The 57,671-nt window shown below is 60.3% G+C and carries 50 protein-coding genes and 2 tRNA genes (1 of these 52 running past the window's edge); 33 read left to right on the top strand and 19 right to left on the bottom strand.

The genetic code is table 11. The features are described from left to right. The 3 genes in view from carB to TU80_RS22730 are tightly spaced (at most 28 nt apart) and all read left to right on the top strand, a layout consistent with a single transcriptional unit that may run on beyond the window. A protein-coding gene (gene carB, locus TU80_RS22740) for a carbamoyl-phosphate synthase large subunit (RefSeq protein WP_017847414.1) crosses the window boundary here: on the top strand, positions 1 to 2,184 show its 3' portion. The gene continues 1,038 nt to the left of window position 1, outside the view; only the last 2,184 of its 3,222 coding nucleotides appear in the window; the start codon falls outside the window, past its left edge; its stop codon occupies positions 2,182 to 2,184. Beyond that, positions 2,181 to 2,657 carry a transcription elongation factor GreA gene (gene greA / locus TU80_RS22735; protein WP_017847415.1) on the top strand — a complete coding sequence of 159 codons (477 nt, stop codon included), beginning with the start codon at positions 2,181 to 2,183 and terminating at the stop codon, positions 2,655 to 2,657. Before carB ends, greA begins: the two co-directional genes overlap by 4 nt. Positions 2,658 to 2,685: 28 nt before the next feature. After that, entirely contained in the window at positions 2,686 to 3,090 is a 405-nt protein-coding gene (locus TU80_RS22730; protein WP_017847416.1) for a hypothetical protein, read from the top strand. A gap of 9 nt (positions 3,091 to 3,099) precedes the next feature. Here TU80_RS22730 and TU80_RS22725 read toward each other — a convergent pair whose 3' ends face one another. Continuing rightward, positions 3,100 to 3,408 carry a YhbY family RNA-binding protein gene (locus tag TU80_RS22725; protein ID WP_017139256.1) on the bottom strand — a complete coding sequence of 103 codons (309 nt, stop codon included), beginning with the start codon at positions 3,406 to 3,408 and terminating at the stop codon, positions 3,100 to 3,102. 105 nt (positions 3,409 to 3,513) lie between these two features. On the opposite strand from TU80_RS22725, the gene rlmE reads away from it, so the two are divergent. The 16 genes from rlmE to TU80_RS22650 all read left to right on the top strand — a co-directional run bounded on the left by rlmE (position 3,514) and on the right by TU80_RS22650 (position 19,769). Beyond that, the gene (gene rlmE, locus TU80_RS22720) at positions 3,514 to 4,164 is read left to right on the top strand and encodes a 23S rRNA (uridine(2552)-2'-O)-methyltransferase RlmE (protein WP_017847417.1); all 651 of its coding nucleotides are present in this window, start codon (positions 3,514 to 3,516) and stop codon (positions 4,162 to 4,164) included. A gap of 200 nt (positions 4,165 to 4,364) precedes the next feature. Further along, positions 4,365 to 6,275 (top strand): ATP-dependent zinc metalloprotease FtsH, encoded by a 1,911-nt coding sequence (ftsH, locus tag TU80_RS22715; protein WP_017847418.1) that lies wholly within the window; start codon positions 4,365 to 4,367, stop codon positions 6,273 to 6,275. An 8-nt stretch (positions 6,276 to 6,283) separates the two neighbouring features. Beyond that, positions 6,284 to 7,135 (top strand): dihydropteroate synthase, encoded by an 852-nt coding sequence (gene folP, locus TU80_RS22710; RefSeq protein ID WP_026140085.1) that lies wholly within the window; start codon positions 6,284 to 6,286, stop codon positions 7,133 to 7,135. Between the two features lie 16 nt (positions 7,136 to 7,151). Further along, entirely contained in the window at positions 7,152 to 8,489 is a 1,338-nt protein-coding gene (glmM, locus tag TU80_RS22705; RefSeq protein WP_017847420.1) for a phosphoglucosamine mutase, read from the top strand. 66 nt (positions 8,490 to 8,555) lie between these two features. Beyond that, positions 8,556 to 9,311, top strand: a complete 756-nt coding sequence (gene tpiA, locus TU80_RS22700; RefSeq protein WP_046382042.1) for a triose-phosphate isomerase — start codon at positions 8,556 to 8,558, stop codon at positions 9,309 to 9,311. Positions 9,312 to 9,315: 4 nt separating this feature from the next. Further along, positions 9,316 to 9,699 (top strand): preprotein translocase subunit SecG, encoded by a 384-nt coding sequence (gene secG / locus TU80_RS31950; RefSeq protein WP_010206600.1) that lies wholly within the window; start codon positions 9,316 to 9,318, stop codon positions 9,697 to 9,699. A gap of 22 nt (positions 9,700 to 9,721) precedes the next feature. Further along, positions 9,722 to 9,807 (top strand) — tRNA-Leu (locus TU80_RS22695). Positions 9,808 to 9,903: 96 nt separating this feature from the next. After that, a tRNA-Met gene (locus tag TU80_RS22690) sits at positions 9,904 to 9,980 on the top strand. A 141-nt stretch (positions 9,981 to 10,121) separates the two neighbouring features. Further along, positions 10,122 to 10,580 (top strand): ribosome maturation factor RimP, encoded by a 459-nt coding sequence (rimP, locus tag TU80_RS22685; RefSeq protein WP_026140087.1) that lies wholly within the window; start codon positions 10,122 to 10,124, stop codon positions 10,578 to 10,580. A gap of 47 nt (positions 10,581 to 10,627) precedes the next feature. Next, positions 10,628 to 12,109, top strand: a complete 1,482-nt coding sequence (nusA, locus tag TU80_RS22680) for a transcription termination factor NusA (protein ID WP_008057419.1) — start codon at positions 10,628 to 10,630, stop codon at positions 12,107 to 12,109. A gap of 27 nt (positions 12,110 to 12,136) precedes the next feature. Next, positions 12,137 to 14,665 (top strand): translation initiation factor IF-2, encoded by a 2,529-nt coding sequence (gene infB, locus TU80_RS22675; RefSeq protein WP_046382043.1) that lies wholly within the window; start codon positions 12,137 to 12,139, stop codon positions 14,663 to 14,665. Between the two features lie 159 nt (positions 14,666 to 14,824). After that, the gene (gene rbfA / locus TU80_RS22670) at positions 14,825 to 15,220 is read left to right on the top strand and encodes a 30S ribosome-binding factor RbfA (RefSeq protein WP_017847424.1); all 396 of its coding nucleotides are present in this window, start codon (positions 14,825 to 14,827) and stop codon (positions 15,218 to 15,220) included. Positions 15,221 to 15,223: 3 nt separating this feature from the next. After that, entirely contained in the window at positions 15,224 to 16,141 is a 918-nt protein-coding gene (truB, locus tag TU80_RS22665) for a tRNA pseudouridine(55) synthase TruB (RefSeq protein ID WP_014719950.1), read from the top strand. 159 nt (positions 16,142 to 16,300) lie between these two features. Further along, complete coding sequence (gene rpsO, locus TU80_RS22660) at positions 16,301 to 16,570, top strand: 30S ribosomal protein S15 (protein ID WP_003176135.1); 270 nt, start codon at positions 16,301 to 16,303, stop codon at positions 16,568 to 16,570. A 195-nt stretch (positions 16,571 to 16,765) separates the two neighbouring features. Beyond that, positions 16,766 to 18,871: a polyribonucleotide nucleotidyltransferase gene (gene pnp / locus TU80_RS22655; RefSeq protein ID WP_017847425.1), complete on the top strand. Its 2,106-nt coding sequence runs from the start codon at positions 16,766 to 16,768 to the stop codon at positions 18,869 to 18,871. A gap of 295 nt (positions 18,872 to 19,166) precedes the next feature. Then, a complete protein-coding gene (locus TU80_RS22650; protein ID WP_046382044.1) occupies positions 19,167 to 19,769 on the top strand; it encodes a BON domain-containing protein in 603 nt (200 codons plus the stop codon). Between the two features lie 192 nt (positions 19,770 to 19,961). On the opposite strand, the gene TU80_RS22645 is transcribed toward TU80_RS22650, so the two are convergent. The 14 genes from TU80_RS22645 to dksA form a co-directional block, all read right to left on the bottom strand. Beyond that, complete coding sequence (locus tag TU80_RS22645) at positions 19,962 to 22,895, bottom strand: DUF748 domain-containing protein (protein ID WP_057005458.1); 2,934 nt, start codon at positions 22,893 to 22,895, stop codon at positions 19,962 to 19,964. Between the two features lie 88 nt (positions 22,896 to 22,983). Then, complete coding sequence (locus TU80_RS22640; RefSeq protein ID WP_057005457.1) at positions 22,984 to 24,000, bottom strand: class I SAM-dependent rRNA methyltransferase; 1,017 nt, start codon at positions 23,998 to 24,000, stop codon at positions 22,984 to 22,986. 57 nt (positions 24,001 to 24,057) lie between these two features. Next, on the bottom strand, positions 24,058 to 24,927 hold the full coding sequence (locus TU80_RS22635) for an oxygenase MpaB family protein (RefSeq protein ID WP_046382047.1): 870 nt from the start codon (positions 24,925 to 24,927) through the stop codon (positions 24,058 to 24,060). A 16-nt stretch (positions 24,928 to 24,943) separates the two neighbouring features. Beyond that, positions 24,944 to 26,881, bottom strand: coding sequence for an acetate--CoA ligase (gene acs / locus TU80_RS22630; RefSeq protein WP_057005456.1), 1,938 nt, complete (start codon positions 26,879 to 26,881; stop codon positions 24,944 to 24,946). Between the two features lie 105 nt (positions 26,882 to 26,986). After that, positions 26,987 to 28,651 (bottom strand): glucose-6-phosphate isomerase, encoded by a 1,665-nt coding sequence (gene pgi, locus TU80_RS22625; protein WP_017847431.1) that lies wholly within the window; start codon positions 28,649 to 28,651, stop codon positions 26,987 to 26,989. A gap of 213 nt (positions 28,652 to 28,864) precedes the next feature. Next, positions 28,865 to 29,716, bottom strand: coding sequence for a pantoate--beta-alanine ligase (gene panC / locus TU80_RS22620; protein ID WP_057005455.1), 852 nt, complete (start codon positions 29,714 to 29,716; stop codon positions 28,865 to 28,867). Then, positions 29,713 to 30,513, bottom strand: a complete 801-nt coding sequence (gene panB / locus TU80_RS22615) for a 3-methyl-2-oxobutanoate hydroxymethyltransferase (protein ID WP_046382049.1) — start codon at positions 30,511 to 30,513, stop codon at positions 29,713 to 29,715. Before panB ends, panC begins: the two co-directional genes overlap by 4 nt. Positions 30,514 to 30,753: 240 nt before the next feature. Continuing rightward, the gene (folK, locus tag TU80_RS22610; RefSeq protein WP_017847434.1) at positions 30,754 to 31,251 is read right to left on the bottom strand and encodes a 2-amino-4-hydroxy-6-hydroxymethyldihydropteridine diphosphokinase; all 498 of its coding nucleotides are present in this window, start codon (positions 31,249 to 31,251) and stop codon (positions 30,754 to 30,756) included. Positions 31,252 to 31,253: 2 nt separating this feature from the next. After that, the gene (locus tag TU80_RS22605) at positions 31,254 to 32,657 is read right to left on the bottom strand and encodes a polynucleotide adenylyltransferase PcnB (RefSeq protein ID WP_046382050.1); all 1,404 of its coding nucleotides are present in this window, start codon (positions 32,655 to 32,657) and stop codon (positions 31,254 to 31,256) included. Between the two features lie 697 nt (positions 32,658 to 33,354). After that, positions 33,355 to 34,794 (bottom strand): sigma-54-dependent transcriptional regulator, encoded by a 1,440-nt coding sequence (locus TU80_RS22600; RefSeq protein WP_017847436.1) that lies wholly within the window; start codon positions 34,792 to 34,794, stop codon positions 33,355 to 33,357. A gap of 22 nt (positions 34,795 to 34,816) precedes the next feature. Continuing rightward, complete coding sequence (locus TU80_RS22595; RefSeq protein ID WP_164887002.1) at positions 34,817 to 37,771, bottom strand: sensor histidine kinase; 2,955 nt, start codon at positions 37,769 to 37,771, stop codon at positions 34,817 to 34,819. Further along, positions 37,755 to 37,931, bottom strand: a complete 177-nt coding sequence (locus tag TU80_RS32770; RefSeq protein WP_003176118.1) for a hypothetical protein — start codon at positions 37,929 to 37,931, stop codon at positions 37,755 to 37,757. Before TU80_RS32770 ends, TU80_RS22595 begins: the two co-directional genes overlap by 17 nt. Positions 37,932 to 37,993: 62 nt before the next feature. After that, complete coding sequence (gene gluQRS, locus TU80_RS22585; RefSeq protein ID WP_017847438.1) at positions 37,994 to 38,881, bottom strand: tRNA glutamyl-Q(34) synthetase GluQRS; 888 nt, start codon at positions 38,879 to 38,881, stop codon at positions 37,994 to 37,996. 84 nt (positions 38,882 to 38,965) lie between these two features. Beyond that, on the bottom strand, positions 38,966 to 39,409 hold the full coding sequence (dksA, locus tag TU80_RS22580; protein WP_017847439.1) for an RNA polymerase-binding protein DksA: 444 nt from the start codon (positions 39,407 to 39,409) through the stop codon (positions 38,966 to 38,968). Positions 39,410 to 39,730: 321 nt separating this feature from the next. Between dksA and TU80_RS22575 the strand changes: the two genes are divergently transcribed. Both TU80_RS22575 and sfsA read left to right on the top strand, forming a co-directional pair. Further along, on the top strand, positions 39,731 to 40,903 hold the full coding sequence (locus TU80_RS22575; protein ID WP_046487535.1) for a pyridoxal phosphate-dependent aminotransferase: 1,173 nt from the start codon (positions 39,731 to 39,733) through the stop codon (positions 40,901 to 40,903). Beyond that, positions 40,903 to 41,616, top strand: coding sequence for a DNA/RNA nuclease SfsA (gene sfsA / locus TU80_RS22570; RefSeq protein WP_017847441.1), 714 nt, complete (start codon positions 40,903 to 40,905; stop codon positions 41,614 to 41,616). The genes TU80_RS22575 and sfsA overlap by 1 nt, the downstream gene beginning before the upstream one ends. Here sfsA and TU80_RS22565 read toward each other — a convergent pair. Continuing rightward, positions 41,613 to 41,930 carry a Rieske (2Fe-2S) protein gene (locus TU80_RS22565; RefSeq protein WP_046382054.1) on the bottom strand — a complete coding sequence of 106 codons (318 nt, stop codon included), beginning with the start codon at positions 41,928 to 41,930 and terminating at the stop codon, positions 41,613 to 41,615. The genes sfsA and TU80_RS22565 overlap by 4 nt on opposite strands. Positions 41,931 to 42,086: 156 nt before the next feature. Between TU80_RS22565 and TU80_RS22560 the strand changes: the two genes are divergently transcribed. From TU80_RS22560 to TU80_RS22550, 3 genes are read left to right on the top strand one after another with little or no spacing between them, the layout of a single operon-like run. Continuing rightward, complete coding sequence (locus tag TU80_RS22560; protein WP_057005454.1) at positions 42,087 to 42,965, top strand: heme/hemin ABC transporter substrate-binding protein; 879 nt, start codon at positions 42,087 to 42,089, stop codon at positions 42,963 to 42,965. Positions 42,966 to 43,015: 50 nt separating this feature from the next. Continuing rightward, positions 43,016 to 43,999 carry a FecCD family ABC transporter permease gene (locus TU80_RS22555; RefSeq protein WP_164887008.1) on the top strand — a complete coding sequence of 328 codons (984 nt, stop codon included), beginning with the start codon at positions 43,016 to 43,018 and terminating at the stop codon, positions 43,997 to 43,999. Then, positions 43,999 to 44,766, top strand: coding sequence for a heme ABC transporter ATP-binding protein (locus tag TU80_RS22550; protein ID WP_046382057.1), 768 nt, complete (start codon positions 43,999 to 44,001; stop codon positions 44,764 to 44,766). Before TU80_RS22555 ends, TU80_RS22550 begins: the two co-directional genes overlap by 1 nt. Positions 44,767 to 44,986: 220 nt before the next feature. Here the strand turns inward: TU80_RS22550 and TU80_RS22545 are convergent, their stop codons facing one another. From TU80_RS22545 to TU80_RS22535, 3 genes are all read right to left on the bottom strand, one after another. Next, positions 44,987 to 45,259: a TfoX/Sxy family protein gene (locus TU80_RS22545; protein WP_017847446.1), complete on the bottom strand. Its 273-nt coding sequence runs from the start codon at positions 45,257 to 45,259 to the stop codon at positions 44,987 to 44,989. A 204-nt stretch (positions 45,260 to 45,463) separates the two neighbouring features. Then, on the bottom strand, positions 45,464 to 45,808 hold the full coding sequence (locus TU80_RS22540; RefSeq protein WP_017847447.1) for a pentapeptide repeat-containing protein: 345 nt from the start codon (positions 45,806 to 45,808) through the stop codon (positions 45,464 to 45,466). Positions 45,809 to 45,900: 92 nt separating this feature from the next. Then, a complete protein-coding gene (locus tag TU80_RS22535) occupies positions 45,901 to 47,457 on the bottom strand; it encodes a bifunctional aminoglycoside phosphotransferase/ATP-binding protein (protein ID WP_057005453.1) in 1,557 nt (518 codons plus the stop codon). A 117-nt stretch (positions 47,458 to 47,574) separates the two neighbouring features. On the opposite strand from TU80_RS22535, the gene mrcB reads away from it, so the two are divergent. From mrcB to msrQ, 9 genes are all read left to right on the top strand, one after another. Then, positions 47,575 to 49,899, top strand: a complete 2,325-nt coding sequence (mrcB, locus tag TU80_RS22530; protein WP_026140090.1) for a penicillin-binding protein 1B — start codon at positions 47,575 to 47,577, stop codon at positions 49,897 to 49,899. A 16-nt stretch (positions 49,900 to 49,915) separates the two neighbouring features. Next, positions 49,916 to 50,650, top strand: a complete 735-nt coding sequence (locus tag TU80_RS22525) for a tetratricopeptide repeat protein (protein ID WP_057005452.1) — start codon at positions 49,916 to 49,918, stop codon at positions 50,648 to 50,650. After that, entirely contained in the window at positions 50,650 to 50,979 is a 330-nt protein-coding gene (locus TU80_RS22520; protein ID WP_017847451.1) for a YqcC family protein, read from the top strand. The genes TU80_RS22525 and TU80_RS22520 overlap by 1 nt, the downstream gene beginning before the upstream one ends. Positions 50,980 to 51,410: 431 nt before the next feature. Then, positions 51,411 to 53,135: an acetolactate synthase 3 large subunit gene (locus TU80_RS22515; protein ID WP_046385175.1), complete on the top strand. Its 1,725-nt coding sequence runs from the start codon at positions 51,411 to 51,413 to the stop codon at positions 53,133 to 53,135. A gap of 2 nt (positions 53,136 to 53,137) precedes the next feature. Further along, positions 53,138 to 53,629, top strand: coding sequence for an acetolactate synthase small subunit (gene ilvN, locus TU80_RS22510; RefSeq protein WP_003176102.1), 492 nt, complete (start codon positions 53,138 to 53,140; stop codon positions 53,627 to 53,629). 47 nt (positions 53,630 to 53,676) lie between these two features. Next, the gene (ilvC, locus tag TU80_RS22505) at positions 53,677 to 54,693 is read left to right on the top strand and encodes a ketol-acid reductoisomerase (protein ID WP_003212125.1); all 1,017 of its coding nucleotides are present in this window, start codon (positions 53,677 to 53,679) and stop codon (positions 54,691 to 54,693) included. A 144-nt stretch (positions 54,694 to 54,837) separates the two neighbouring features. Next, complete coding sequence (gene pssA / locus TU80_RS22500) at positions 54,838 to 55,695, top strand: CDP-diacylglycerol--serine O-phosphatidyltransferase (RefSeq protein WP_017847454.1); 858 nt, start codon at positions 54,838 to 54,840, stop codon at positions 55,693 to 55,695. A 63-nt stretch (positions 55,696 to 55,758) separates the two neighbouring features. Beyond that, entirely contained in the window at positions 55,759 to 56,772 is a 1,014-nt protein-coding gene (msrP, locus tag TU80_RS22495) for a protein-methionine-sulfoxide reductase catalytic subunit MsrP (RefSeq protein ID WP_017847455.1), read from the top strand. Continuing rightward, positions 56,772 to 57,392 carry a protein-methionine-sulfoxide reductase heme-binding subunit MsrQ gene (msrQ, locus tag TU80_RS22490; protein WP_046382059.1) on the top strand — a complete coding sequence of 207 codons (621 nt, stop codon included), beginning with the start codon at positions 56,772 to 56,774 and terminating at the stop codon, positions 57,390 to 57,392. Before msrP ends, msrQ begins: the two co-directional genes overlap by 1 nt. The last annotated feature ends 279 nt before the right edge of the window (positions 57,393 to 57,671 follow it).

Raw genomic sequence — 57,671 nt, 5'->3', positions numbered from 1 at the left:
TCCTTCGAGCCGTCCATCGACTACGTCGTGACCAAGCTGCCACGTTTCGCCTTCGAGAAGTTCCCCAAGGCAGACGCGCGCCTGACCACCCAGATGAAGTCGGTCGGCGAAGTCATGGCCATTGGCCGGACCTTCCAGGAATCCCTGCAGAAAGCCCTGCGCGGCCTCGAAGTCGGCGTTTGCGGCCTGGACGAGAAGCTCGACCTGAGCAATCCAGAAAGCATGAGCGTGCTCAAGCGCGAGCTGACCGTGCCGGGTGCCGAGCGTATCTGGTACGTCGCTGACGCGTTCCGCGCCGGCATGACCGTCGAAGACATCTTCGGCATGAACATGATTGATCCGTGGTTCCTGGTGCAGATCGAAGATCTGATCAAGGAAGAAGAGAAGGTCAAGACCCTGGGTCTGGCCAGCATCGACCGCGACACCATGTTCCGCCTCAAGCGCAAAGGTTTCTCCGACCAGCGCCTGGCCAAGTTGCTGGGTGTGACTGAGAAAAACCTGCGCACTCATCGCCACAAGTTGGACATCTTCCCGGTCTACAAGCGCGTTGACACCTGCGCCGCCGAGTTTTCCACCGACACCGCCTACCTGTACTCCACCTACGAGGAAGAGTGCGAAGCTGCACCGTCGGGTCGCGACAAGATCATGATCCTGGGTGGCGGTCCGAACCGTATCGGCCAGGGCATCGAGTTCGACTACTGCTGCGTACACGCCGCCCTCGCCCTGCGCGAAGACGGGTACGAGACCATCATGGTCAACTGCAACCCGGAAACCGTTTCCACCGACTACGACACTTCCGACCGCCTGTACTTCGAGCCGGTCACCCTGGAAGACGTGCTGGAAATCGTGCGCGTCGAGAAGCCTAAAGGCGTGATCGTCCAGTACGGCGGCCAAACCCCGCTGAAACTGGCCCGTGCCCTGGAAGCCGCCGGCGTGCCGATCATCGGCACCAGCCCGGACGCCATCGACCGTGCCGAAGACCGTGAGCGCTTCCAGCAAATGGTCGAGCGCCTGAACCTGCGTCAGCCGCCGAACGCTACCGTGCGCAGCGAAGACGAAGCCCTGCGTGCGGCCAGCAAGATCGGCTACCCGCTGGTGGTGCGTCCGTCCTACGTACTGGGCGGCCGGGCGATGGAAATCGTCTACGAAGAAGAAGAACTCAAGCGTTACCTGCGTGATGCGGTGAAAGTGTCCAACGACAGCCCGGTGCTGCTGGACCACTTCCTCAACTGCGCCATCGAGATGGACGTGGATGCGGTTTGCGACGGTACTGACGTGGTCATCGGCGCAATCATGCAGCACATCGAACAGGCGGGCGTTCACTCCGGTGACTCCGCGTGCTCGCTGCCGCCTTACTCGCTGCCGCTGCACATCCAGGACGAGATGCGCGAACAGGTCAAGAAAATGGCCCTGGAACTGGGTGTGGTCGGCCTGATGAACGTACAGTTGGCGCTGCAAGGCGAAGACATCTACGTCATCGAAGTCAACCCGCGCGCCTCGCGTACCGTGCCGTTCGTGTCCAAGTGCATCGGTGTGTCCCTGGCCATGATCGCTGCCCGCGTGATGGCCGGTAAGACCCTGAAGGAAATCGGCTTCACCAAGGAAATCATTCCGAACTTCTACAGCGTGAAAGAGGCGGTGTTCCCATTCGCCAAATTCCCTGGCGTGGACCCGATCCTGGGCCCAGAGATGAAGTCCACCGGTGAAGTGATGGGCGTGGGCGATACCTTCGGTGAAGCGTTCGCCAAGGCCCAGATGGGTGCCAGCGAAGTGCTGCCGACCGGCGGTACTGCTTTCATCAGCGTGCGCGACGATGACAAGCCACTGGTTGCAGGCGTGGCCCGTGATCTGATCAACTTGGGCTTCGAGATCGTGGCCACCGCCGGGACCGCCAGGCTGATTGAAGCGGCGGGTCTGAAAGTGCGTCGCGTGAACAAGGTGACGGAAGGCCGTCCGCATGTGGTCGATATGATCAAGAATGACGAAGTCACTCTGATCATCAACACCACTGAGGGTCGTCAGTCGATTGCGGATTCTTACTCCATTCGTCGTAATGCCTTGCAGCACAAGATCTACTGCACCACGACCATTGCTGCTGGCGAAGCTATCTGCGAAGCGCTCAAGTTCGGTCCGGAAAAGACCGTGCGTCGCTTGCAGGATCTACACGCAGGATTGAAGGCATGATCAAATACCCAATGACCGTTCGGGGCGCCAAGGCCCTGGAAGAGGAGCACGCCCATCTGACCAAGGTCGTACGTCCAAAGCTGAGCCAGGACATCGGTACGGCCCGCGAGCTGGGTGACTTGAAGGAAAACGCCGAATACCACGCTGCCCGCGAGCAGCAGGGTATGGTCGAGGCGCGGATCCGTGACATCGAAGGCCGTATGCAGAATGCGGTCATCATCGACGTCACGACCATCCCGCACACCGGCAAAGTGATTTTCGGCACCACGGTGGAAATCGCCAATGTCGAAACCGACGAAAGCGTGGTGTACCACATCGTCGGTGAAGACGAAGCTGACTTCAAACTCGGCAAGATCTCCGTCGGTTCGCCACTGGCCCGTGCCTTGATTGCCAAGGAAGAGGGTGATGTGGTGGTTGTGAAAACGCCCGGTGGCGTGATCGAGTACGAGATTGTTGAAGTTCGCCATGTCTGAAAGGCGGCGCCCGCTTCGTGCGGGCGCCATGCTTTGGCAGTTTGCCCAGATGCTGTGGGTGGGCGGCCTGTGGTTGTTGCATATTGGCGTGTTACCGGCGTTGGGCCTGATTGGCCTGGCGCCGTTGTTGATCGATGAGATCGATGGATTACTGAGTGCGCTGCTGGTGGGTTTTGCGGCGGCGTGCGTGACGCTTCAGGCGCTGGTGCTGATCAAGGCCGAAGGCTTGGGGAGTTTGTGGCGGGATATTCGCGGCCAACTGCTGTTGATGGCGCTGTATGCATGTGCAATGTATTGCATCGTGCATGTGTGGCTGCCGGAAGCGTTGCGCTGGCAGCTATTCAGCTATCTTGTGCTAGGGTTTTCCGGCCTGGTGCTGGTGATGCAACCGGCGCCTGGGTGGAGTGGCGGGGCGCGCGAAGCACGCCCGTGACCCTTGTTGTCATTTGAAGCGATGAACGTTCGACAGTTGCTTGTTGACGCTGAAGTTCTTGCGATACAGCAGTGCCATCTTGCCGATGACCTGAACCAGGTCTGCCTTGCCAACCTTGCACAGTTCTGCAATGGCGGCCAGGCGCGCTTCGCGGTCAAGGATGTTGACCTTGATCTTGATCAGTTCGTGATCGCCCAATGCGCGTTCAAGTTCGGCTAACACACCTTCAGTCAAACCGTTGTCGGCCACGATCAAAACTGGTTTCAGATGGTGGCCAATGGATTTGTACTGTTTCTTCTGCTCTTGAGTGAGCGGCATAATCTGACCCCTGCGTCTGATCTTGTAAAAAGCGGCGGCCAGTTTACCCGAGCGAGTCCGGGACCGCCCAGTTAATCACGACCCGTTTTATTTTCGAGGTGGCCCGTGGCCCGTTCCAAAACTAGCCTTAAGTGGCTGCAAGAGCATTTCAACGACCCTTACGTCAAAAAGGCGCAAAAGGACGGCTACCGTTCCCGGGCCAGCTACAAGCTGCTGGAACTTCAGGACAAGGACAAACTGTTCCGTCCCGGCATGAGCGTGATCGACCTGGGCGCCGCCCCGGGTGGCTGGTCCCAGGTGGCCAGTCGTCTGATTGGCGGGCAAGGCCGGTTGATCGCTTCCGACATCCTGGAGATGGACAGCATCCCGGATGTGACCTTCGTCCATGGTGACTTTACCCAGGATGCGGTGTTAGCTGAGATCCTGCAGGCTGTGGGAAATTCGCAGGTGGACCTTGTGATTTCCGACATGGCCCCCAATATGAGTGGATTACCGGCTGTTGATATGCCGCGAGCCATGTTCCTGTGCGAGTTGGCGCTGGATCTGGCGGGGCGGGTATTGCGTCCGGGTGGTGATTTCCTGGTCAAGGTCTTCCAGGGCGAAGGTTTCGACGAGTACCACAAGAACATCCGCAAGCTGTTCGATAAGGTGCAGATGCGTAAACCGGACTCCTCACGGGACCGGTCTCGCGAGCAATATCTGCTGGCGCGGGGGTTCCGCGGTATCGAAGGTGCAGCGAGTGATGAGCGCCTTTGAAGGTTTGAGGGGAGTCGATAGGTTTTTTTATATCGCTTTCGTCACGAAGCTTTACGAATATTGTGTAGTCAAAGTTTCACAAAGGGTTACAGACGGCGCCTGCCAGAGTTGTAGGTAATGTAGTAAGTTAGGCCGGTGAATATCATGCGAAGCGCGCGCCAGTAGCGGAGCTTGCTTCAGAGGGTAGTTAATTGAACGATATGGCAAAGAATCTGATCCTGTGGTTGATCATCGCGGCTGTCCTGGTGACGGTGATGAACAACTTCTCCAGCCCTAACGAGCCGCAGACCCTCAACTATTCCGACTTCATCCAGCAAGTTAAGGATGGCAAGGTCGAGCGCGTAGCGGTTGATGGCTACGTGATTACCGGCAAGCGCAACGATGGCGACGGCTTCAAGACCATTCGTCCGGCAATCCAGGACAACGGTCTGATCGGCGACCTGGTGGATAACCACGTGATCGTCGAAGGCAAGCTGCCTGAGCAGCAGAGCATCTGGACTCAACTCCTGGTGGCAAGCTTCCCGATCCTGGTGATCATCGCCGTGTTCATGTTCTTCATGCGCCAGATGCAAGGCGGTGCAGGAGGCAAGGGCGGGCCGATGAGTTTCGGCAAGAGCAAGGCGCGCCTGCTCTCCGAAGACCAGGTGAAGACCACCCTGGCTGACGTCGCCGGTTGCGACGAAGCCAAGGAAGAAGTGGGTGAGCTGGTCGAGTTCCTGCGTGATCCGGGCAAGTTCCAGCGCCTGGGTGGCCGCATTCCACGCGGTGTGCTGATGGTCGGCCCGCCGGGTACCGGTAAAACCTTGCTGGCCAAGGCGATTGCCGGTGAAGCCAAGGTGCCGTTCTTCACCATTTCCGGTTCGGACTTCGTCGAAATGTTCGTCGGCGTCGGTGCCAGCCGTGTTCGCGACATGTTCGAGCAGGCCAAGAAGCACGCGCCATGCATCATCTTCATCGATGAAATCGACGCCGTTGGTCGCCATCGTGGTGCTGGCATGGGCGGTGGTCACGATGAGCGTGAGCAGACCCTCAACCAGTTGCTGGTGGAGATGGACGGCTTTGAAATGAATGACGGCATCATCGTCATTGCCGCAACCAACCGTCCGGATGTGTTGGACCCTGCATTGCTGCGTCCAGGCCGTTTCGACCGTCAGGTTGTGGTGGGCTTGCCGGATATCCGTGGTCGTGAACAGATCCTGAAAGTCCACATGCGTAAAGTACCCATGGGCGACGACGTCGCTCCGGCCGTGATTGCCCGCGGTACGCCTGGCTTCTCCGGTGCCGACCTGGCCAACCTGGTGAACGAGGCTTCGCTGTTTGCGGCCCGTACCGGCAAGCGCATCGTGGAAATGAAAGAGTTCGAACTGGCCAAAGACAAGATCATGATGGGCGCCGAGCGCAAATCCATGGTCATGTCCGAGAAAGAGAAGCAGAACACCGCTTATCACGAAGCCGGTCACGCTATCGTAGGGCGCGTCGTGCCTGAGCATGACCCGGTCTACAAAGTGTCGATCATTCCTCGTGGTCGGGCGCTGGGTGTGACCATGTTCCTGCCGGAAGAGGATCGCTACAGCCTCTCCAAGCGTGCGTTGATCAGTCAGATCTGCTCGCTGTACGGCGGCCGGATTGCTGAAGAGATGACCCTGGGCTTCGACGGTGTCACCACCGGCGCTTCCAACGACATCATGCGTGCCAGCCAGATTGCGCGGAACATGGTGACCAAGTGGGGCCTGTCGGAAAAACTCGGTCCTTTGATGTACGCCGAGGAAGAAGGCGAAGTGTTCCTGGGACGTGGCGGTGGCGGTCAAAGTGCCAGCTTCTCCGGTGAGACAGCCAAGCTGATCGACTCCGAAGTGCGCAGCATCATTGACCAGTGCTACGGCACGGCCAAGCAGATCCTCACCGACAACCGCGACAAGCTGGATGCCATGGCGGATGCGCTGATGAAGTACGAAACCATTGATGCCGATCAGATCGACGACATCATGGCGGGCCGTACACCGCGTGAACCTCGCGATTGGGAAGGTGGTTCGGGCACCTCTGGCACGCCGCCAGTGGTTCAGAACGAACGCCCTGAAAACCCGATCGGCGGTCCTGCAGCTGACCACTAAGGTTTGAAATGACTTTTGCGTCGTCCTCCACCCGGTTGCCTTGCGGCAGCCGGGTTCTTGATTTGGCCCATACGCATGTCATGGGCATTCTTAATGTAACCCCCGATTCCTTTTCCGATGGTGGTCGCTTCAATCAGCTCGATGCTGCGTTGCGTCACGCCGAGGCGATGGTGGCGGCGGGTGCGACCTTGATCGATGTCGGCGGCGAGTCGACCCGGCCCGGTGCTCGCGTGGTTTCTCCCGTGGAGGAACTGGAGCGGGTGGCGCCGATCGTCGAGCGCATCGCTCGCGAGCTGGATGTGATCATTTCCGTGGATACATCGACCCCGGCGGTGATGCGCGAAACGGCGCGCCTGGGTGCGGGGCTGATCAACGATGTGCGTTCGTTGCAGCGTGATGGCGCACTGGACGCCGCCGCGGCGACCGGCCTGCCGGTGTGCCTGATGCATATGCTGGGCGAGCCCGGCACCATGCAGGACAATCCGCACTACGATGATCTGGTTGGCGAAGTGAGCGGGTTCCTGGCTGATCGCATTGCTCAATGCGCCGCCGTAGGGATTGCTGCCGACAAGATCATCCTCGATCCGGGGTTTGGTTTCGCCAAGACCCTGCAGCACAATCTAAGTCTGTTCAAGCATATGGAAGCCTTGCATGCCCTGGGTCGACCTTTGTTGGTCGGCGTTTCGCGCAAGAGCATGATAGGTCTGGCGCTGAATCGCCCGGTGGGCGAGCGGCTTTATGGCGGGTTGGCGCTGGCGGCACTTGCTGTGACCAAGGGTGCGCGTATCTTGCGTGTGCATGATGTCGCTGAGACCGTGGATGTCGTCCGCATGATTGCCGCAGTAGAATCGGCCGAATAAGAATGATGGAGCACTTATGACAAAGAAATACTTTGGCACCGACGGTATCCGTGGTCGGGTCGGCGAGTTTCCGATTACCCCCGATTTCATGCTCAAGCTGGGTTGGGCGGCAGGCATGGCGTTCCGCAGCATGGGCGCGTGCCGCATCCTGGTGGGCAAGGACACGCGTATCTCAGGCTATATGTTTGAGTCTGCGCTGGAGGCCGGTTTGTCCGCCGCCGGTGCCGATGTAATGCTGCTGGGCCCGATGCCGACCCCGGCGATCGCTTACCTGACGCGTACCTTCCATGCCGAAGCCGGCATTGTGATCAGTGCTTCGCACAATCCTCATGATGACAACGGCATCAAGTTCTTCTCGGGGCAGGGCACCAAGCTGCCGGATGAGATCGAGCTGATGATCGAAGAGCTGCTGGATGCGCCGATGACGGTGGTCGAGTCCAGCAAGCTGGGCAAGGTGTCGCGGATCAACGACGCCTCTGGCCGTTATATCGAATTCTGTAAGAGCAGTGTGCCAAGCAGCACCAATTTCGCCGGGCTGAAGATCGTCGTCGACTGTGCCCATGGTGCGACCTATAAAGTGGCGCCGAGCGTGTTCAAGGAGCTGGGTGCGGAAGTGACGGTGCTGTCGGCCCAGCCAAACGGGTTGAACATCAACGAAAACTGCGGCTCCACGCATATGGAGCAATTGCAGGCTGCCGTCCTGGCCGAGCATGCCGACCTGGGTATTGCCTTTGATGGCGACGGTGACCGCGTGCTGATGGTGGATCACACCGGCGCCGTGGTTGATGGCGATGACTTGATGTTCATCATTGCCCGCGACCTGCATGAGCGTAACCGCTTGCAGGGCGGTGTCGTCGGTACGCTGATGAGCAATCTCGGGCTGGAGTTGGCACTGGGCGAGCTGGGCATTCCTTTTGTGCGTGCCAATGTCGGGGATCGTTATGTGATTGCCGAACTGCTGGAGCGCAATTGGCAGATCGGTGGCGAGAACTCCGGGCATGTCGTGTGCTTCCAGCACACCACCACGGGCGACGCGATCATTGCCGCGCTGCAGGTGCTGTTGGCGTTGCGCCGTCGCCAGGAAAGCCTGGCCCAGGCGCGTCAAGCCCTGCGTAAGTGCCCGCAAGTGCTGCTCAATGTGCGCTTTGCCGGTGGCGACAACCCGATCGAACACCCGGCTGTCAAAGCGGCCTGCGAGCGCGTGACCCTGGCAATGGCGGGGCGTGGGCGCGTGTTGCTGCGCAAGTCCGGCACAGAGCCGCTGGTGCGCGTCATGGTCGAAGGTGAGGACGAAACCCTGGTTCGCGGGCATGCCGAAGACCTGGCAAAACTAGTAACTGAAGTTTGCTCCTGAATTCGGCTTGCCAGTGATGGTGTGGTTGGGTAACATCTGCGCCCACTTTGACCGACGAGGTACAGCATGCGTCGCACTATGGTAGCTGGTAACTGGAAGATGCACGGTACCCGCGCCAGTGTCGCTGAGCTGATCAATGGCCTTCGTCACTTGGCCTTGCCGAGCGGTGTTGATGTCGCGGTTTTTCCATCTTGCTTGCATATCAACCAAGTGGTTGATGGCTTGAAAGGTAAGTCGATTCAGGTCGGCGCGCAGAATTGCGCAATGGAACCCATGCAAGGTGCGCTGACAGGTGAGATTTCGCCAAGTCAGTTGGTTGATGCGGGTTGTTCCTACGTGCTTGTCGGGCACTCCGAGCGCCGTCAGTTGATGGGCGAGCGGGATGGGACACTCAATCGCAAGTTCGCAGCGGCACAGGCTTGTGGCTTGATTCCGGTGTTGTGCATAGGGGAGACCCTTGAACAGCGCGAATCGGGCAAGACTCTTGAAGTTGTCTCGCGTCAGCTGGGCAGCATCATCGAGGAGCTGGGTGTTGGTGCGTTTGCGAAGGCAGTCATCGCTTACGAGCCGGTCTGGGCCATTGGCACCGGGCTGACTGCAACACCGCAACAGGCGCAGGATGTGCATGCAGCTATCCGCGCGCAGTTGGCGGCAGAGAATTCTGAGGTCGCACAAGGTGTGCGGCTTCTATACGGCGGCAGCGTGAAGGCGGCCAATGCGGTCGAACTGTTCGGCATGCCGGATATCGATGGGGGGCTCATTGGTGGAGCTTCCCTGAATGCAGATGAGTTCGGTGCGATTTGTCGCGCCGCGGGAAACTGAAAAAATGCTGGAAACAGTCGTAGTCGTTTTTCATCTGTTGGCTGCCCTGGGCGTAGTTGCCCTGGTTTTGTTGCAACAGGGTAAAGGTGCGGATGCTGGTGCGTCTTTCGGTGCAGGTGCTTCAAATACTGTGTTCGGAAGCCAAGGTTCCTCTACCTTTCTTAGTAAGTTTACTGCTATACTTGCCGCAGGTTTCTTCATAACCAGCTTAGGGTTAGGTTACTTTGCTAAAGAGAAAGCTCATGTGCTGACTCAAGTAGGTTTGCCAAACCCAGCAGTGTTGGAAGTACCAAAAGCAAAACCGGCTTCTGATGATGTCCCGGTGCTTCAAGAGCAAAAGTCGGCTACTCCAGCGACTGACGTGCCTCCAGCTCAAGAGCAGAAGTAAGAAGGGTTGTAAACGCTGTATTGCCGAGGTGGTGGAATTGGTAGACACGCAACCTTGAGGTGGTTGTGCCCATAGGGTGTAGGGGTTCGAGTCCCCTTCTCGGTACCAATTATCAGGAGAGCCCGCTGTTGCGGGCTTTCTTGTAGGTGGAAGGTTACATTGACCCTGTAAGGGATCGGTCGTATACTTCCGCCCCAGCTTTGTCGCGGGGTGGAGCAGTCTGGTAGCTCGTCGGGCTCATAACCCGAAGGTCGTCGGTTCAAATCCGGCCCCCGCAACCAGTTTTAGCGGAGCCCCTTATTAAGGGGCTTTTTGTTAGCTGGACACTTTCAACGCCGCTATTCGACGGCGTTTCAAGGATGGGCGTTTCGCCCATTTTTTTATTTTGCACAGCATGCACATACATGCACGAGGGGGTTCAGGTGTCGAGCAAGCTAGAAGAGTTGCAGGCCTTGCTGGCCCCGGTGGTCGTGGCCCTGGGCTATGAATGCTGGGGTATTGAGTTTTCGGCTCAAGGTCGCCACTCAATGTTGCGCGTTTATATTGATAAAGAGGGCGGCGTGCTGGTGGACGATTGTGCCATTGTCAGCCGTCAGATCAGTGGTGTCCTGGATGTTGAAGATCCAATCGCCGTTGAGTACACCCTCGAAGTTTCCTCGCCTGGCATGGAACGCCCACTGTTCACTCTCGAGCAGTTTGCAAAATTTGCCGGTGGACAAGTGAAAATCAAGCTGCGATCTCCCTTTGAAGGGCGACGCAATTTTCAGGGCCTTCTGCGCGGTGTAGAAGAGCAGGATGTCGTGGTGCAAGTAGAAGACCATGAGTTCCTGTTGCCGATCGATATGATCGACAAGGCCAACATTATTCCCAGTTTTGACTGAGACGCGGATCCCGCGGATCCAATGGCTTGCGAAAGGCGAGGCGTACGATGAGCAAAGAAGTACTGCTGGTTGTTGAGTCGGTATCCAATGAAAAGGGCGTACCGGCAAACGTGATTTTTGAAGCGCTGGAGCTGGCCCTGGCCACTGCGACCAAAAAGCGTTTTGAAGACGAAGTTGATCTGCGTGTGGAAATCAACCGCCACACCGGTGCCTATGAAACTTTCCGTCGCTGGACGGTCGTTGAAGAAGCCGATCTTGATGATCCGGCCATCGAAACCTGGCCGAGCAAGGTCGCTGAAACGCACCCTGGCGCCAAGGTCGGTGATGTTGTCGAAGAAAAGATCGAATCGATCGAGTTCGGCCGTATTGCTGCACAAACTGCCAAGCAGGTCATTGTGCAGAAGGTTCGCGAGGCCGAGCGCGCTCAAGTCGTTGACGCCTATCGCGAGCGCCTGGGTGAAATCATCTCCGGCACCGTGAAAAAAGTTACCCGCGACAACGTGATCGTCGACCTGGGCAACAACGCCGAAGCGTTGCTGGCCCGCGAAGACATCATTTCTCGCGAAACCTTCCGTGTCGGCGTGCGTCTGCGTGCGCTGCTCAAGGAAATCCGCACCGAAAACCGCGGTCCTCAGCTGATCCTGTCGCGTACCGCGCCGGAAATGCTGATTGAACTGTTCCGCATCGAAGTGCCGGAAATCGCCGAAGGCCTGATCGAAGTCATGGCTGCGTCCCGCGACCCGGGTTCGCGCGCCAAGATCGCGGTCCGTTCCAAGGACAAACGCATCGACCCGCAGGGCGCTTGCATTGGTATGCGCGGTTCGCGCGTCCAGGCAGTGTCGGGCGAGTTGGGCGGTGAGCGTGTGGATATCGTCCTGTGGGACGATAACCCGGCGCAGTTCGTGATCAACGCCATGTCGCCGGCTGAAGTGGCGGCAATTATCGTTGACGAAGATGCCCATGCCATGGACATCGCCGTTGGCGCAGACAATCTGGCTCAGGCCATTGGTCGTGGTGGTCAGAACGTGCGTCTGGCCAGCCAACTGACCGGCTGGACCCTGAACGTGATGACCGAATCGGACATCCAGGCTAAGCAGCAAGCTGAAACCGGTGACATCCTGCGCAACTTCATCGACGAGCTGGAAGTCGACGAAGACCTGGCGCAGGTGCTGGTAGATGAAGGCTTCACCAGCCTGGAAGAGATTGCCTACGTACCGTTGGAAGAAATGCTCAACATCGATGGCTTTGACGAAGACACCGTCAACGAGCTTCGCGCTCGGGCCAAGGATCGTTTGTTGACTAAAGCCATCGCTACTGAGGAAAAGCTGGCAGACGCCCATCCGGCCGAAGACCTGCTCTCGCTTGAGGGTATGGACAAGGATTTGGCGATGGAACTGGCGGTGCGCGGCGTAATTACCCGCGAAGACCTGGCCGAGCAGTCTATTGACGATCTGCTCGACATCGACGGCATTGACGATGATCGTGCCGGCAAGTTGATCATGGCCGCCCGAGCCCATTGGTTCGAGTAATTAGGCGCGGCCTGAGGAGAGAAGTGCATGACGCAAGTCACGGTGAAACAACTGGCCGATGAGGTCAAAACACCGGTAGAGCGCCTGTTGCAGCAGATGCGTGAGGCAGGTCTGCCGCACACCGCCGCCGATGAAGGTGTGAGCGATAGTGAGAAGCAGTCTTTGCTGACTCACTTGAAGAGCAGCCACAAGGCGAAAGTGGAAGAACCGCGCAAGATTACATTGCAGCGCAAAACCACCAGCACCCTGCGTGTTGCTGGTAGCAAGAGCATCAGCGTTGAAGTACGCAAGAAGAAAGTCTTCGTACAGCGCAGCCCGGAAGAAATCGAAGCCGAGCGCAAACGCGAACTGGAAGAACGTCGCGCAGTAGAAAATGCTGCTCGTCAGAAGGCTGAAGAAGAAGCCAAGCGTCGCGCCGAAGAAGAAGCGCGTCGCCAGCCTGCTGCTGCGCAACCTGCTGCCACTGATGCGGTCGCTGCTCCTGCTGCCGCGCCTGTAGAAGCTGTGCGTGAGGCCGCTCCGGTGGCCGCTGCACCAGCACCTGCTGCTGATGCGCGTAAACGCGACGAACCTCGTCGTCCGGACAAACCACGTGCCGACGATAACAGTCGTCGCGGTGGCGGCGGTGATGGTGAGCGCAAAAACGCTCCGCATCGTGCTTCGGTCAAAGAGAAAGCGCCTGCGCCACGCGTTGCCCCACGTACCACCGACGAAGAAAGCGACAGCTTCCGTCGTGGTGGTCGCGGCAAGGCCAAGCTGAAAAAACGCAACGCCCACGGTTTCCAGAGCCCAACCGGCCCTGTCGTGCGTGAAGTGAAGATCGGCGAGACCATCACTGTGGGCGATCTCGCCCAGCAGATGTCGGTCAAGGCAGCTGAAATCATCAAGTTCATGTTCAAGCTGGGCACTCCGGCCACCATCAACCAGGTACTGGATCAGGAAACTGCCCAACTGGTTGCCGAAGAGCTGGGCCACAAAGTGACCCTGGTCAGCGACACCGCCCTGGAAGATTCCCTGGCCGAGTCCCTGAAGTTCGAAGGTGAAGCCGTTTCCCGTGCGCCGGTCGTGACCGTAATGGGCCACGTTGACCACGGTAAGACTTCCCTGCTCGACTACATCCGTCGTGCCAAGGTTGCGGCAGGCGAGGCTGGCGGTATTACCCAGCACATCGGCGCCTACCACGTTGAAACCGATCGCGGCATGGTGACGTTCCTCGACACCCCTGGTCACGCCGCGTTTACCGCGATGCGTGCCCGTGGTGCCAAGGCGACCGACATCGTGATCCTGGTCGTTGCAGCAGACGACGGCGTGATGCCACAAACCATCGAAGCCGTTCAGCATGCCAAGGCAGCTGGCGTACCGTTGGTGGTTGCGGTGAACAAAATCGACAAGCCGGGCGCCGATCTCGATCGCATCCGTAGCGAACTGTCGGTTCACGGCGTGACTTCCGAAGAATGGGGTGGCGACACTCCATTCGTACCGGTCTCGGCGAAAGTCGGTACTGGCGTTGACGAACTGCTCGAAGCTGTTCTGTTGCAAGCCGAAGTCCTGGAACTGACCGCTACGCCATCGGCTCCTGGCCGTGGTGTTGTGGTTGAGTCCCGCCTCGACAAGGGCCGTGGCCCGGTGGCGACCGTTCTGGTTCAAGACGGTACCCTGCGCCAAGGCGACATGGTGCTGGTCGGTTCGAACTATGGCCGTGTACGTGCCATGCTCGACGAGAACGGCAAGTCCATCAAGGAAGCCGGTCCGTCCATCCCTGTCGAGATTCTCGGCCTGGACGGTACCCCGGACGCTGGCGACGAGATGAGCGTGGTTGCCGACGAGAAGAAAGCCCGTGAAGTGGCTCTGTTCCGTCAAGGCAAGTTCCGCGAAGTCAAGTTGGCCCGTGCTCACGCCGGCAAGCTGGAAAACATCTTCGAGAACATGGGCCAGGAAGAGAAGAAGACGCTTAACATCGTCCTCAAATCTGACGTCCGTGGTTCCCTCGAAGCGTTGAACGGCGCCTTGAACGGCCTGGGTAACGACGAAGTGCAAGTGCGTGTCGTCGGTGGCGGTGTCGGTGGTATCACCGAGTCCGACGCCAACCTGGCACTGGCTTCCAACGCTGTACTGTTCGGCTTCAACGTGCGTGCCGATGCTGGCGCTCGCAAGATCGTCGAGCAGGAAGGCCTGGACATGCGTTACTACAACGTCATCTACGACATCATCGAAGACGTCAAGAAAGCCCTCACCGGCATGCTTGGCAGCGACGTCCGGGAGAACATCCTGGGTATCGCCGAGGTGCGTGACGTGTTCCGCTCGCCGAAATTCGGCGCGATCGCCGGCTGCATGGTTATCGAAGGCACCGTTCACCGTAACCGTCCTATCCGTGTACTGCGTGAAGACATCGTTATCTTCGAAGGCGAGCTGGAATCCCTGCGCCGCTTCAAGGATGACGCTTCCGAAGTACGTGCCGGCATGGAATGCGGTATCGGCGTCAAGAGCTACAACGACGTCAAGGTTGGCGACAAGATCGAAGTCTTCGAGAAGGTTCAGGTTGCTCGCAGCCTCTAACTCGCGCACTTCAGGAGCCACGCCGCGTGTGGGCATGCAAATGCCCCGCGCAACGTCCGGACTCTAAACGCAACGCCCGGTCTGGCTTTTGTCAGGCCGGGCGTTTGCCGCTTTCAGACCCCACGGGTTTCACCGTGTGGCAGTAACAGGTAACAAGACATGGCAAAAGAATACAGCCGTACCCAACGTATCGGCGATCAGATGCAGCGCGAGCTGGCCCAACTGATCCGTCGCGAAGTCAAAGATCCTCGTGTTGGCCTGGTCACCATCACCGCCGTTGAAGTGAGCCGTGACGTAGGTCACGCAAAAATCTTCATCACCGTGATGGGTGAGGACAGCAGCGAAGAAATCGCGCAAAGCATCAAGGTGCTCAACTCGGCCGCAGGTTTCCTGCGCATGCAGTTGGCCCGCGAAATGAAGCTGCGCAGCGTGCCTCAGTTGCACTTCCACTACGACGAAAGCGTCGTGCGTGGCGCGCACCTGTCGGCACTGATCGAGCGCGCCGTGGCTGAGGATAATCAGCATCCGTCCACACCTGAAGACGCCAAGGAGTAAGCGGTGGCTCAGGTCAAACGTATCCGTCGCAACGTCAGCGGCATCATTCTGCTCGACAAGCCCATTGGCTTTACCTCCAATGCCGCCTTGCAGAAGGTCCGCTGGCTGCTCAATGCCGAGAAAGCCGGGCACACCGGCAGCCTCGACCCCCTGGCCACCGGTGTGTTGCCGTTGTGCTTTGGCGAGGCCACCAAGTTCTCGCAATACCTGCTCGATTCCGACAAGGGTTACGAAACCCTGATGCAACTGGGCAAGACCACCACCACGGCCGATGCCGAGGGTGATGTTTTGCAGGTTCGCGACGTGACCGTTGGTCGTGCTGATATCGAGGCTGCTTTACCCGCTTTTCGTGGGCAAATCAGTCAGATACCGCCGATGTACTCGGCGCTCAAGCGCGATGGGCAACCACTTTACAAGCTGGCTCGTGCGGGTGAAGTAGTGGAGCGCGAACCGCGTTCTGTTACTATTGCGCGCTTGGAATTGCTCGCCTGTGAAGGCGACACCGCACGCCTGGCCGTGGACTGCAGCAAAGGCACCTATATCCGTACCCTGGTGGAAGATATTGGTGAAAAGCTCGGTTGCGGCGCGTATGTCGCAGAACTGCGACGCACCCAGGCCGGCCCTTTCAGCCTGGCCCAGACGGTGACGCTGGAAGAGTTGGAAGCGGTACACGCCGAAGGCGGCAATGAAGCGGTCGATCGCTTCTTGATGCCATCGGACAGCGGTTTGCTCGATTGGCCATTGCTGCACTTCTCGGAGCACAGCGCGTTCTACTGGCTCAACGGCCAGCCGGTACGTGCCCCGGACGCGCCGAAATTCGGCATGGTGCGGGTACAGGATCATAACGGTCGCTTTATCGGTATCGGTGAAGTGAGCGAAGACGGGCGCATCGCGCCGCGTCGACTGATTCGGTCAGAATGACCGAAACCAGTTTGTGGTAAAAGCGTATCAGCCTTTACGCAAACTGGAACGAGGGTGGCTGTTAACAGGCACGGTCACTACTCATTTTTAGATACAGGGATTTGTCCCTGGCCTGTTGAAACTGCCCTTTGGGTGGTTTCCTGAAAAAAGGATTGCCTCATGGCTCTCGACGTTCAAGAAAAAGCACAAATCGTAGCTGACTATCAGCAAGCTGTTGGTGACACTGGTTCGCCAGAAGTGCAAGTTGCACTGCTGACCCACAACATCAACAAACTGCAAGGTCACTTCAAGGCCAACGGTAAAGATCACCACTCCCGTCGTGGTCTGATCCGCATGGTAAACCAGCGCCGTAAGCTGCTGGACTACCTGAAAGGCAAGGATCTGGGTCGTTATCAGGCTCTGATCGGTCGCCTGGGTCTGCGTCGCTAATAAGCGATTGCGCTAGAGGTTGGTTGTTTGCCGTGTGTCAGTGGGATTCCCGCTGGCCCATGGCAGGCTTCCAGCCTCAAGTTTTATCTGGATACACGTTTTACCCCTGGACAAGGGTTGGGCCGATTCCCGACATTGCCCAAGAATTTCGCAAGAAGACAAGTTCCCCAAGAGCCACAAAGAAGGTAGGACACCGTGAACCCGGTTATCAAAAAATTTCAGTTCGGTCAGTCGACCGTTACCCTCGAGACAGGCCGTATCGCCCGTCAAGCCTCCGGCGCAGTGCTGGTTACCGTTGACGACGACGTTACCGTACTGGTGACCGTTGTAGGCGCCAAGACCGCAGACCCGAGCAAAGGCTTCTTCCCTCTGTCTGTTCACTACCAGGAAAAGACTTACGCTGCCGGTAAGATCCCTGGCGGTTTCTTCAAGCGCGAAGGCCGTCCTTCCGAGAAAGAAACCCTGACTTCCCGACTGATCGACCGTCCGATCCGTCCGCTGTTCCCAGAAGGCTTCATGAACGAAGTGCAGGTTGTCTGCACCGTCGTCTCCACCAGCAAAAAGACCGATCCGGACATCGCTGCGATGATCGGTACCTCGGCTGCCCTGGCTATCTCCGGCATTCCTTTCGATGGCCCGATCGGCGCTGCGCGCGTGGCTTTCCACGAAAGCACCGGCTACCTGCTGAACCCGACTTACGAGCAACTGAAAGCCTCGAGCCTGGACATGGTCGTTGCCGGTACCTCGGAAGCCGTTCTGATGGTTGAATCGGAAGCCAAAGAGCTGACCGAAGACCAGATGCTGGGCGCGGTACTGTTCGCTCACGACGAGTTCCAGGTTGTGATCAACGCCGTCAAAGAACTCGCTGCCGAAGCCGCCAAGCCAACCTGGGCCTGGGCTCCGCAAGCCGAAGCCACCGAACTGCTGGGCGCGATCCGTGCCGAGTTCGGCGAAGCGATCTCCCAGGCCTACACCATCACCGTCAAGGCCGACCGTTACGCTCGCCTGGGCGAGCTGAAGGATCAGGTCGTTGCCAAGCTGTCCGGTGAAGAAGGCCAGCCTTCTGCCAGCGACGTCAAAGCAGCATTCGGCGAAATCGAATACCGCACCGTTCGCGAAAACATCGTTAACGGCAAGCCACGTATCGACGGCCGCGACACCCGCACCGTGCGTCCGCTGAACATCGAAGTCGGCGTTCTGCCGAAGACTCACGGTTCCGCGCTGTTCACCCGTGGCGAAACCCAGGCCCTGGTCGTTGCGACCCTGGGTACTGCCCGCGACGCACAGCTGCTGGACACCCTGGAAGGCGAGAAAAAAGACCCGTTCATGCTGCACTACAACTTCCCGCCGTTCTCGGTGGGCGAATGTGGTCGCATGGGTGGCGCCGGTCGCCGCGAAATCGGTCACGGCCGTCTGGCCCGTCGTTCGGTTCAGGCCATGCTGCCAGCCGCCGACGTGTTCCCGTACACCATCCGTGTAGTGTCGGAAATCACCGAGTCCAACGGTTCCAGCTCCATGGCTTCGGTCTGCGGTGCTTCCCTGGCACTGATGGACGCTGGTGTGCCGATGAAGGCGCCGGTTGCCGGTATCGCCATGGGCCTGGTCAAAGAAGGCGAGAAGTTCGCCGTCCTGACCGACATCCTGGGTGACGAAGACCACCTGGGCGACATGGACTTCAAAGTAGCCGGTACCGCTAAAGGTGTTACCGCGCTGCAGATGGACATCAAGATCAAAGGCATCACCGAAGAGATCATGGAAATCGCTCTGGGCCAAGCCCTGGAAGCGCGCCTGAACATCCTCGGTCAGATGAACCAGATCATTGGTCAGTCCCGCACCGAACTGTCGGAAAATGCTCCGACCATGATCGCGATGAAAATCGACACCGACAAAATCCGTGATGTCATCGGTAAAGGCGGCGCGACCATTCGTGCGATCTGTGAAGAGACCAAGGCTTCGATCGATATCGAAGACGACGGCTCGATCAAGATCTTCGGCGAAACCAAGGAAGCTGCAGAAGCGGCGCGTCAGCGCGTTCTGGGCATCACTGCCGAAGCCGAGATCGGCAAGATCTACGTCGGTAAAGTTGAGCGCATCGTCGACTTCGGCGCATTCGTCAACATCCTGCCGGGCAAAGACGGTCTGGTTCACATCTCCATGCTGAGCGACGCTCGTGTTGAGAAAGTGACCGACATTCTGAAAGAAGGCCAGGAAGTGGAAGTGCTGGTACTGGACGTGGACAACCGCGGCCGTATCAAGCTGTCCATCAAAGACGTGGCAGCAGCCAAGGCTTCGGGCGCTTAAATACCCGCAGGCTTCACGCTGAAAAAAGGACTCTTCGGAGTCCTTTTTTTATGCGTGCAGGAAAATGCCGAAAAATCAGACGCTTAATCACAGCCAAAAGCCGCAACTTGCATGCAGGCACGCTCTGCTTCATGCAAATTGCACGAATCCGAAAATTCGCTCAATCTATAACTAATTGTTTTTAAAGGGTTTATTTGAAGAGTTCGACTTGGCACAGTGCCTGCAATAGTCCTGTTAATGCTGCAGCATCAAGGTTCACACACTGCAGACTTTTAATAAAACAGGAGTTACTCGTATGAAGAAGTTCGCTCTCGCTACCGCAACTGCTACCGCCCTGACCCTGGCCATGGCCAACGTTGCCTTCGCTCAAACCGCGCAGGCGCCGATGACGCTGGCAGCTGGCGAAATGACCAAAGCCAAAGAGTCCACCTCGGACACTTGGATCACCACCAAAGTCAAAGCTGACCTGCTGACCGAAAAGGGCATCCCAGGTTCGGACATCAAGGTTGAGACCAACAAAGGTGTGGTTTCCCTGTCTTCGACCGTTGCCATCTCTGACTCGCAGAAAGCTACCGCTGTCGCCATCACCAAGCGTATCAAAGGTGTGACCGCTGTATCCGCTGACGGCCTGCTGGCTGGCGGTGCGGTAAAAGCCGACAACATCGACAAATCCAAAGAGGCCACTTCGGACACTTGGATCACTACCAAGGTGAAGGCTGACCTGGTTACCGAGAAAGGCATTCCGGGTACCGACATCAAAGTCGAAACCAACAAGGGTGTAGTTTCCCTGTCTTCTTCCGTCGCAGTGACCGAAGCGCAGAAAACTACCGCGGTGAACATCACCAAGAAAATCAAAGGCGTGAAAGCTGTATCGGCCGATGGCCTGAAAGCAGAGTAACGCCCAACCAATCGCTGAACTAGGCGGCGGCGGCAACGAGTGAGTTAGATATCCACTCAATGCACCTCACGGGTTCATGCGACCGACCACAGGGATGTGGTCATTACAGGCCCCGGCACATGTGTCGGGGCCTGTTCTATTCCGGCCAGGAATGCTTTCGAAGTGGGCGCCAGCTTGCGCTGGCGCGTGGGGTCATTCGGCGTCCAGATGCATCTGCGTTACCACCCGGCCATCCTTCTCGGCCTGGCCCAGTTTGGCGTCGACGAAGTACACCCGGTCATCTTCCAGCTGCCCTTTGTCGACCAGGTAGTCCTTGATGGTGCTTGCGCGGTCCTGACCGAGCTGGCGCAACAGCACGTCGCTGCTGCTCCAGAACGTGATCACGCCGCCCTTGAGTTTGGCCGTGCGTTCATCGTCGCTCAGGTTTTTCCACTCCGCCGGTGGTTGTTGTTTCAGGCGGGTGCGGTAGATACCTTCGAGCAAGGGGGCTTTTTCCTTTTCCGGTACTTGCAGCAAGGACGCCTGGGCCGGAACCTTGTCGCCACGGCGCTGCAGGATCTTGTAATAGTTATATTGGTATTCGCGCTCCAGGCGCTGCTCGGCGAGGAACTTGCCGTCACTGTCGGCCGCCGCCGTGCCTTCGATTTCCAGGCGCAGGGTAGGGCGTTCTTTGAGGGCCTTGGCCAAGGTGTTCAGGGCGCCCTCGGCGTCTTTGTTCAGTTCGCTGGAGCCTGCGGCGAACGAGACATTGCCGAGGTCTTCCGAACCGCCGCCGCTCACCAGCCCACCGATAAACTTGAACGGCGCCGTTGCCGCGCGCACCACCAGGTTGCGCAGGGTCTGCCAGACGATCGGCATCACGCTGAATTGCGGGTTGTTCAAGTCGCCGCTGATGGGCAGTTCAATCGAGATCTTGCCGTCAGAGTCCTTGAGCAGGGCGATCGCCAGGCGAATCGGCAGGTCTACCGCATCGGCACTGTCGACTTTCTCACCCAGTTGCAGTTGCTCGACCACCACTTTGTTCTCGGCCTTCAGCTGGCCTTTGGTGATCACGTAATGCAGGTCGAGGTTGAGGCGGCCCTTGCGAATCCGGAAACCGGCGAACTTACCCGAGTAGGGCGTCAGGGTCGTCAGCTCGACACGTTTGAAGCTGGTGGCGATATCCAGTGCCGCCATCGGATCAAACGGGTTCACGCTGCCTTTGATGGTCACCGGTGCATAGCGATCCACCTTGCCCTTGATGTCGACAGCTGCCGGTTTGGCCTGGCGGCTGTCAATGGTGCCGATCTGCCCGTTGAGCTGTTGGATCGCGGTGGCAAAGTTGGGCGTGAGGCTGAAGTCGGCGAAGTTGGCCGAACCGTCGTTGATCGCGATCTGCCCGATATGAATGCCCAGCGGTTTTTCTTTGCTTGCGGCCGGCTTGGCCGCTGGCTTGGCGCCGCTGTCGGCCGGCTGGGGAATCAACAGGTCGTCGACGTTGGTGGTGCGATCATCGTTGATCATGAAGCGCACATAGGGCTGTTGCAGGTTGACCTTGTCGATCGACAGGCTGTCGCCATGCTGGTAGTTCAGCCCTTCCAGCACCAGGCGCTGCCATTTGAGGAAGTCGCGGGTCTTGAGGGTGTCGAGGGTATGCAACTGATCGACCTGCGCCCGGCCGGTGATCTGTAGGGCCAGCGGCTCGGTGCTTTTGAGGTTCACATCGAGGTTGCTGCCGAGCATGCCGCTACGCAGTTCCAGGCGGATGAACGGGCTGATATAGGACTGCGCGACCCGCAGATCGATGTCCTGGGTATTCACTTTCAGCTTGGCGCTGACCGGGTTGAGGTTGACCTCGCCGGTTGCCTGGATCTTGCCTTGCTTGCCCAGGCCGGTGTCGACCTTGAGGGTGAAGGGGCTGCCGTTGAGGCTGTCGAAGTTCTGCACATCGACGTTCAGCGGGCCGAGTTCCAGCGCGACCGCAGGTTGGGCCTGGCGGTCGGCCAGGTGCACCTGATAGTTGCGCAGTTGCACATCCTTGAGCAGCACTTGCCAAGGCTTGCTCGGCGCTGCGGGCGCGGCTTTGGGCGAGTCGGCAGCTGCTGGCGCGCTGGCGGCTTCCGGCGCCTTGGCTGGCTTGCCCGGCTGGCTGGCGAACAGTTTCTGCCAGTCCAGTTGGCCATCGGCTTCGCGGGCGGCCCAGGTTTCCAGCTTGTTGCTGCGGATCTTGCCGACCACCACCTGCTGCTTGGCCAGGTCGATCGTGGTTTCGCTGACGTCCAGGCGCTCCAGGCGCACCAACGGCCGGCCATCCGGCGCCTTGATGGCGAACGGCGCGATGCTGGCGGCGGTGTTGGTCAGGTTCAGTTCGGTTTCTTTGGCCAGGCTGAACGTGTAGTCCGTGCTGAAGTTGAGCACGCCGTTTTCGAGGACCAGGGGCAGGGCGTCGCGCACATAGGGCCACCAGGCTTTCATCTTGCCATCGGTGATTTTCAGGGTGCCTTTGGACGTGATCGGCACCAGGCTGACGTTACCCTTCCAGTCGATCTGCCCGCCTTCCGGGCCGGCGGCGACCAGGGTCATGTCGGCATTGTCTTCCGGCAGGGTGCTGAGGTTTTTCAGCTCGAAGTCGAGTTTGTCGTAGAGGAACTCGATTGGCTCGCTGGGGCGCAGGTCTTCAAAGTGCAGATAACCGCCCGCCAGCTTGATCCGCTCGATCCGCAACGGGAACGGCTTGGCGTTGGGGTCTGCCGGTGTCGGTTCGCTGGGTGGCAGTTTGAACAACTGCGCCAGGTTCAACTGGCCGGACTTGTCGAACAGCAACTCGGTCTTGGGTTTGTCGAGTTGCACATCGGCCAGGTGCAGGGCGCGGGTCCACAGGCTGTCGAGCTGCAGGTTGGCGTAGAGCCGCTCGAAACCCACTTGTTCCTTGCCAGGATCGCCGATCTTGAGGCCCCACAGCGTCACTTCCAGGCTGAACGGGTTGAGCTCGATACGCTCGATGCGGGCCGGTACCGTGGCGTAGTTGGCCAACTGTTGGTTGGCTATGCGAAGGGCAATGCCGGGCAAAATCAAAAAGCCCAGCAAGCTGTACAGGGCAACGGCAGTCAACAAGGCGCCAGTGGCGCGAATCAATCCTTTGGGCATGGGGCGGCGCCATCTATGTCGAACAGGAGTGCCTTGGAGTATGGCACGGGTTTTCGGTTCCGAAGAGCCACCCTCTTTCAGAAAATTCCTATAACTGCAGGATCAGAGTCTTCAACGGAGGTTGCTGGTCTTGCGACGGAAAGTCGGCGCCAGGAGGCATGATTTGCCAGTCGCGCACCGGACGCCCGGCTTTCTCGGCGCAACGTAGCACCTGCTCACGCCAATCGTCCATGCTCACTTTTGCCAGGTTGTTGCAGCAGATCAGCACGCCGTCGTCGGCGGTTGCCAACAGCGCCGGCTTGAGCAGGCTTTGATAGTCGCGCAACAGGTCGACGGTGCCGAAGGCGCTCTTGGCCCATGCCGGCGGGTCAAGCAACACCAGGTCATATTGACGCGGTTCCAGGCGCGGATAGCTCGGCAGTTTCTGCCCGCGCCGCTGGGTGATCGGCAGGCCGGCCAGCTGGCGAATCGCCGGGAAATAATCGGATTGCACGAACGTCATGGGTGCCAGTTGCGGGTTGAGCAGGCCGTTTTCGCGGCCGACCGCCAGGTTGCCTTCGGCAAAATCCAGGTTGCACACGTCACGGGCACCGCCGGCCGCGGCGCTCAGGCCCACGCCACAGGTGTAGGCGAACAGGTTCAGTACGCTTTTGCCGGCACTGTGTGTCTTGACCCAGCCGCGGGTGTTGCGCAGGTCGAGGAACAGCAACGGGTCTTGCCCTGCATGGCGCCCGCGCACGCGGTAATTGAGGCCCCATTCGTGGCCGACCAGGTCCTGCAGCGCTGGCGGTGTGGCGCGGTAGACCGTGTCTTCGCGGTCGATCCGCGAGTTGCCACGGGAACGGTCGTTGTACACCAGCAGCAATTCCAGGCCCATGTACTGGCTGATCAGTTGATGCAGGTCCAGCAAGTCTGCGCTTTCCAGCGGTTGGTGGAAGCTCTGCACCAGCAATTGCGGGCCATAGCGGTCGATGGTCAGGCCACCGGCGCCTTCCTGGCTGCCGTGGAACAGCCGGTAACAGTCGGTGCCTTGGGCGTGCAACTCGCTGATCAGGCCTTGACGATGATCGAGGGCGGCGCGCAGCGCCTGGTTCAGGGGAGACATGGAGCGCGCCTTGCTGGGTAAATGTGGGCGCGGAGTTTAGCAGTTATGGAGCGTCGCCTACATCAACCCCATCCGCCGATGCGCGCGCTGCACCGAGCCATTGCGCATTGCCCAACGCAGCACCGGCGCGCTGCGCTTGACCCCGGCACGCACCAACTGGCGTTGCAGCGGGCTCGGGTGTTGCCCCAGCATGTCGGCGGCCCAGGCCGGCAGCAGGTCGATCCCGGCCTGCATCATCAGGGCGCCAAAGGGTTTGGCCAGGGTGCTGGGCGCCGGGGCTTCGAGCAGCAGGCGCAGCACTTCGCGGCTGCGCGCGTCGCACAACAATTGTGGACGGATACGCGCCAGATAATCCGCAATTTCCTCGCGTGAGCGCGGCACATTCCGCGCGCCCAGGCGTTCGGCGACCAGGGCGATTTCGTTGTAGTAACGATCCTGATCGCGCCCCGACAGCTGCGGGTTGCGATAACGCACGTGTGCGGCGAGGAAGCTGCTGACCTCCGCCACATGCACCCAGGTCAGCAACTGCGGGTCGCTGGCCGCATAGGCGCGGCCGTCGGGTGCATGGCCGACAACCTGCAGGTGAATGGTGCGTACTTTCTCGATCAGCCAATCGGCGTCTTTGCGCGAGCCGAAGGTGGTGCCGGAAATGAACTGCGACGTGCGGCGCAGGCGCCCGAGCATGTCCTGGCGAAAGTTCGAATGGTCCCACACGCCAGCCAGCGCCAATGGGTGCAAGGCTTGCAGCATCAAGGCGCTGATGCCGCCGATGAGCATGCTGCTGAAATCGCCATGCACTTGCCAACTGACCGAGTCCGGGCCGAACAGGCCGGGGTCGCCCTTGGGGTTTTCCAGGTCCAACTGGCCCAGCGACAAGCCGGTGAGGCTCATCAACTGGGTTTCGATACGGCTGCGGATAAATTCCATGGCGACGCGCGGGTTCCTATCGGTTCAGGCGTTTGTCGATCAGGCCGGCGACCACGCTGGGGTCGGCCAGGGTGGAGGTATCTCCGAGGCTGTCCAACTCGTTGCAGGCTATTTTGCGCAAAATGCGTCGCATGATCTTACCCGAGCGGGTTTTCGGCAAGGCCGGGGCCCACTGGATCAGTTCCGGTTTGGCAAAGCTGCCGATTTCCTTGCTGACCAGTTCGAGCAGATGTTTCTTCAGTGTATCGCTGGGCTCCACGCCATTCATCGGCGTGACGAACGCATAGATGCCCTGGCCTTTGACGTCATGGGGATAGCCCACCACCGCAGCCTCGGCGACCCAGTCATGCAACACCAGGGCACTTTCCACCTCGGCGGTGCCGATACGGTGGCCGGAGACGTTGATCACATCGTCGATGCGCCCGGTGATCCAGTAGTCGCCGTCTTCGTCACGCCGCGCGCCATCGCCGGTGAAGTAATAACCGGGGTAGGGTTTAAAGTAGGTGTCGATCATGCGCTGCGGGTCGCCATAGACACTGCGGATCTGCCCCGGCCAACTGGATTTGATCGCCAGCACGCCGCTGCCCGGGCCGTTGATTTCCTTGCCGTGCTCATCGAGCAGCACCGGCAGCACGCCGAACATCGGTTGGGTCGCGCAGCCGGGCTTGATGCGCTGGGCGCTGACCAGCGGGCTGAGCATGATGCCGCCGGTTTCGGTCTGCCACCAGGTATCGACAATCGGGCAGCGTTGTTCGCCGACGGCGTTGAAGTACCAGTCCCAGGCTTCCGGATTGATCGGCTCACCGACGCTGCCGAGCAGGCGCAGGCTGGCGCGGGAGGTGTTCTCCAACGGAGCGTGGCCCTCGCGCATCAATGCGCGCAGGGCCGTCGGCGCGGTATAGAAGATATTGACCTGATGCTTGTCGATGACCTGCCAGAAGCGCGAGCTGCTCGGGTAGCTGGGCACGCCTTCGAACATCAGCGAGGTGGCGCCGTTGGCCAGCGGGCCGTACACGATGTAGCTGTGGCCGGTGACCCAACCCACATCGGCGGTACACCAGAACACTTCGCCGTCGCGGTAGTCGAGCACGTACTTGAAGGTCATCGCGGCTTGCAGCAGGTAGCCGCCGGTGGTGTGCAGCACGCCCTTGGGTTTGCCGGTGCTGCCGGAGGTGTAGAGGATAAACAGCGGGTCTTCGGCGTCCATCGGCTCGGGTGGGCAGTCATCGCTGGCGGCATCCACGGCCTGTTGATAGTTGAGGTCGCGGCCTTCGCTCCAGTTCACGGTGGCCCCGGTGCGCGCTACCACCAGCACGGTGCTGACGTTCGGGCAACTGGCCAGGGCCTTGTCGACATTTTGTTTCAACGCCACCGGCTTGCCGCCGCGCACGCCCTCATCGGCGGTGATCACCGTGCGGCAGTCGGCGTCGAGAATGCGGTCGCGCAGGGCGTCGGGTGAAAAGCCGCCAAACACCACCGAATGCACCGCCCCAATCCGCGTACAGGCGAGCATGGCGTAGGCCGCTTGCGGAATCATCGGCATGTAGATGCACACCCGGTCGCCTTTTTTCACGCCACGGCTTTTCAGCACATTGGCCAGGCGGCTGACGTTTTGATGCAGTTGGCGGTAGGTGATGGTGGAAGATACTGTCGGATCATCGCCCTCCCAGATGAAGGCCGGTTGCTCGGCGCGTTGCGCCAGGTGGCGGTCGATGCAGTTGTAGCTGACGTTCAATTGGCCGCCGGCAAACCATTGGGTGGCGCCGGTCTGGATGTCCGAGGTATTGACGGTGTGCCAGGGCGTGGTCCAGTCGAGAAAGCGCCTGGCCTGTTCGGCCCAGAACGTGTCCGGCTGTTCGATGGATTGGCGATAGAGGCGCTGATAGTCCTCTTGACTCAGTTGCGCAGCCCGGCGGACGGCATCGGCGATGGGAAACATGCTGATATCGAACATGAGCGATCCTTATTCTTGTTTTTGCGACAAGTCATAAAGATGCACCCAGTCGGGGGCGGGTTCAAGGCCGACGTCCGAATGGACGCCGGCCCTGTGTGACCGACGTCAGCCGCGGTGACGACCGCGGAAGTAGTTGATCAGGCCCTGGGTCGACGCATCGTCGGCCAGGCTTTCTTCGGCGCCGGTCAGGCGGTTGTAGACGCCCTTGCCCAGTTCCTTGCCCAGCTCCACGCCCCATTGGTCGAAGGCGTTGATGCCCCAGATCACGCTTTGCACGAACACTTTGTGTTCATACATCGCGACCAGTGCGCCCAGGCGCCGCGGGCTGATGCGCTCGACCACCAGGGTGTTGCTCGGACGGTTGCCCGGGATCACCTTGTGCGGGGCCAGCTTCTGCACGTCGGCTTCCGGCAGGCCCTTGTCGCGCAGCTCGGCTTCGGCTTCGCTGCGGGTCTTGCCGAGCATCAGCGCCTGGCTCTGGGACAGGCAGTTGGCGTACAGCCACTGATGGTGGTCGGAGACCGGGTTGAAGCTGACGATCGGCACGATAAAGTCGGCCGGGATCAGTTGGGTGCCCTGGTGCAGCAACTGGTGGTACGCGTGCTGGCCGTTGCAGCCCACGCCGCCCCAGATCACCGGGCCGGTATCGGTGGACACCGGCGTACCGTCCTGGCGCACGCTCTTGCCGTTGGATTCCATGTCCAGCTGTTGCAAGTGTTTGGTGATGTTACGCAGGTAGTGGTCGTAGGGCAGGATCGCATGGCTCTGCGCGCCCCAGAAGTTGCCATACCACACACCCAGCAGGCCGAGCAGCACCGGCATGTTCTGTTCGAACGGCGCGTTCTGGAAATGCTGGTCCATGGTGTAGGCACCGGACAGCAGTTCCTTGAAGTTCGACATGCCGATGGCCAGGGCGATGGGCAGGCCGATGGCCGACCACAGCGAGTAACGGCCGCCGACCCAGTCCCACATCGGGAAGATGTTTTCTTCGCGGATACCGAAGGCCACGGCGGCCGCGTTGTTGCTCGATACGGCGATGAAGTGGCGATACAGCTCGGCTTCCGAGCCGCCCTGGGCCAGGTACCAGGCGCGGGCGGCCTGGGCGTTTTTCAGGGTTTCGAGGGTGTTGAAGGATTTCGACGAGACGATGAACAGCGTGGTCTCGGCACGCAGCTTCATGGTCAGCTCGTGGAACTCGCTGCCGTCGATGTTCGCCAGGTAGTGGCAGCGCACGCCTTTGTGGGCGTAGGACAGCAACGCTTCGGAGACCAGCTCCGGGCCGAGGAACGAGCCACCGATGCCGATGTTCACCACGTCGGTGATCGGCTTCTCGGTGTAGCCGCGCCACAGGCCGTCGTGGATGCGGCCCACGAGGTCGGTGATCTGGTTCAACACCTTGTGTACGTCCGGCATGATGTTCACGCCGTTGACCGACAACTTGTCGCCCACTGGGCGGCGCAGGGCGGTGTGCAGGGCAGGGCGACCCTCGGACGAGTTCACCGGCTCGCCGGCATACAGCGCGTCGATCGCGGCTTTAAGGTCGACTTCCTTGGCCAGGTCCACGAGCAGGTTGCGGGTTTCGCTGGTGATCAGGTTTTTCGAGTAATCGAGGAAAAGCCCGCAGCTGCTCAAGGTGAATTGGGAAAAACGCTGAGGATCGGCATTGAACGCGTCGCGCATGCTGAAATCCTGCATGGCTTGGCGATGTTGATTGAGCGCTCGCCAGGCGGGCAGAGCGGTAACGTCATGAGGGGTGCGGTAGTACGCCATCGCTGCGGGTTTCCTTTTATTACGGGGACTGCCTTTAGGACACTTCAAAGCCCGAAACATCCAGTCTTTCATCAAGCAATGGGTTCCGGACAGCGCTAACCATAGCGCAGGGCGAATACATTAAACCTAGCGTGTCGATATGTCTTGGCTTTGTCTGCGCTGTGGCCGGTACTTTTTTATACCGGCGCATCAGGCTGGGCAACGGGCAGGGGGTCAGTCGAGGGTCAGATGCAGGTTGTCGATCAGACGCGTCGCGCCCAGGTAGGCCGCGACCAGGATCACTACATCGCGATCCTCGGCCATAGCCGGGCGCAGGTGGACGCCTTGGCGCACTTCGAGGTAATCCACGCGCATGCCGGCGGCTTCGATCTGCTGGACCTGTTCGGCACGCAGTTTGGCGAAGTCGCGGTCGCCGCCTTTGATGGCGGCGGCAATCTGACTCAGGCTGCGGTACAACGTCGGCGCAACGGCCCGCTGCTCGGCGGTGAGGTAACCGTTGCGCGATGACAGCGCGAGGCCATCCTCGGCGCGCACGGTCGGTTCACCGATGATCTGGATCGGCATGTTCAGGTCATGGACCATGGCGCGAATCACGGCCAGTTGCTGGTAGTCCTTCTGACCAAACACGGCCATATCCGGCTGGACCATGTTGAACAGCTTGTTGACCACCGTGGCCACACCTTCAAAGTGCCCGGGACGGCTGGCGCCGCACAGGCCTTCGGACAATTGCGGCACGCTGACGCGGGTCTGGCCGGTCATGCCGCTGGGGTACATTTCCTCGACGCTTGGCGCGAACAACAGGTTGCAGCCGGCTTGCAGGAGTTTTTCCTGGTCGGCGGCGAGGGTACGCGGGTACTTGTCCAGGTCTTCGCCGGCGCCAAATTGCAGCGGGTTGACGAAGATGCTCGCGACCACGAAATCCGCCTGTTGGGCCGCCTTGGCCACGAGGGCCGCGTGGCCGCTGTGCAGGTTGCCCATGGTGGGCACAAAGCCGATACGTTTGCCGGCGCTGCGGGCATGGGTAACGGCGGCCCGCAGTTCACGTAGGGTTTTTACGGTGTTCATGCAGAGAATCCGTGTTCGGCGCCTGGGAAGGTCACGCCTTTGACTTCGGCGACGTATGCGCTCAACGCGGCGTGGATGCTGTCCTGGCCGGTCATGAAGTTTTTCACGAACTTCGGTACCCGGCCGGTCATCGACAGGCCGAGCATGTCGTGCAGCACCAGGACCTGGCCGTCGGTGGCCGACCCGGCACCAATGCCGATCACCGGCACTTTGACCGCATGGGTGATCTCCGCGGCCAGTTCGCTGGGCACGCACTCGAGCACGATCATCGCGGCGCCGGCTTGTTCCAGGGCGATGGCATCGGCACGCATCTGGCGCGCCTGGGCTTCGTTGCGGCCCTGGACTTTATAGCCGCCGAGGATGTTCACGGACTGCGGTGTCAGGCCCATGTGCGCGCACACCGGCACGCCGCGTTCAGCGAGCATGCGGATCGAGTCGGCGAGCCAGGCGGCCCCTTCGAGCTTGACCATGTGCGCGCCGGCTTGCATCAATTTGCCGGCGTTGTGGAAGGTCTGTTCGACGGTGGCGTAACCCATGAACGGCAGGTCGGCGATGATAAAGGCGCCGTCGTTACCGCGCTTGACGCTGGCGGTGTGGTACGCAAGTTCATCCGTGGTGACGGGCAGGGTGCTGTCATGCCCTTGAAGCACCATGCCGAGGGAGTCGCCCACCAGTAACACCTCGACACCGGCTTGGCAGCAGGCGTGGGCGAAGGTGGCGTCATAGCAGGTCAGCATCGTGATTTTTTCACCTTTGAGCTTGAGGCTCTGCAAGGTGGTCAGGGTAACGTCTGGCATGAAAAGGGTCCTCGTTCAGGCGCATGGAAACAGCGAGTAACGCGCGTGAGTCTTCGTTTATACAGGCGCACTTTCTTGAGAGCAGTGCTTATAAGGCCTGGATTGCGCCCTTTAGCGCCGGTTGGCGGCAGCGGGACGCCTATAGTCGTGAGGAGGACACGGGAAGTCAATTGCATGTGTTACCGCATTGTTACGACGGTGGTGTTACCGCTGTTACTGATGCGATTCAGCAGTGGCTGATCAACGCTGGGTGCTGAGCGCAGGCATGCGTTCCAGGCCGACAAACGGGCAGGCTGCGAGCAGGTCGCTGAGGCGCCGGCCATCGGGCAATTGCAGGGTGGCTGGGGCCAGTTCGGCCAGCGGGTACAGCACGAAGGCGCGCAGGTGCATCTGATAGTGCGGCACTTGCAGGCGTGGTTCGTCGATCAGGCGGTCGCCGAACAGCAGGATATCCAGGTCGAGCGTGCGTGGGCCCCAACGCTCAAGGCGCTCGCGGCCTTGGTCGTTCTCGATGGCTTGCAGCGCATCGAGCAGTTCCAGTGGCGCCAGGCAGCTGTCCAGGGCCGCGACCGCATTGGTGTAGCGCGGTTGGCCGGGGAGCAGGGAGTCGCTTTGATAGAAGGCCGACACCCCGGCGACGGTAGTGCCCGGCAATTGCGCCAACGCCTCGATAGCATTGCGCAATTGTTGCTCCGGGGCCGCCAGGTTGCTGCCCATGCCGATGTAGATGCGTTCCACGTTTATTCGCCTGCGGCGCCCGAGGCATCGGCGGCACTGCGCTTGCGTTTGCTCCCGCTGCGACGACGCTTCTTGGGCCCTTCGCCGACGCCATCGCCTTTGCTGCCGAGTTCACGAATCATCTCGCGGCGCTCGCTGTCATTGGCGTCCTGGTAGTCGGTCCACCATTCGCCCAGGTCGTCGGTCTGCTCGCCGGCGCTTTCACGCAGCAGCAGGAAGTCGTAGCCGGCACGGAAGCGCGGGTTCTCCAGCAACAGGTCGGCGCGCTTGCCGCTGCGACGCGGCAGGCGTTCCTGCATGTCCCAGATCTCGCGGATCGGCAGGGTGAAGCGTTTCGGGATGGCGATGCGCTGGCACTGCTCGGCGATCAACTCGTGAGCGGCTTCCTGCATGGCCGGGATCGGCGGCATGCCACGGTCCTGCAGGCGCAGTACGCGTTTGGGCAAGGCCGGCCACAACAGGGCGGCAAACAGGAACGCCGGGGTAACCGGTTTGTTCTGTTTGATGCGCAGGTCGGTGTTGATCAACGCTTCGCTGATCAGGGTGTGGGTATACGTCGGGTTGTATTCCAGTGCTTCGGCGCTTGCCGGGAACAAGGGATCGAACAACTGCAGGTCGACGAGCATTTCGAAGGTATCGGCGGCGTAGCCCGAGAGGAACAGCTTGAGCACTTCTTCGAACAGGCGCGCCGAGGGGATTTCCCGCAGCATCGGCGCCAGTTCGCGAATCGGTGCAGCCGTGTGGCGCTCGATACCGAAGTTCAGCTTCGCGGCGAAACGCACCGCCCGCAGCATGCGTACCGGGTCTTCCTGGTAGCGCTGCGTCGGGTCGCCGATCAGGCGGATCAGGTTGTTGCGAATATCGTGTACGCCGTTGGCGTAATCGAGGATGCGCTCGCTGACCGGGTCGTAATACAAGGCGTTGATGGTGAAGTCGCGGCGCTGCGCGTCTTCTTCCAGGGTGCCGTAGACGTTGTCGCGCAGGATGCGTCCGCTTTCGTTGCGGGAAGACTGATTGGTGTCTTCTTCCTCATCGTTTTGCGGATGACCGGCACGGAAGGTCGCGACCTCGATGATTTCGCGGCCAAAGTGAATATGCACCAGCTTGAAGCGGCGGCCGATGATGCGCGCATTGCGAAACTCGGCGCGCACTTGCTCGGGCGTGGCGCTGGTGGCGACGTCGAAGTCCTTGGGTGTGATATTGAGCAACATGTCGCGTACACAGCCGCCCACCAGATAAGCCTGGTAACCGGCGTTCTGCAAACGTTCGACGATGTTCACTGCATAACGGCTGAACTGAGCGCGTTGCAGCGAATGTTGGCTGCTGTTGAGCACTTCAGGCGTGCTGCGTTTGTGTTGCGTTCGACGCAAGGGAGAACGGAATGACTGGAACAACTTCTTCAGCATGGGATGCACTGTTTGAAGGAATGTTCGGCCATAACGAAGAATGACCGCATGATGGGCCGGGATTCTAGCATTTAGTCGGGGGATGGTGTAGGAACAAGCTACAGGCCTTGCGCCATAAGCCTAAAAACGTCAAATACCGGAAACTACAAGGGGAGCCGAAGCTCCCCCAGAAGTAGTTGCGTGCTCTATTTTTATTATTGGTTTCGGGCTTTTTGTTTTTGTTGATCGCCCTCGCCATGAAGTGTGACCTTCATGACACTCCCAATCGGGAGTCAAGAGCAAACGGATTGCTTTGGTCGCTGTGTTGCTGATCTACGATCCAACCAGTTCAGGCTCTGCCTTAGGGCAGTTTTTGTTGTTCTCGGCCTGGTTGCGGGGCAAGCCCCAAATGCAACGCCTCTCCAAAAGAATCAGTTAGCTGCGCCTCCGCCGTGTTGTTTTTATTGTGCGTGAGTCGATTCGTCTTATTTTTATTGTCTTGTACAAAGCTTGTTATTGTTTTTGTACTAAGCATATAGCAGGGTGCGTGCCAACTTTTGCGCCGACCAGCAAAACCAGGGGGTTGAGGGGTTTTTGGCTGTTTGGCGGCGAAAAAAAAGCCGGGGCTTCGTTACCGTAAGCCCCGGCTTTTGTTACGCGAAATATCCGCGGTAACAGTTTTTTCACATTGGCGGGTGTTACCTGTGGGCGCGCGCCCTCAGCTTTCGCTGGCCACTCCGGTCTTGCGCCGTGGAATGCCCAGGCGTTGGCGCCGTTCCCACAGGCACTTGCGGCTTACGCCCAGCTTGCGCGCCAGTTCGGTCTCGGTCATGTGGTCCTGGTGCTCGAGGACGAAATGCTGGAAGTAGTCTTCCAGTGACAAATCTTCCGTCGGTTCATGGCTGGTATTGCCGGCGGCGCCCTGTTGCGGGGCCAGGCCGATGAAGTCGTCGTCTTCCAGGTCACTGAGCTCTATATCGATACCCAGCAGTTCGGCGGAAATTTCCGGGCTCTCCGACAGAATCACCGCACGCTCGACCGCGTTCTCCAATTCCCGCACGTTACCCGGCCACGAATAGTGCCGAATCGCCTGCTCGGCGTCTGCGGCGAACCGCAGGTCGGTACGGTTGATGCGCGCGCTCTGGCGCAACAGGAACGCATTGGCGATCTCGTTGACGTCGGCACCCCGTTCCCGCAGGGCCGGCAGCTTGAGTGCGATCACATGCAGGCGGTAATACAAGTCTTCACGGAACTGGCCGATCTTGGCCAGGCTCTTGAGGTCGCGGTGAGTGGCCGCGATCAGGCGCACATCGACCTTCTGCGATTGCACCGAACCCACCCGGCGGATTTCGCCTTCTTGCAGTACACGCAGCAGGCGCGCCTGGGCTTCCAGGGGCAACTCGCCGATTTCGTCGAGGAACAGCGTGCCGCCGTCCGCCGCTTCCACCAGGCCCGCGCGCCCGGCGCTGGCGCCGGTAAACGCGCCTTTCTCGTGGCCGAACAGTTCGGACTCGATCAGGGATTCGGGGATTGCCGCGCAGTTCACCGAGATCATCGGTGCCTTGGCGCGCTTGGACAGGTTGTGCAGGGCGCGGGCCACCAGTTCCTTACCGGTCCCCGACTCGCCCTGGATCAGCACATTCGAGTCCGTCGGCGCCACTTTGCGGATCTTGCTGTACAGGTCCTGCATCGGTGGGCAGGAGCCGATGATGCCGATCTCGCCATTGCTGTTGTCGACGCCCGGCTTGTCGGCGCCGTTGGCCGCCTTGCCAGCGGGACGCTGTTCGGCCGTAGCGCTGCTGGCCGACTGGCGGTCACGCAGGATGCGGGCCACGGCCTGGAGCATCTCATCGTGGTCGAACGGCTTGGCGATGTAGTCCACCGCGCCCATCTTCATGGAGTCCACCGCCGAGCGCAGGCTGGCGTAGCTGGTCATGATCAGCACCGGGGTGCCCTGGCCGAGCTTGATCAACTCGGTGCCCGGCGCGCCGGGCAGGCGCAGGTCGCTGACAATCAGGTCGAACGTGGGAATACTGAACCGCTCTTGGGCTTCCTGCACCGAGCCGGCTTCGCTGACCTGGTACTGATTACGTTCAAGCAGGCGACGCAAGGCAGAGCGGATAATGGTTTCGTCTTCGACGATCAAAATGTGCGGCATTGATTCAATTCTCTCGACGGTCTCAGTTCACAGCGGACGTCGCTTCGACATGACGCGGCAAGGTCACCCGAATACGGGTGCCGCGTTGGCTTTCTGTGTCAGCCGGGCTGTCGATGGTGATTTGTCCATAATGCTCTTCAACGATGGAATAGACCAGTGCAAGGCCCAGACCGGTGCCTTCACCGGGGTCCTTGGTGGTGAAGAAGGGTTCGAACAAGCGGTCCTTGATGTTCTGTGGAATGCCGCTGCCTTCGTCCTCCACGATCAGGTCGACCGTGTGCTCGAAAGCCTCGCTCTTGACGCGTACCGCACTGCCGGCCGGGGACGCGTCGCGGGCGTTCGACAGCAGGTTGATCAACACCTGCGCCAAGCGCTGGGAGTCACCGTCGACCCAGTGGTCCGGATCGCATAGGTTGAAGAACTGTACTTCGAAATTGCGCCGATTCAAGGCCAGCAGCCCAATGGCATCCTGTGCCACTTCGGCCAGGCACACCGCTTCGTCGTGGTTCTGATGGGCGCCGGCGTGGGCGAAGCTCATCAGCGACTGCACGATGCGCGACACGCGCTTGGTCTGTTCGAGGATCTGCCCGCTGATCTCGGTGATTTCGCCGTCTTCCTCGCGCTCTTCGCGCAGGTTCTGCGCCAGGCAGGCGATACCGGTGATCGGGTTGCCGATTTCATGGGCCACGCCGGCCGCCAGGCGACCGATACTGGCCAGGCGCTCGGAATGCACCAGCTTGTCTTCGAGCATCTGGGTTTCGGTCAGGTCTTCGACGAGCAACACCAGGCCGCTGTTACCGGGGGCCAGGGGCTCGTCGATCGCCGCCTTGTGCAGGTTGAGCCAGCGGGTCTGGCCGTCGAGGGCCAGGTGCTGCTTGTGCAAGTGTTCGTCGGGCAGGTTGATAAAGCCTTGCAGCAGTTCCTTCCACGGGTCGCCCAGGGTATTGAGGCGCGAGCCCACGACCCGTTGCGCGGCAATGCCGGTGAGTTCTTCCATGGCCTTGTTCCACATCAGAATCTCCTGGTCCTTGGCCAGGGAGCAGACCCCCATCGGCAGTTCCTGCAAGGTCTGGCGGTGGTAGCGGCGCAGGGCATCGAGTTCGGCGGCCAGGCCAGTGAGGCGTGAGTGATAATCCTCGAGCCGGCTTTCGATGAAGTGGATGTCTTCAGTGACGTAGTTTTCGCCGCTCGCCTTGTAGGGCAGGAACGTTTCCACCATGTCCTGCGACACGCTGGGGCCCATCAGCCCGGACAGGTTGGCTTCGATTCGGTCGCGCAGGCGGCGCAGGGCGTAGGGACGGCGCTCGTCGAACGGCAGATAGAGGTCGCGCAGCGCTTGTTCGACTTCCTTTTGCGCGGCCTTGGCGCCCAGGGGCTTGGCCAGTTGCGTGGCGAACTCTTGGGGCGAGGCGGCATGCAGTTCACGGCGTTGCGGGCGGCGCACGTTGTCCACCGCGCAGGCTTCGGCGGCGCTGGTTTCTTCCGGGCTGGCGTTGGTGAACAGCGAGATCAGGGTGAACATCAGCACGTTGGCGGCCAGCGAGGCGATCGCCGCCATGTGCCAGCTGGTGTCGTCGAGCACGTAGATCATGTTCAGTAGCGGGATGTAGAAACCCTGCAGGTTGCCGACCAACGGCAGCAACATGGTCACCAGCCACACCAGAATCCCGGCGAGCAACCCGGCGATAAAGCCGCGTCGATTGGCCGTCGGCCAGTACAGCACCGACAACACCCCTGGCAGGAACTGCAAGGTGGCGACAAACGCGACGATCCCCAGGTTGGCCAGGTCTTGCCCGGCGCCCAGCAGCAGGTAGAAACCGTAGCCGGCCATGATGATCGCGACGATCAGCGCGCGGCGGGTCCATTTCAGCCAGCGGTAGATATTGCCTTCGGCCGGCGGCTGGTACAGCGGCAGCACCAGGTGATTGAGCGCCATGCCCGAGAGCGCCAGCGTGGTGACGATGATCAGGCCACTGGCCGCCGACAACCCGCCGACATAGGCCAGCAGCGCCAGGGCCGGGCTGTTGGCGGCGATGCCGACGCCGAGGGTGAAATATTCGGGGTTGGTGGTGGCGCCCAACTTCAGGCCGGCCCACAGGATCAGCGGCACCGCCAGACTCATCAACAGCAGGAACAGCGGCAAGCCCCAACTGGCGCTGACCAGCGAGCGCGGGTTGAGGTTCTCGGTGAACGTCATGTGGTACATGTGCGGCATCACGATGGCCGAGGCGAAGAACACCAGCAGCAGCGTGCGCCACGGGCCTTCCTGCAGCGGGGTGTGCAGCGCGGCGAGGGCGGTCTGGTTTTGCAGCAGCCACAACTCCAGCTGTTGCGGGCCGTCGAATACGCCGTAGAGCGCATACAGGCCGACGCCACCGATGGCGATCAGCTTGATCACCGACTCGAAAGCAATCGCAAAGACCAGGCCTTCGTGTTTCTCGCGGGTGGCGATGTGGCGTGAACCGAAGAAAATCGTGAACAGGCTGATCAGCGCGCAGAAGGCCAGGGCCACGCGATACTGCACCGGCTCACGGGTCAGGATGCTGATGGAGTCGGCCACTGCCTGGATCTGCAGGGCCAGCAAGGGCAGCACGCCGATCAGCATGAAAATCGTGGTCAGCGCGCCGGCCCAGGTGCTGCGAAAGCGGAAGGCGAACAAGTCGGCCAGGGACGACAACTGATAGGTGCGGGTGATCTTCAGGATCGGGTACAGCAGCACCGGCGCCAGCAAGAAGGCCCCGGACACCCCGAGGTAACTGGACAGAAAGCCATACCCATACTGATAGGCCAGGCCCACCGTGCCATAGAACGCCCAGGCGCTGGCGTAGACGCCCAAGGACAAGGTGTAGGTCAACGGATGGCGAATGATCGCCCGCGGAATCATTCCGCGCTCACTGATCCAGGCGACACCGAACAGCGCGGCCAGGTAGGCGGCGCTGATCAGCAGCATCTGGGTGAGGCTAAAGCTCATCGGCATCTTTTTGGCTCTGCAGGATGAAAGTCACGACGATCAGGATCAGCCACAGCAGATAGGGGCGATACCAGGCGCCCGTGGCGTCGATCCACCAATCCATGATGGCGGGGGAAAACAGGTAGATCCCGACGACCAGCAGCAGGACCAAGCGATAGATGTACATGTTGGCCTCTGATTGAATAACTGCGGCGATGGTAACGGATGCCTGGCCGGCTGCAAGCGCCTTCAGCGCAACTGCGCTTCGGCCAGCGTGAGTGTGCGCGGGATCAGCTGCGCATCCCAGTGGGCAATGCCCCAATCCAGCAGTTCCCGTGGGCTGGCGTGCAGCAGTTCGTCGCCGGGTTGCTGGCCGAGGGCGCGCAGGGCTCTCAACAGCAAAGGCGTGGCCTGGTCCGTGGTCAAGGGCGGGGAACGATAGGATTTGCCCAACTTGTTACCGTCCGGCTGGACGATCAGCGGCACGTGCAGGTAACGCGGTTGGCGCAGTCCCAATAATTCTTGCAGGTACAGCTGGCGCGGCGTGGAGTCGAGCAGGTCGGCGCCGCGCACGATGTCGGTAACACCTTGCCAGGCGTCATCGAGCACCACGGCCAGTTGGTAGGCGTAGAGACCGTCACGGCGACGGATGATGAAGTCACCCACTTCGCGGCCCAGGTGTTGTCGGAATTCGCCTTGTACGCGGTCGGTAAAGTGGTACTCCAGCTCCGGGACGCGCAGGCGGATGGCCGCATCGTGCTGCTCATGACCGGCATTACGGCACAAGCCAGGGTAAATCCCGTGGTAGGGCTCCAGCTGTTTGCGCGAGCAGGTACAGGCGTAGGCCAGGCCGTGGTTGAACAGGTCGTTCAGCACCTTGGCGTAGGCATCGTGCCGGTCGCTTTGTCGGACCAGTTCACCGTCCCACTCGAAGCCATAGCTTTCCAGGGCATGCAGGATTGCCGCCTGGGCGCCGGGTTCTTCGCGGGGAGGGTCGAGGTCTTCCATACGCATCAGCCAGCGGCCATGGTTGGCGCGGGCGTCAAGGTAAGAGGCGAGGGCGGCGACCAGCGAGCCGAAGTGCAGGTGGCCGCTGGGTGTGGGGGCGAAACGCCCGATATAGGGAGAGGCTGTCATGGGCCGGATACTACTGGAAAATCGCTAAACGCCAGAAACAAAAATGGGGCGTTTGTACGCCCCATTCGTTCAGCTCGGCAGGGGTTACTTGCCGACCTGTTTTTCCTTGATTTCTGCCAGGTTCTTGCAGTCCACGCACATGTCGGCGGTAGGACGTGCTTCCAGGCGGCGAATACCGATTTCGATGCCGCAGCATTCGCACCAGCCGTATTCTTCGTCCTTGATCAACTGCAGTGTCTTGTCGATCTTCTTGATCAGCTTGCGTTCGCGATCACGGGCACGCAGTTCAAGGGCGAACTCTTCTTCCTGGCTCGCACGGTCGGCCGGATCAGGGAAGTTGGCTGCTTCGTCCTTCATATGGTCAACGGTGCGGTCGACCTCCTGCATCAAGTCTTGTTTCCACTTGTTAAGGATCTTGGTGAAGTGCTCGCGCATGGGCTCGCCCATGTACTCCTCACCTTCCTTCGTGACGTAAGGTTCGAAGCCGCTGAGGCCTGGGGATTGCTGTTGCTTTGCTTGGGTGGACATGAATAGACCGCCTCTCACTCTTCTAATCCATTGCGCAGGATTGCAACGTCACCGACACCTGCCGGCCCTGCGGCTGCAAGCGGGCGAACTTACCAGATAGATTCAGGGTGCGCCACTCCCGGTTGTCGAGGCCCATCACGCAGGGGTTGCAAACAGCAGCAACCCGCTGTGGCTGGGTATGAATCGTCTCGAAGGTTGATTTTAGTCGTTTTGCAAGCGCTTGCCGGGTTCATCGTGGACGGCCTGGCAGGCAATAGAGCATGTTTTACCGCGAGGGTTCGGTAGAATCGCTGTTTTTGTCCTCACCGTTAAGGAAGGCTAATGGCTCAGCCCTACAGTGCGCGCAGTCGCGCCATCGAACCTTTTCATGTCATGGCGTTGCTGGCGCGAGCCAATGAGCTGCAAGCGGCAGGCCATGATGTCATCCATCTGGAAATCGGCGAACCGGATTTCACCACCGCCGAGCCGATCATCCAGGCCGGCCAGGCCGCGCTGGCCAATGGCAAGACCCGCTATACCGCAGCCCGCGGCCTGCCGGAACTGCGCCATGCCATCAGCGGTTTCTACCAGCAACGCTACGGCCTGAGCGTGGACCCCGAGCGCATCCTGATCACCCCGGGCGGCTCCGGCGCGTTGCTGTTGGCCAGCAGCCTGCTGGTGGACCCTGGTAAACACTGGCTGTTGGCCGACCCGGGTTACCCGTGTAACCGCCACTTCCTGCGCCTGGTGGAAGGCGCGGCGCAGTTGGTGCCCGTGGGGCCGGACGTGCGTTATCAATTGACCGCCGACCTGGTGGCCAAGCACTGGAACCAGGACAGCGTGGGCGCGCTGGTCGCATCGCCGGCCAACCCCACCGGCACCATCCTGACGCGGGACGAACTGGCGGGGTTGTCGAGTGCCATCAAGGCGCGTAACGGCCATTTGGTGGTGGACGAGATCTACCACGGCCTCACTTACGGCACCGAGGCGGCCAGCGTGCTGGAAGTCGACGATGATGCGTTTGTCCTGAATAGTTTTTCGAAGTATTTCGGCATGACCGGCTGGCGCCTGGGTTGGCTGGTGGCACCGCCCGATGCCGTCGGTGAGCTGGAGAAGCTCGCGCAAAACCTCTACATCAGCGCTCCGAGCATGGCGCAGTACGCGGCGTTGGCTTGCTTCACCCCGCAAACCCTGAGCATTCTGGAAGCGCGTCGTGCCGAGTTCGGGCGCCGTCGCGACTTCCTGCTGCCGGCCCTGCGCGAGTTGGGCTTCGGTATTGCCGTCGAACCGGAAGGGGCGTTCTATTTGTACGCCGATATCAGCGCGTTCGGCGGTGATGCCTTCGCGTTTTGCCGTCATTTCCTTGAGACCGAACATGTGGCGTTCACCCCCGGGCTGGATTTCGGTCGTTATCAAGCCGGCCACCATGTGCGCTTTGCCTACACGCAAAACCTTGATCGGCTGCAAGAGGCGGTAGAGCGCATCGCCCGTGGGCTGCGGAGCTGGCAGGGCTGATGCGCTTTCATCCTCCCCTCGAAGAGGCGCGGCTGATTCGCCGCTACAAGCGTTTTCTCACCGATATCGAAACCGTTACCGGCGAGTTGTTGACCATTCACTGCCCAAATACCGGTTCGATGCTCAATTGCATGGTCGAGGGCGGGCAGGTCTGGTTCAGTCGCTCCACTGACCCCAAGCGCAAGTTGCCCGGCACCTGGGAAATTGCCGAGACGCCTCAAGGCCGCCTCGCGTGCGTCAATACGGCGCGTGCCAATCAACTGGTTGAGGAGGCGTTGCATGCCGGGGTCATCACCGAACTCAACGGCTTTAGCGCGTTGAAGCGTGAAGTGCCTTACGGTCAGGAGAACAGCCGCATTGATTTTCGCCTGGATTACCCCGAGGGGGCGGCCTATGTCGAAGTCAAAAGTGTGACGCTGGGGTTCGATGGCACCTCGATTGCGGCGTTTCCGGACGCCGTGACCCAGCGCGGTGCCAAGCATCTACGCGAGCTGGCGCACCTGGCCCGGGATGGTGTGCGGGCGGTGCAGCTGTATTGCGTCAACCTGTCCGGGATCGAGGCCGTGCGCCCGGCCGTGGAAATCGACGCGGCCTACGCTGCCGCCCTGCGCGAGGCCAAGGCCGCGGGGGTGGAAGTGCTGGCGTATGGTGTGCGCGTCACGGCCGAGGAAATTTACGTCGAACGCCGCTTGGACGTGCTGCTCGGCGACTAGAGTTCTACCCACAGGCCCTGTTCGTCTTCGCGGCCGGGCAGGGCAGTGAGGCTTTGACCCGCGCAGGGGCCGGCGATGCATTCGCCGCTCTCGATCAGGAACAACGCGCCGTGGGTGGCGCATTGGATCAGGCTGGCGCTGGCGTCGAGGAAGTGATCGGGCTGCCATTCCAGGGGGACGCCGCGATGGGGGCAGCGATTGCGATAGAAGTAGGCGATGCCATCCCGGCGCACGGCCAACAGTTTGTGCCCGTCGATATCAAAACCACGGCTGCTGTTGGGGGCGAGGGTGTCGGAGGGGCAGAGAAACTTCATTCCAATCCTTAAGTGCCTTGACGTTCAAATGCAAACAATTATCAAATGCAGGCTTCGCCCGTTAGCTGACTGGGCGCTCAGTACGATGCCCGGCAAGAGGTATCTGTCACATCCATGAGTGTTTCAGCAGCCCCGCCCCTGGAAGGAAACCCTGTTATGCGCTTGAGTGCCAGCGCTATCGCGCTTGTTGTCGGACTGATGCTCAACCCTGGGGCGCACGCCTCGGAACTGCCGCAACGCTGGGTGAGTGCTGGCGGCGCGTTATCGGAGTGGGTGACGGCCCTGGGCGGTGAGTCGAAGTTGGTGGGCGTCGACACCACCAGCCAGCATCCGGCTTCGCTCAAGGCATTGCCGAGCGTCGGTTATCAGCGGCAGTTGTCGGCCGAGGGCATTCTCAGTCTGCGCCCGCAGGTCCTGGTGGGCACCGAGGAAATGGGGCCGCCGCCAGTGCTGGCGCAGATTCGCAACGCCGGGGTGCAGGTGGAAATGTTCTCGGCGCAGCCGGATTTGCCGACGTTGAAAGGCAACCTCGAACACCTGGGGAGGTTGTTGGGCAGTGAGGCCAAGGCCCATGCATTGTTTACCGCGTATGAACAGGCGCTTGACCGGCAGAAACGTTGGGTTGCCACAGCCCAGGCCACACACAAGGCCCCGGGGGTGTTGATGCTGCTCGGCAATGCCGGCGGCAAACCGCTGATCGCTGGCAAAGACACGGCGGCTGACTGGATGCTGCGGCAGGCGGGCGGGCGCAACCTGGCGACCCACAGCGGTTATAAGCCGTTTTCCATGGAGTCGTTGGCCGGGTTGAGCCCCGAGGTGCTGGTGTTTGCCGACCGTGCGCTGACCGGCGAGGCGGCGCGTGCGGCCTTGTTCAAGGAGAACCCGATCCTGGCGTCCACGCCGGCGGCTAAACAGGCACGGGTGTTTGAGGTGGACCCGACGCTGCTGGTCGGCGGGCTCGGGCCGCGTCTGCCGCAAAGCCTGGTGCAGTTGTCGGCCGGCTTCTATCCGCCCCAGGCCACGTCTGCCCCATGAGTACGCTGGTGAAACCCCGAACGCTGTTTATCGGCCTGACGCTGTTGTGTGTGCTGGCAATCTGGCTTTCATTGGCGCTGGGGCCGGTCAGCCTGCCGTTGCTGGATACGCTCAGGGCGGCCTTGCGCCTGATGGGCGTGCCGATCGAGGCCAGTGGCCTGGAGCAGGCGGAGCTGATTCTCGGGCAGATCCGTTTGCCGCGGACCTTGCTGGGGCTGGCGGTGGGCGGTGTATTGGCCTTGTCGGGCGTAGCGATGCAGGGGTTGTTTCGCAACCCGTTGGCCGATCCGGGGTTGGTCGGGGTATCCAGCGGCGCGGCACTCGGTGCGGCCTTCGCCATTGTCGGTGGCTCGTTTCTGGGTGGGTTGCCGGAGGTGTTCGGCCCGTATCTGTTGTCGTTGTGCGCGTTTCTCGGTGGGTTGGGGGTGACGGCGCTGGTCTACCGGCTGGGGCGGCGCAACGGCCAGACCCATGTCGCGACCATGCTGCTCGCCGGCATCGCCCTCACGGCGCTCGCCAGCTCGGCGGTGGGCTTGTTTACCTACCTGGCCGATGACGCCACCCTGCGCACACTGACTTTCTGGAACCTGGGCAGCCTCAATGGCGCCAGCTATTCGCGCCTGTGGCCGTTGCTGCTGGTGAGCGCTGGCGTGGCGCTGTGGCTGCCGCGGCGGGCGAAGGCATTGAATGCACTGTTGCTCGGCGAATCCGAGGCCGCTCATCTCGGGGTCGATGTTGAGCGGCTCAAGCGCGAATTGGTGTTCTGCACCGCATTGGGCGTGGGCGCGGCGGTGGCGGCAGCGGGGATGATCGGCTTCGTCGGCCTGGTGGTGCCGCACCTGGTGCGATTGTTGGCCGGGCCGGATCATCGCGTGCTGTTACCCGCCTCGGTGCTGGCGGGGGCGAGCTTGCTGCTGTTGGCGGATCTGGTCGCGCGCCTGGCCTTGGCGCCGGCGGAGTTGCCGATCGGTATCGTCACCGCGTTGATTGGTGCGCCATTTTTTCTTTACCTGTTGTTGCGAGGGCGCGCCTGATGCTGCGAGTGGAAGGGCTGAGGATTCGTCGCGGTCGCAAAACCGTATTGGCGGATGTCACGTTGGACCTGTTGCCCGGCCAGGTGCTTGGCGTGCTGGGCCCGAATGGCGCGGGCAAGAGCACGTTGCTGGGCGCGTTGTGCGGGGAGCTGCACCCGGATCAAGGCCAGGTGTGGCTGGATCAGCACGAACTGAAAGACTGGAGCGGGTCGCAACGCGCGCAACGCCTGGCCGTGTTGCCGCAGGCTTCAACCCTGGATTTCGCCTTTCGTGTCGAAGAGGTGGTCGGCATGGGCCGCTTGCCCCATCAGACCGGGCGCGTGCGGGATGACGAGATTATCGATGCCGCGTTGCAGGCCGCGGATGTCGGGCACTTGAGCGGTCGCAGTTACCTGGCCTTGTCGGGCGGCGAGCGGCAGCGCGTTCACCTGGCGCGGGTGCTGGCGCAGTTATGGCCCGGGCAGGCGGGGCAGACGTTGCTGCTGGATGAGCCGACCTCGATGCTTGACCCTTTGCATCAACACACGACCTTGCAGGCGATACGCCGCTTTGCTGACCGTGGCGCAGCAGTACTGGTGATTCTGCATGACCTGAACCTGGCGGCGCGTTACTGCGACCGGATTCTGTTGCTCGACGCGGGCCGCCCCCATGCGCTGGATACCCCGGCACAGGTTCTGCGGCCTGAGCCGCTCAAAGCGGTCTTCGGGCTGGATGTGCTGGTGCAGCCGCATCCGGAGCGCGGGCATCCGTTGATCATTGCGCGCTGAGGCTTTTTACCGGCAAAAAAAGACCCGGCAAGAGCCGGGTCAAATAACCGTGATTAGCCTGATGAGGAGATAATCTGAGAGTCCGAACCAATGGTCTTTCAGTTATCGGCTGATCTCGCGACCAGTTGTGATAATCATAACGATTCTCATTTGAGAGTCAAGATTTGTTTTCACAGGCCCTTGTCCGGAATCTTTGTCCGCGGCGGGTGGGGTCGTCGATCTAATTCTTCTGGCGCGCCGAGATAGCATCCAATTGGCGGTTCAGCGCCTCCTTGCGTTCGGCTGGGATGTCGTTCCAATGCACATCCATCAATGCCCCTTCGATTGCATACAGCAAGACTTTCGAGGCACGGAAGCCACGCGTGCGAACGGCTCGATAAGCATCGACCGCGCCCAGGCGCCGCAGGTCTGACGCACTGTGGATGCCCGCCGCATGCAGCCATTGCGCCGAGGTCTTGCCAAGGTTTCTCAGGTGTTGCAGCTCATCGTTCATCGAGCCTCCTTGCGACGGCCGAATGGTGCGGTGGGTGTCGTGACCAGGCAAGCCTGAAAAGGAGTGTAGCGCTCAGTAGGAAAAGCGTAGTTCTTTGGTCAGGAATGGCGCAAAAGCTTATAAGGATGGCGTCGACGTTTTATTGCGGGCAGGCGCGAAGTCCCCGGTCCGTCTTGCACGAGACCGGGGGCTTGGGAGGGCGTGTTACTTGGTGCGGTAGCGCAGGCGCGTGCCGAAATTGACCGACATGAGGATCTCGTCGGCCGTCAGTTCCGGCGGGAAGTAGGTGCCCGATATCTGCGCATGGGCCAGGCTCGCGCCTTCCAGTGAGCAGTCGCGCAAGTCCAGCCCGCGCAAATCGGCGGAACGGAAGTACGCATCGGTGAAATCCACGCCGCTGGCGTTCAGATCGCGCAGATCCAGCCCGCGGAAGTCGCCACCGCGCATGTCGATGACGCCGTCTTTGGGGCGTTCCTGGTTGAAACCGCGGATATCGTCTTTATGCAGAAGCGAATAGAGCGGGGTATCAAGAAGCTTGGGCTGACTCATGATAGCGACACCTGTTGGATTTATGGCGCCATTATAGTGCCACTATTGCTTGGCCGCTCGCCTAAGGTGACGACGCGACCAAGAAGTTTTTCTTACAGACCAGGCATGCGCTGGCGAATTTGCTCGACCAGTGCATCGAGGGTTCCGCTTTGATTGGTCTCGACGCGCTTGCTCAGCAATAGCTCTTCGGCTGTCAGTGGTTCGCGTTGGGCTTGCTGCTCTTCAATGATCGTCAATGTAGCGTCAGACGGATCGTTCTTGTCTGCCTGACGTTGTGCCAGCCAACTGGTGATAACGGCCTGCGGCGCATTGCAGTCCAGGATCAGGAACGGCGCGCCCGTCGCTTCGGCGACTTTGGCGGCGGCATCGCGTTGTGCGCGTTTCAGGAAGGTCGCATCCAGTACCACCGGGAACCCGGCGCGCAGCACGGTCTCGGCGATCTCGTTCAGGCGGGCGTAGGTTTTCGCGCTGGCGTCGGCAGCATAGATGCCGGCCTGGGGCGTGTTTTCCACCTGTTGTTCACCAAACAGGCGCTTGCGCTCCACGTCCGAACGCAGGCGAACGGCGCCCAAGGCTTCCACCAGACGCATGGCCACGTGGCTTTTGCCTACAGCGGAAACGCCGTGGGTAATCGCCAGGAAGCGCGACGGAATAATGCTGTAGCTCTCCGCCAGGTTGGCGTAGTTGCGGTACTGGCGCAGGGTGGTGGCGCGCTGCACCGGGCTCGCTTCGCTGGGCATGCTGAACAGCGCGACTTTGGCCCTGACCAGTGCGCGGTAGGCTTTATAGAAGTTCAGCACTTCCAGGCCCTGGTAGTCGCCGGTCAGTTCGAGGTACTGGCTGATGAACCGGCGTGCCAGGGATTTGAGGCCGCGGTCTTCCAGGTCCATGGCCAGGAAGCCGGTGTCGGCGTACACGTCGGTGAAGCGAAACGGTTCGTTGAACTCGATGCAGTCGAAGATCACCACGTGACCATCGATCAAGGTGGCATTGCCCAGGTGGATATCGCCGTGGCACTCGCGGGTGAAACCATCGCGCTTGCGCTGTGCCAGCAGCGGCTTGAGGCGTTCGAAGCTGCTTTCGGCCCAGGCTTGCAGGGCTTCGAGTTGCAGCAGGTCGGCTTTGTCGCTGAGGAACGGGCGGATCTGATCGAAGTTCTGGCGTACCGGTGCCATCACCTCGTCCGGGGTGCCGGCCGGGTGCTCTTGCGGCACTTTCGGTGCGGTGAGGTGGAAGTGCGCGATCTGTTTGGCCATCTCGTCGATGTGCGCGCTGGTCAGCTCACCGTTGGCTTGCAAGGTGCTGAGCAACTGGCTTTGCGGGAATTGACGCATTTTCAGCGCGTATTCGATGACCGGGCCGTCACCGCCCAATTGCGGCGCTTCGGCCGTGCCGGTGATCGGCAACACTTCAAGATACAAATCTTTGGTCAGGCGCTGGTTCAGGCGCAGCTCTTCGTTGCAGAAATGCCCGCGATCTTCCAGTTTGGTGAAGTCCAGGAAGCCGAAGTTCACCGGTTTCTTCAGTTTATAAGCGTAAGGGCCGGTCAGTATGACCCAGGAAATATGGGTCTCGATGACTTGGAACGCTTCAACCGGATGGGGGTATAAAGCCGGGTTCTGCAGGGCGGCAATCAGGGGCTGGCTCACGGGCGATCCTTCAAAGTCAGGGGAAATCATGGCGGGCATTATGGCTGCTGACGCCTGCTGTGCAAACCGCTGTCCGGCTCATGTTGATCATCGATAAAGTGCGTATAATCCGCCGCCATGACTCGAACCCGATCTCCCCGTTCCCGTAAAAAACCTCCTTCCCGCGGCCTGCGCCCGTGGCTGGGCTGGGCGCTCAAGCTCAGCCTGGTGGGTCTTGTGGTGCTCGCCGGCTTTGCGGTGTACCTCGATGCCGTGGTCCAGGAAAAATTCTCCGGCAAGCGCTGGACCATTCCGGCCAAGGTGTACGCCCGTCCGCTGGAGCTGTTCACCGGCCAGAAGCTGAGCAAGGATGACTTCCTCACCGAACTCGACGCCTTGGGCTACCGCCGCGAACCTGTGAGCAACGGCCCCGGCGCTGCGGCCGTCAGCGGCAATACTGTGGACTTGAACACCCGCGGCTTCCAGTTCTATGAAGGCCTGGAAAAACCCCAGCCGGTGCGCGTGCGCTTCTCCGGCGACTACGTGGCCGAGCTGTCGTCGCTGAATGGCTCGAAGCTGCCCGTGGTGCGCCTGGAACCGTTGATGATCGGCGGGATTTACCCGAAGAACCTGGAAGATCGCATCCTGATCAAGCTCGATCAGGTGCCGCCGTACCTGCTTGAAACCCTGGTTGCCGTGGAAGACCGCGATTTCTACAGCCACTGGGGCGTGTCGCCGAAGTCCATTGCCCGTGCGATCTGGGTCAACACCTCCGGCGGCAAAATGACCCAGGGCGGCAGTACGCTGACCCAGCAATTGGTGAAGAACTTCTACCTCACCAACGAGCGCAGCCTGACCCGTAAACTCACCGAAGCCATGATGGCGATGCTGCTGGAGCTGCATTACAGCAAGCAGGAAATCCTTGAGGCCTACCTCAACGAGGTGTTCGTCGGCCAGGACGGCCAGCGCGCGGTCCACGGTTTCGGGCTGGCCAGCCAGTTCTTCTTCGGCCAGCCGCTGTCCGAGCTGAAGTTGCATCAGGTCGCGTTGCTGGTGGGCATGGTCAAGGGGCCGTCCTACTACAACCCGCGGCGCAATCCTGAGCGCGCGCTTGAGCGGCGTAACCTGGTGCTCGACGTGCTGGAGCAGCAGGGCGTGGCCACGGCGGAACAGGTTGCTGCGGCGAAGAAAATGCCACTGGGCGTGACCACCCGCGGCAAGCTGGCGGACAGCTCCTTCCCGGGCTTTATCGACCTGGTCAAACGCCAGTTGCGTGAAGACTACCGCGACGAAGACTTGACCGAGGAAGGCCTGCGCATCTTCACCAGTTTCGACCCGATCCTGCAGATGAAAGCCGAAGCGTCGGTCAACGACACCTTCAAGCGTCTGGCGGGGCGTAAAGGCTCCGACGAAGTCGAAGCAGCCATGGTGGTGACCAACCCGGAAACCGGTGAAGTCCAGGCCATGATCGGCAGCCGCCAGGCCAGTTTCGCCGGCTTCAACCGTGCGCTGGACGCGGTGCGGCCGATCGGCTCGCTGGTCAAGCCGGCGGTGTACCTGACGGCGTTGGAAAAACCGAGCAAATACACCCTGACCAGTTGGCTGTCGGACGACCCGCTGTCGGTCAAAGGTGCTGACGGCCAGGTCTGGACCCCGCAGAACTTCGATCGTCGTTCTCACGGTACGGTGTTCCTGTACCAGGGGCTGGCGCATTCCTACAACATCTCGACCTCGCGCCTGGGGCTCGAAGTGGGCGTGCCGAACGTCCTCAAGACCCTCGCGCGCCTGGGCATCACCCGCGAATTCCCGGCCTTCCCATCGATGCTTCTGGGCGCCGGTGCCATGACGCCGATGGAAGTGGCGACCATGTACCAGACCCTCGCCAACGGTGGTTTCAACACGCCGATGCGCGGCATTCGCAGCGTGCTGACGGCCGAAGGCGAGCCGCTCAAGCGCTATCCGTTCCAGATTCAGCAGCGTTTCGACGCGGGCTCCATCTACCTGATCCAGAACGCCATGCAGCGTGTGATGCGCGAAGGTACCGGTAGCTCGGTGTACAAGGTCCTGCCTTCCAACCTGACACTGGCGGGCAAGACCGGCACCAGTAACGATTCGCGTGACAGTTGGTTCGCCGGCTTCGGTCAGGATGTGCTGGCCGTGGTCTGGCTGGGGCGTGATGACAACGGCAAGACGCCGTTCACCGGCGCGACCGGTGCGTTGCAGGTCTGGACCAGTTTCATGCGCAAGGCCGATCCGTTGCCGCTGAGCATGCCGCAGCCGGACAACATCGTGCAGGCCTGGATTGATCCGCACACCGGCCAGGGCTCCGATGCCAACTGTCCGGGCGCGGTGCAGATGCCGTATATTCGCGGCAGCGAACCACCTCCCGGTGCCGCGTGCGGTGGCAGTGCCCCTGCAAGCGCGGAATCGGTGATGGATTGGGTCAAGGGCTGGATGAATTAAGCAAAGAGGGTTTCAAGTGAACAAGTGGTGGATTCCAGCTATTACAGCTCTGGCTTTGCTCGGCGGTTGCTCCAGCGTTCAGCGCGGCTCCATTCCCGTGGTGGACTCGAGCACAACCGTCTCCAATAACGATCGGATCTCGGCCAATGGCGGTTTCCGTCAGACCGTGACCAAGCGTCCTGCCCAGGCCGCGACCCGCGCCGTGCCGCAGGATTCGGGTGTGGTGGTGATGGTGCCGGGCGCCGGTGCCGCGACATCGGCGCCGATCAGCGCCGAGCCGTGGACGCCAGGGCCTAGCACGTCGGGGCCGATTGACTCCACGCCGGTCCAGGCCGCGCCGATCAACCAGAACACCTACACCATGCCGTCGACGCCAAGCGGCATTCCGTCGTCCTCCAGCGCGGGCGGCCTGTCGGCTGATGAGCAACTGGACGGCCCGGTACTGGCCTTGCTCACCACTGCCCAGCAACAGCAGGCTGGTGGCGACTTGAACGGTGCATCGTCGAGCCTCGAGCGCGCCCAGCGCGTTGCGCCGCGTGAACCGCAGGTGCTGTATCGCCTGGCCCAGGTGCGGATGGCCCAGGGCGATGCGCCGCAAGCCGAACAGTTCGCCCGTCGCGGCCTGACCCTGGCCAACGGCCGTCCTGACCTGCAGGCCAGCCTGTGGGCCTTGATCGGTGATGCGCGTGCCGCACAAGGCGACGCTGCCGGTGCCGCCCAGGCTCGGCAGAAAGCCAAGGTCAGCCTCTGATGGATGTGCGTTTTCCAGCGATTGCCGAACAGCTGTTGCTGATTGAGCGCGAATTGCGCCTGCAGGGCTGGTGGGACGAGGTGTCCCCCAGCGCCGAGGCGCTCAGCAGCGTCGAGCCCTTTTCGGTCGACACCCTGGACTTCCACCAGTGGCTGCAGTGGATCTTCCTGGTGCGAATGAAGCAGATCCTCGAACAGAACCTGCCGTTGCCAAATGCTTCCGGGATCATGGAGATGGCCGAGATGGTCTACACCGACCGGCCGCTGGAAAGCCAGGGTTTGCGCAATGCGCTGAAAAAGTTCGACCAATTGATCGTCGACGCTCGTTAATTGCCTGGCTGCCGGTTTTTCCGGCAGTCTTGCGCACATTTCTACCGCTTGACGACATTCAGGCGAGTTTTATCCCTCCTCAAAGCCCTTTCTTCTACGTTCTCATGCGCTTAGTTGGAAAAAAGCGCAATTATTGCTTGACTTGAAGGGCCTGAAACAGAAGAATCCAAAGTCCGCTGTATCGGGACTGCCAGAAGCAGGCCCGCTCAGCAGATCATGAGGCGCACATCCGCGCCGACCTGTTACACCCGCAACGCGTTACCTCGCGCTGGGTGGGAAGAGCCCGCAACACTTGGGACGATCCCAATACTTGCTCAGTCAGTGCTGACGTAGTCGGCGACCACCGTCGCTCATGCTCTGTTGAGAAGTAAACCTATTAAGACCCGTCGGTTTTTAACGGACGGTATTCTGGCGTTTTAGAGGTGAACAACGTGGAGCTTTTATCTGGCGGTGAGATGCTCGTCCGCTTTTTGCGTGACGAAGGCGTTGACTATATCTACGGGTACCCTGGTGGTGCTCTGCTGCACGTCTATGACGCACTGTTCAAGGAGCCGGCTGTTACCCACATCCTGGTTCGCCACGAACAGGCTGCAACCCATATGGCTGACGGTTATGCCCGTGCCACCGGTAAAGCCGGCGTGGTACTGGTAACGTCCGGTCCAGGCGCAACCAATGCCATTACCGGCATCGCGACTGCTTATATGGACTCCATCCCGATGGTGATCATTTCCGGCCAGGTCGCTAGCACCATGGTCGGTACCGATGCATTCCAGGAAACCGACATGATCGGTATCTCCCGGCCGATCGTGAAACACAGTTTCATGATCAAGCATGCCTCGGAAATCCCGGAAGTCATGAAAAAGGCGTTCTACCTCGCACAGTCCGGTCGCCCGGGCCCTGTAGTGGTCGATATTCCGAAAGACATGACCAACCCGGCCGAGAAATTCGAATACGTCTTCCCGAAGAAAGCCAAGCTGCGTTCCTACAGCCCGGCCGTTCGTGGGCACTCGGGGCAGATCCGCAAGGCGGCAGAAATGCTCCTGGCGGCCAAGCGTCCGGTGCTGTACTCGGGCGGCGGCGTGATTCTGGGCGGCGGTTCCGCACCGTTGACCGAACTGGCCAAGCTGCTCAACCTGCCGGTGACCAACACCCTGATGGGCCTCGGCGCATTCCCGGGTACGGACCGTCAGTTCGTCGGCATGCTCGGCATGCACGGCAGCTACACCGCCAACCTGACCATGCACCACGCCGACGTGATCCTGGCCGTGGGCGCGCGGTTCGATGACCGGGTGATCAACGGCGCGAGCAAGTTCTGCCCGAATGCCAAGATCATCCATATCGACATCGACCCGGCGTCCATCTCCAAGACCATCAAGGCTGACGTGCCGATCGTAGGTCCGGTGGAAAGCGTGTTGACCGAAATGGTCGCTGCGCTGAAGGAAATCGGCGAGACGCCGAACAAAGAAGCTGTCGCCAGCTGGTGGAAGCAGATCGACGAATGGCGCGGTGACCGCGGCCTGTTCCCTTATGACAAGGGTGACGGCAGCATCATCAAGCCACAAACCGTGATCGAGACCCTGTGCGAAGTGACCAAGGGCGATGCCTTTGTGACCTCCGACGTGGGCCAGCACCAGATGTTCGCCGCGCAGTACTACAAGTTCGACAAGCCTAACCGCTGGATCAACTCCGGTGGCCTGGGCACGATGGGCTTTGGTTTCCCTGCGGCCATGGGTGTCAAACTGAGCTTCCCGGACAGCGACGTTGCATGCGTCACCGGCGAAGGCAGCATCCAGATGAACATCCAGGAGCTGTCGACGTGCCTGCAGTACGGCCTTCCGGTGAAGATCGTGTGCCTGAACAACGGCGTGTTGGGCATGGTTCGTCAATGGCAGGACATGAGCTACGGTAGTCGTCACTCCCATTCCTACATGGAGTCGCTGCCCGACTTCGTCAAATTGGTCGAGGCTTACGGCCACGTCGGTATTCGCATCAACGATCTGAAAGATCTGAAGCCGAAGATGGAAGAAGCGTTCGCCATGAAGGATCGCCTGGTGTTCATCGATATTCAGGTGGATACCAGCGAGCACGTCTACCCGATGCAGATCAAAGACGGCTCTATGCGTGACATGTGGCTGAACAAGACGGAGCGTACCTAATCATGCGGCACATAATCTCCCTGCTTCTGGAGAACGAACCCGGCGCTCTGTCTCGTGTTGTCGGCTTGTTTTCGCAACGCAACTACAACATCGAAAGCCTGACCGTGGCACCGACCGAAGACCCGACCCTGTCGCGCCTGACGTTGACCACCGTGGGCCACGATGAGGTGATCGAGCAGATCACCAAAAACCTCAACAAGCTGATCGAAGTGGTCAAGCTGGTCGACCTGTCGGAAAGTGCCCACATCGAGCGCGAGCTGATGCTGGTTAAAGTCAAGGCCACGGGCGCCCAACGTGCCGAGATCAAGCGTACTACCGACATTTATCGCGGGCAGATCGTCGATGTGAGCGCCAGCGTTTATACCGTGCAATTGACCGGTACAAGCGACAAGCTGGACAGCTTCATCCAGTCGATCGGGACGGCCTCGATTCTGGAAACCGTACGCAGTGGTGTCACCGGGATTGCCCGTGGCGACAAAGTACTCAGCATCTAACCCAAATTAGTGAATGGCCTTAAGGCCTGGATATATAGAGGAACCTCATGAAAGTTTATTACGATAAAGATTGTGACCTGTCGATCATCCAGGGCAAGAAAGTCGCCATCATCGGCTACGGTTCCCAGGGCCACGCGCAAGCTTGCAACCTGAAAGATTCCGGCGTTGACGTGACTGTTGGCCTGCGCAAAGGCTCGGCCACTGTTGCCAAGGCTGAAGCCCACGGCCTGAAAGTGACTGACGTTGCTTCCGCCGTTGCCGCTGCCGACCTGGTCATGATCCTGACCCCGGATGAGTTCCAGTCCGCGCTGTACAAGAACGAAATCGAGCCGAACATCAAGAAGGGCGCCACCCTGGCCTTCTCCCACGGCTTCGCGATCCACTACAACCAAGTCGTGCCACGCGCTGACCTCGACGTGATCATGATCGCGCCGAAAGCCCCGGGCCACACCGTGCGTTCCGAGTTCGTCAAAGGCGGCGGTATCCCTGACCTGATCGCGATCTACCAGGACGCGTCGGGCAACGCCAAGAACGTTGCACTGTCCTACGCTGCCGGCGTTGGTGGCGGTCGTACCGGCATCATCGAAACCACTTTCAAGGACGAGACTGAAACCGACCTGTTCGGCGAACAAGCTGTTCTGTGCGGCGGTACCGTTGAACTGGTCAAAGCCGGTTTCGAAACCCTGGTTGAAGCCGGCTACGCGCCGGAAATGGCCTACTTCGAATGCCTGCACGAACTGAAGCTGATCGTGGATCTCATGTACGAAGGCGGTATCGCCAACATGAACTACTCGATCTCCAACAACGCCGAATACGGCGAGTACGTGACTGGCCCGGAAGTGATCAACGCCGAGTCCCGTCAGGCCATGCGCAACGCCCTGAAACGCATTCAGGACGGCGAATACGCCAAAATGTTCATCAGCGAAGGCGCTACCGGCTACCCTTCGATGACCGCCAAGCGTCGTAACAACGCCGCTCACGGTATCGAAATCATCGGCGAGCAACTGCGCTCCATGATGCCGTGGATCGGTGCCAACAAGATCGTCGACAAAGCCAAAAACTAAGTCGGATGCATCTAGAAAAAACGCGGCTTAGGCCGCGTTTTTTCGTTTGGGTGGCTGGTTCTGGTATAAAGCTGCATCGTTTGCGGGCGAACACTCGCCGCAAGTATCTGTCGAATTTTTTCACACCGTTGCAAGGTAAAGTCCATGAGCGAACGTCCCGAAGAGCCAAACCAGGCTTCTGACGCCGATAGCCTGCTACCGATCGATGAACATGTTGAAGAAGGGCATGACGCGGAAGGCCGCAAGGTCCGGCATCGCGGCATCTATCTCCTGCCCAATCTGTTCACTACGGCGAACCTGTTTGCCGGGTTCTACTCCATCATCAACTCCATGAGCGCCCAGAGCGCGCTGGCGGCGGGTGATGCGGTGAGTGCCAGCAAGTACTTCGGTTTTGCGGCGATCGCCATCTTCGTCGCCATGGTGCTCGACGGTCTCGATGGGCGCGTGGCGCGCATGACCAATACCCAAAGCGCCTTCGGTGCCGAGTATGACTCGCTGTCGGACATGGTTGCCTTTGGTGTCGCGCCTGCGTTGCTGGCGTTTGCCTGGGCCCTGGGTGACATGGGCAAGGTCGGCTGGATGGTGGCCTTCATCTATGTCGCGGGCGCCGCGTTGCGCCTGGCGCGCTTCAACACCCAGGTGGGGACCGCCGACAAGCGTTACTTCATCGGCCTGGCCAGCCCGGCTGCTGCGGGCGTGGTGGCGGGGATCGTCTGGGCGTTCAGTGACTACGGCATCCAGGGATCGAAGATGTCGTTCCTGGTGGCCTTGATGGTTGCGGCCGCCGGCATGCTGATGGTCAGTAACATCAAGTACAACAGCTTCAAGGAGCTCGACCTCAAGGGGCGCGTGCCTTTCGTGGCCATCCTTGCGGTGGTGCTGGTGTTCGCCGTGGTCTTCAGCGATCCGCCGCGTATTCTGCTGCTGGTGTTCCTGGTGTATGCCGCTTCCGGGCCAGTTCAGTATCTGCTGCAACTGCGTCGGGACAAAACATTGCCTTAATGTAATTTCCCCCATACTCCGCAGTCTATTGGTGCATCAGTTCTCCAATGCTGCGGAGTTGCCATGTTAATCAAATTGCCCAAAGCGTCCGATTGTCATGAATCAGACGTCACTCCTGAATCCTTCTACCTGTCTCGCCGTAGCTTGCTCGGTGGTGCGCTGGCCGGTGTTGCCGCCAGCAGCTTGCCGCGCTGGGCCAGCGCTGACGATGCCGCGCGCTATGCGGATGTCGAGCCAGGCAAGGCGCCAGGCTGGTTTGCCGAAAAACTGCCGGGTACGAAATGGCAGGCGGTAACCGTCAAGGACGAAGCCATCACCCCGTTCAAGGACGCGACCCACTACAACAACTTCTATGAGTTCGGCACGGACAAGGGCGATCCTGCGGCGAATGCAGGTTCGCTCAAGACCGAACCCTGGAGTGTGGTGATCGATGGCGAGGTCGCAAAGCCGGGGCGTTACGCCCTGGAAGACTTCATGAAGCCGTATCAATTGGAAGAGCGAATCTACCGTCTGCGCTGTGTGGAGGCGTGGTCGATGGTCATTCCGTGGATGGGTTTTCCCATTTCGGCGTTGCTCAAGCAGGTTGAGCCGACTTCCAAAGCCAAGTACATCCGCTTCGAAACCCTCCAGGACCCCAAAAGCATGCCGGGCCAGCGCTCGAGTTTCGGCTTGATCGATTGGCCCTATGTAGAAGGGCTGCGCCTGGATGAGGCGATGAATCCCCTGGCGATTCTGGCGGTGGGGATGTATGGGCGCGAGTTGCCTAACCAGAATGGCGCGCCGTTGCGTTTGGTGGTGCCATGGAAGTATGGCTTCAAGAGCGTGAAGTCCATCGTGCGTATCAGCTTGGTAAGCGAGCAGCCGAAAACCACCTGGCAAAGTATTGCGGCGAATGAGTACGGGTTTTATGCGAACGTGAACCCGACGGTCGACCACCCTCGTTGGACCCAGGCGCGTGAACGGCGCTTGCCGAGTGGTCTGTTCAGCCCGAATGTGCGCGAGACGCAGATGTTCAACGGTTACTCGGATGAGGTGGCGGCGCTCTATACCGGCCTCGACCTGCGGAAGAACTACTGATGCGTTTCCCGATCTGGCGCATCGGCGTGTTTATCGCCACCGCGGTATGGCCGTTGCTCTGGCTGTACGAAGCGTGGCGTTCTGCCTTGGGGCCGGACCCAGGCAAGGTGCTGGTTGACCGGCTGGGCTTGGGCACGTTGATCCTGCTGCTGATTACCCTGGCGATGACACCGTTGCAGAAGTTGAGCGGTTGGGCAGGGTGGATCGCGGTGCGGCGCCAGTTGGGGTTGTGGTGCTTTGCTTATGTGGTGCTGCACCTGGCGGCATATTGTGTGTTTGTCCTGGGGTTGGATTGGTCGCAGCTGGGGGTGGAATTGAGTAAGCGCCCCTACATTATTGTGGGGGCCCTGGGTTTCCTGTCTTTGTTGGTGCTGGCGCTGACGTCGAATCGCTACAGTCAGCGTCGGTTGGGCAGCCGTTGGAAGAAGTTGCATCGCCTGGTGTATGGCGTGCTTGGGCTTGGCTTGCTGCATATGTTGTGGATCGTGCGGGCGGATCTGAAGGAGTGGGCTATCTATGCTTCTATAGGTGCGCTGCTTCTTGTCCTGCGGATACCGCCGGTGATGCGGCGAATTCCGCGCCTTATTGCGAAAAAAGCACCTTCTGCAACAAAAGCGTAATTAACCCTTGACGGCAAATCCTGGACGTCTATAATTCGCCCCACTTCCGGCGCAGTCGAAACGGAAAACTCCTTGGTAAACAAAGAGTTACGCAAGATTCGACAGCGACCTGCTTCAGTTCATCGAAGCCTGGAAGGAGTTGGTAGAGCAGTGTTGTTTGGCTCTATTAACGTTTCGATCTTCTCGGTCGAAAGCGGAGAAAAAGAGGTGTTGACAGCAGCGTGTAACGCTGTAGAATTCGCCTCCCGCTAACGAGAGATCGGAAGCGCAAGTGGTTGA

Source organism: Pseudomonas veronii (genome assembly GCF_001439695.1).
Lineage (GTDB): Bacteria > Pseudomonadota > Gammaproteobacteria > Pseudomonadales > Pseudomonadaceae > Aquipseudomonas > Aquipseudomonas veronii.
The sequence above is the reverse complement of the archived record's forward strand: the minus strand, read 5'-3'. Positions and strand labels throughout refer to the sequence as shown.

Excerpts from the sequence above, each read along its gene's own strand:
- greA (WP_017847415.1), top strand. The coding sequence starts at position 2,181 with ATGATCAAATACCCAATGACCGTTCGGGGCGCCAAGGCCCTGGAAGAG.
- TU80_RS22730 (WP_017847416.1), top strand. The coding sequence starts at position 2,686 with ATGCTTTGGCAGTTTGCCCAGATGCTGTGGGTGGGCGGCCTGTGGTTG.
- TU80_RS22725 (WP_017139256.1), bottom strand. The coding sequence starts at position 3,408 with ATGCCGCTCACTCAAGAGCAGAAGAAACAGTACAAATCCATTGGCCAC.
- ftsH (WP_017847418.1), top strand. The coding sequence starts at position 4,365 with ATGGCAAAGAATCTGATCCTGTGGTTGATCATCGCGGCTGTCCTGGTG.
- folP (WP_026140085.1), top strand. The coding sequence starts at position 6,284 with ATGACTTTTGCGTCGTCCTCCACCCGGTTGCCTTGCGGCAGCCGGGTT.
- glmM (WP_017847420.1), top strand. The coding sequence starts at position 7,152 with ATGACAAAGAAATACTTTGGCACCGACGGTATCCGTGGTCGGGTCGGC.
- tpiA (WP_046382042.1), top strand. The coding sequence starts at position 8,556 with ATGCGTCGCACTATGGTAGCTGGTAACTGGAAGATGCACGGTACCCGC.
- secG (WP_010206600.1), top strand. The coding sequence starts at position 9,316 with ATGCTGGAAACAGTCGTAGTCGTTTTTCATCTGTTGGCTGCCCTGGGC.
- nusA (WP_008057419.1), top strand. The coding sequence starts at position 10,628 with ATGAGCAAAGAAGTACTGCTGGTTGTTGAGTCGGTATCCAATGAAAAG.
- infB (WP_046382043.1), top strand. The coding sequence starts at position 12,137 with ATGACGCAAGTCACGGTGAAACAACTGGCCGATGAGGTCAAAACACCG.
- rbfA (WP_017847424.1), top strand. The coding sequence starts at position 14,825 with ATGGCAAAAGAATACAGCCGTACCCAACGTATCGGCGATCAGATGCAG.
- rpsO (WP_003176135.1), top strand. The coding sequence starts at position 16,301 with ATGGCTCTCGACGTTCAAGAAAAAGCACAAATCGTAGCTGACTATCAG.
- TU80_RS22650 (WP_046382044.1), top strand. The coding sequence starts at position 19,167 with ATGAAGAAGTTCGCTCTCGCTACCGCAACTGCTACCGCCCTGACCCTG.
- TU80_RS22645 (WP_057005458.1), bottom strand. The coding sequence starts at position 22,895 with ATGCCCAAAGGATTGATTCGCGCCACTGGCGCCTTGTTGACTGCCGTT.
- TU80_RS22640 (WP_057005457.1), bottom strand. The coding sequence starts at position 24,000 with ATGTCTCCCCTGAACCAGGCGCTGCGCGCCGCCCTCGATCATCGTCAA.
- TU80_RS22635 (WP_046382047.1), bottom strand. The coding sequence starts at position 24,927 with ATGGAATTTATCCGCAGCCGTATCGAAACCCAGTTGATGAGCCTCACC.
- acs (WP_057005456.1), bottom strand. The coding sequence starts at position 26,881 with ATGTTCGATATCAGCATGTTTCCCATCGCCGATGCCGTCCGCCGGGCT.
- pgi (WP_017847431.1), bottom strand. The coding sequence starts at position 28,651 with ATGGCGTACTACCGCACCCCTCATGACGTTACCGCTCTGCCCGCCTGG.
- panC (WP_057005455.1), bottom strand. The coding sequence starts at position 29,716 with ATGAACACCGTAAAAACCCTACGTGAACTGCGGGCCGCCGTTACCCAT.
- panB (WP_046382049.1), bottom strand. The coding sequence starts at position 30,513 with ATGCCAGACGTTACCCTGACCACCTTGCAGAGCCTCAAGCTCAAAGGT.
- TU80_RS22605 (WP_046382050.1), bottom strand. The coding sequence starts at position 32,657 with ATGCTGAAGAAGTTGTTCCAGTCATTCCGTTCTCCCTTGCGTCGAACG.
- TU80_RS22600 (WP_017847436.1), bottom strand. The coding sequence starts at position 34,794 with ATGCCGCACATTTTGATCGTCGAAGACGAAACCATTATCCGCTCTGCC.
- TU80_RS22595 (WP_164887002.1), bottom strand. The coding sequence starts at position 37,771 with ATGCCGATGAGCTTTAGCCTCACCCAGATGCTGCTGATCAGCGCCGCC.
- TU80_RS32770 (WP_003176118.1), bottom strand. The coding sequence starts at position 37,931 with ATGTACATCTATCGCTTGGTCCTGCTGCTGGTCGTCGGGATCTACCTG.
- gluQRS (WP_017847438.1), bottom strand. The coding sequence starts at position 38,881 with ATGACAGCCTCTCCCTATATCGGGCGTTTCGCCCCCACACCCAGCGGC.
- dksA (WP_017847439.1), bottom strand. The coding sequence starts at position 39,409 with ATGTCCACCCAAGCAAAGCAACAGCAATCCCCAGGCCTCAGCGGCTTC.
- TU80_RS22575 (WP_046487535.1), top strand. The coding sequence starts at position 39,731 with ATGGCTCAGCCCTACAGTGCGCGCAGTCGCGCCATCGAACCTTTTCAT.
- sfsA (WP_017847441.1), top strand. The coding sequence starts at position 40,903 with ATGCGCTTTCATCCTCCCCTCGAAGAGGCGCGGCTGATTCGCCGCTAC.
- TU80_RS22565 (WP_046382054.1), bottom strand. The coding sequence starts at position 41,930 with ATGAAGTTTCTCTGCCCCTCCGACACCCTCGCCCCCAACAGCAGCCGT.
- TU80_RS22560 (WP_057005454.1), top strand. The coding sequence starts at position 42,087 with ATGCGCTTGAGTGCCAGCGCTATCGCGCTTGTTGTCGGACTGATGCTC.
- TU80_RS22550 (WP_046382057.1), top strand. The coding sequence starts at position 43,999 with ATGCTGCGAGTGGAAGGGCTGAGGATTCGTCGCGGTCGCAAAACCGTA.
- TU80_RS22545 (WP_017847446.1), bottom strand. The coding sequence starts at position 45,259 with ATGAACGATGAGCTGCAACACCTGAGAAACCTTGGCAAGACCTCGGCG.
- TU80_RS22540 (WP_017847447.1), bottom strand. The coding sequence starts at position 45,808 with ATGAGTCAGCCCAAGCTTCTTGATACCCCGCTCTATTCGCTTCTGCAT.
- mrcB (WP_026140090.1), top strand. The coding sequence starts at position 47,575 with ATGACTCGAACCCGATCTCCCCGTTCCCGTAAAAAACCTCCTTCCCGC.
- TU80_RS22520 (WP_017847451.1), top strand. The coding sequence starts at position 50,650 with ATGGATGTGCGTTTTCCAGCGATTGCCGAACAGCTGTTGCTGATTGAG.
- ilvN (WP_003176102.1), top strand. The coding sequence starts at position 53,138 with ATGCGGCACATAATCTCCCTGCTTCTGGAGAACGAACCCGGCGCTCTG.
- ilvC (WP_003212125.1), top strand. The coding sequence starts at position 53,677 with ATGAAAGTTTATTACGATAAAGATTGTGACCTGTCGATCATCCAGGGC.
- pssA (WP_017847454.1), top strand. The coding sequence starts at position 54,838 with ATGAGCGAACGTCCCGAAGAGCCAAACCAGGCTTCTGACGCCGATAGC.
- msrP (WP_017847455.1), top strand. The coding sequence starts at position 55,759 with ATGTTAATCAAATTGCCCAAAGCGTCCGATTGTCATGAATCAGACGTC.
- msrQ (WP_046382059.1), top strand. The coding sequence starts at position 56,772 with ATGCGTTTCCCGATCTGGCGCATCGGCGTGTTTATCGCCACCGCGGTA.